Annotated in this window: 57 protein-coding genes, 1 tRNA gene and 1 riboswitch (2 of these 59 running past the window's edge); of the genes, 29 read left to right on the forward strand and 29 right to left on the reverse strand. The window is 60.7% G+C overall.

Going from position 1 to position 55,625, the window contains the following annotated elements:
* Nucleotides 1–113: the 3' end of a LysE family translocator gene (locus ACAX43_RS11210; RefSeq protein WP_370708467.1), read on the forward strand. The gene continues 529 nt to the left of window position 1, outside the view; 113 of the gene's 642 nt are visible here — the last part of the coding sequence; its start codon lies beyond the left edge, outside the window; the stop codon is at nt 111–113.
* A 181-nt stretch (nt 114–294) separates the two neighbouring features.
* Complete coding sequence (locus tag ACAX43_RS11215; protein WP_370708468.1) at nt 295–1,083, forward strand: sulfite exporter TauE/SafE family protein; 789 nt, start codon at nt 295–297, stop codon at nt 1,081–1,083.
* Nucleotides 1,084–1,119: 36 nt separating this feature from the next.
* Here the strand turns inward: ACAX43_RS11215 and ACAX43_RS11220 are convergent, their stop codons facing one another.
* On the reverse strand, nt 1,120–1,368 hold the full coding sequence (locus tag ACAX43_RS11220) for a hypothetical protein (RefSeq protein WP_370708469.1): 249 nt from the start codon (nt 1,366–1,368) through the stop codon (nt 1,120–1,122).
* Between the two features lie 295 nt (nt 1,369–1,663).
* Nucleotides 1,664–2,017 (reverse strand): BON domain-containing protein, encoded by a 354-nt coding sequence (locus ACAX43_RS11225; protein WP_370708470.1) that lies wholly within the window; start codon nt 2,015–2,017, stop codon nt 1,664–1,666.
* Between the two features lie 657 nt (nt 2,018–2,674).
* On the opposite strand from ACAX43_RS11225, the gene ACAX43_RS11230 reads away from it, so the two are divergent.
* The 3 genes from ACAX43_RS11230 (at nt 2,675) to ACAX43_RS11240 (ending at nt 6,087) form a co-directional block, all read left to right on the forward strand.
* Nucleotides 2,675–4,135: a TAXI family TRAP transporter solute-binding subunit gene (locus ACAX43_RS11230; RefSeq protein WP_370708471.1), complete on the forward strand. Its 1,461-nt coding sequence runs from the start codon at nt 2,675–2,677 to the stop codon at nt 4,133–4,135.
* Nucleotides 4,136–4,228: 93 nt separating this feature from the next.
* A complete protein-coding gene (locus ACAX43_RS11235; RefSeq protein ID WP_370708472.1) occupies nt 4,229–4,873 on the forward strand; it encodes a 2-hydroxychromene-2-carboxylate isomerase in 645 nt (214 codons plus the stop codon).
* Between the two features lie 233 nt (nt 4,874–5,106).
* Nucleotides 5,107–6,087, forward strand: a complete 981-nt coding sequence (locus tag ACAX43_RS11240) for a LysR substrate-binding domain-containing protein (protein WP_370708473.1) — start codon at nt 5,107–5,109, stop codon at nt 6,085–6,087.
* Between the two features lie 37 nt (nt 6,088–6,124).
* Here the strand turns inward: ACAX43_RS11240 and xdhC are convergent, their stop codons facing one another.
* From xdhC to ACAX43_RS11260, 4 genes are all read right to left on the reverse strand, one after another.
* Entirely contained in the window at nt 6,125–6,691 is a 567-nt protein-coding gene (gene xdhC / locus ACAX43_RS11245) for a xanthine dehydrogenase accessory protein XdhC (RefSeq protein ID WP_370708474.1), read from the reverse strand.
* 57 nt (nt 6,692–6,748) lie between these two features.
* A complete protein-coding gene (gene xdhB, locus ACAX43_RS11250; RefSeq protein WP_370708475.1) occupies nt 6,749–9,115 on the reverse strand; it encodes a xanthine dehydrogenase molybdopterin binding subunit in 2,367 nt (788 codons plus the stop codon).
* 29 nt (nt 9,116–9,144) lie between these two features.
* Nucleotides 9,145–10,674 carry a xanthine dehydrogenase small subunit gene (gene xdhA / locus ACAX43_RS11255; protein WP_370708476.1) on the reverse strand — a complete coding sequence of 510 codons (1,530 nt, stop codon included), beginning with the start codon at nt 10,672–10,674 and terminating at the stop codon, nt 9,145–9,147.
* 151 nt (nt 10,675–10,825) lie between these two features.
* A complete protein-coding gene (locus tag ACAX43_RS11260; RefSeq protein ID WP_370708477.1) occupies nt 10,826–11,017 on the reverse strand; it encodes a hypothetical protein in 192 nt (63 codons plus the stop codon).
* A gap of 44 nt (nt 11,018–11,061) precedes the next feature.
* On the opposite strand from ACAX43_RS11260, the gene ACAX43_RS11265 reads away from it, so the two are divergent.
* The gene (locus ACAX43_RS11265; protein ID WP_370708478.1) at nt 11,062–12,273 is read left to right on the forward strand and encodes an MFS transporter; all 1,212 of its coding nucleotides are present in this window, start codon (nt 11,062–11,064) and stop codon (nt 12,271–12,273) included.
* A 677-nt stretch (nt 12,274–12,950) separates the two neighbouring features.
* Here ACAX43_RS11265 and ACAX43_RS11270 read toward each other — a convergent pair.
* The 5 genes from ACAX43_RS11270 to aspT (ACAX43_RS11290) all read right to left on the reverse strand — a co-directional run bounded on the left by ACAX43_RS11270 (nt 12,951) and on the right by aspT (ACAX43_RS11290) (nt 20,092).
* Complete coding sequence (locus ACAX43_RS11270; RefSeq protein ID WP_370708479.1) at nt 12,951–14,162, reverse strand: alanine--glyoxylate aminotransferase family protein; 1,212 nt, start codon at nt 14,160–14,162, stop codon at nt 12,951–12,953.
* 196 nt (nt 14,163–14,358) lie between these two features.
* Nucleotides 14,359–14,655, reverse strand: coding sequence for a hypothetical protein (locus ACAX43_RS11275; protein ID WP_370708480.1), 297 nt, complete (start codon nt 14,653–14,655; stop codon nt 14,359–14,361).
* A gap of 184 nt (nt 14,656–14,839) precedes the next feature.
* A complete protein-coding gene (locus tag ACAX43_RS11280; RefSeq protein ID WP_370708481.1) occupies nt 14,840–16,504 on the reverse strand; it encodes a bifunctional aspartate transaminase/aspartate 4-decarboxylase in 1,665 nt (554 codons plus the stop codon).
* A 92-nt stretch (nt 16,505–16,596) separates the two neighbouring features.
* Nucleotides 16,597–18,279: an aspartate-alanine antiporter gene (gene aspT, locus ACAX43_RS11285; RefSeq protein ID WP_370708482.1), complete on the reverse strand. Its 1,683-nt coding sequence runs from the start codon at nt 18,277–18,279 to the stop codon at nt 16,597–16,599.
* 130 nt (nt 18,280–18,409) lie between these two features.
* Nucleotides 18,410–20,092, reverse strand: coding sequence for an aspartate-alanine antiporter (gene aspT, locus ACAX43_RS11290; RefSeq protein ID WP_370708483.1), 1,683 nt, complete (start codon nt 20,090–20,092; stop codon nt 18,410–18,412).
* A 109-nt stretch (nt 20,093–20,201) separates the two neighbouring features.
* On the opposite strand from aspT (ACAX43_RS11290), the gene ACAX43_RS11295 reads away from it, so the two are divergent.
* Together ACAX43_RS11295 and ACAX43_RS11300 are read left to right on the forward strand one after the other, a co-directional pair.
* Nucleotides 20,202–20,375 carry a hypothetical protein gene (locus ACAX43_RS11295; protein WP_370708484.1) on the forward strand — a complete coding sequence of 58 codons (174 nt, stop codon included), beginning with the start codon at nt 20,202–20,204 and terminating at the stop codon, nt 20,373–20,375.
* 277 nt (nt 20,376–20,652) lie between these two features.
* Nucleotides 20,653–21,651 carry a 2-hydroxyacid dehydrogenase gene (locus ACAX43_RS11300; RefSeq protein ID WP_370708485.1) on the forward strand — a complete coding sequence of 333 codons (999 nt, stop codon included), beginning with the start codon at nt 20,653–20,655 and terminating at the stop codon, nt 21,649–21,651.
* Here ACAX43_RS11300 and ACAX43_RS11305 read toward each other — a convergent pair.
* Nucleotides 21,648–22,118, reverse strand: coding sequence for a hypothetical protein (locus ACAX43_RS11305; RefSeq protein WP_370708844.1), 471 nt, complete (start codon nt 22,116–22,118; stop codon nt 21,648–21,650). The genes ACAX43_RS11300 and ACAX43_RS11305 overlap by 4 nt on opposite strands.
* 294 nt (nt 22,119–22,412) lie before the next feature.
* On the reverse strand, nt 22,413–22,640 hold the full coding sequence (locus ACAX43_RS11310; protein WP_370708486.1) for a hypothetical protein: 228 nt from the start codon (nt 22,638–22,640) through the stop codon (nt 22,413–22,415).
* A gap of 171 nt (nt 22,641–22,811) precedes the next feature.
* Here ACAX43_RS11310 and ACAX43_RS11315 point away from each other — a divergent pair, with 171 nt between their 5' ends.
* Nucleotides 22,812–23,582, forward strand: coding sequence for a response regulator transcription factor (locus ACAX43_RS11315; protein ID WP_370708487.1), 771 nt, complete (start codon nt 22,812–22,814; stop codon nt 23,580–23,582).
* A 10-nt stretch (nt 23,583–23,592) separates the two neighbouring features.
* A complete protein-coding gene (locus tag ACAX43_RS11320) occupies nt 23,593–24,165 on the forward strand; it encodes a thiamine phosphate synthase (protein WP_370708488.1) in 573 nt (190 codons plus the stop codon).
* A 297-nt stretch (nt 24,166–24,462) separates the two neighbouring features.
* Here ACAX43_RS11320 and ACAX43_RS11325 read toward each other — a convergent pair whose 3' ends face one another.
* The 4 genes from ACAX43_RS11325 to ACAX43_RS11340 form a co-directional block, all read right to left on the reverse strand.
* Nucleotides 24,463–25,647, reverse strand: a complete 1,185-nt coding sequence (locus ACAX43_RS11325; protein ID WP_370708489.1) for a JmjC domain-containing protein — start codon at nt 25,645–25,647, stop codon at nt 24,463–24,465.
* A gap of 11 nt (nt 25,648–25,658) precedes the next feature.
* Entirely contained in the window at nt 25,659–27,017 is a 1,359-nt protein-coding gene (locus ACAX43_RS11330; RefSeq protein WP_370708490.1) for an ABC transporter ATP-binding protein, read from the reverse strand.
* A 69-nt stretch (nt 27,018–27,086) separates the two neighbouring features.
* Nucleotides 27,087–28,010, reverse strand: coding sequence for an HEXXH motif-containing putative peptide modification protein (locus ACAX43_RS11335; RefSeq protein WP_370708491.1), 924 nt, complete (start codon nt 28,008–28,010; stop codon nt 27,087–27,089).
* Nucleotides 28,011–28,069: 59 nt separating this feature from the next.
* Nucleotides 28,070–28,231, reverse strand: a complete 162-nt coding sequence (locus ACAX43_RS11340; RefSeq protein WP_370708492.1) for a hypothetical protein — start codon at nt 28,229–28,231, stop codon at nt 28,070–28,072.
* Nucleotides 28,232–28,480: 249 nt separating this feature from the next.
* Between ACAX43_RS11340 and ACAX43_RS11345 the strand changes: the two genes are divergently transcribed.
* The 3 genes from ACAX43_RS11345 (at nt 28,481) to ACAX43_RS11355 (ending at nt 31,961) form a co-directional block, all read left to right on the forward strand.
* Nucleotides 28,481–29,305, forward strand: coding sequence for a crotonase/enoyl-CoA hydratase family protein (locus ACAX43_RS11345; protein ID WP_370708493.1), 825 nt, complete (start codon nt 28,481–28,483; stop codon nt 29,303–29,305).
* Nucleotides 29,306–29,502: 197 nt separating this feature from the next.
* On the forward strand, nt 29,503–30,669 hold the full coding sequence (locus ACAX43_RS11350) for an MFS transporter (protein WP_370708494.1): 1,167 nt from the start codon (nt 29,503–29,505) through the stop codon (nt 30,667–30,669).
* 131 nt (nt 30,670–30,800) lie between these two features.
* Nucleotides 30,801–31,961, forward strand: coding sequence for an MFS transporter (locus ACAX43_RS11355; protein WP_370708495.1), 1,161 nt, complete (start codon nt 30,801–30,803; stop codon nt 31,959–31,961).
* Nucleotides 31,962–32,132: 171 nt separating this feature from the next.
* On the opposite strand, the gene fahA is transcribed toward ACAX43_RS11355, so the two are convergent.
* Both fahA and hmgA read right to left on the reverse strand, forming a co-directional pair.
* Nucleotides 32,133–33,434 (reverse strand): fumarylacetoacetase, encoded by a 1,302-nt coding sequence (gene fahA / locus ACAX43_RS11360; protein WP_370708496.1) that lies wholly within the window; start codon nt 33,432–33,434, stop codon nt 32,133–32,135.
* Nucleotides 33,431–34,777: a homogentisate 1,2-dioxygenase gene (gene hmgA / locus ACAX43_RS11365; RefSeq protein ID WP_370708497.1), complete on the reverse strand. Its 1,347-nt coding sequence runs from the start codon at nt 34,775–34,777 to the stop codon at nt 33,431–33,433. The genes fahA and hmgA overlap by 4 nt, the downstream gene beginning before the upstream one ends.
* A 348-nt stretch (nt 34,778–35,125) precedes the next feature.
* Between hmgA and ACAX43_RS11370 the strand changes: the two genes are divergently transcribed.
* Complete coding sequence (locus ACAX43_RS11370) at nt 35,126–35,959, forward strand: diguanylate phosphodiesterase (protein WP_370708845.1); 834 nt, start codon at nt 35,126–35,128, stop codon at nt 35,957–35,959.
* Nucleotides 35,960–36,053: 94 nt separating this feature from the next.
* Here ACAX43_RS11370 and ACAX43_RS11375 read toward each other — a convergent pair whose 3' ends face one another.
* Nucleotides 36,054–36,839, reverse strand: a complete 786-nt coding sequence (locus tag ACAX43_RS11375; protein WP_370708498.1) for an IclR family transcriptional regulator — start codon at nt 36,837–36,839, stop codon at nt 36,054–36,056.
* Nucleotides 36,840–36,943: 104 nt separating this feature from the next.
* Here ACAX43_RS11375 and ACAX43_RS11380 point away from each other — a divergent pair, with 104 nt between their 5' ends.
* Complete coding sequence (locus tag ACAX43_RS11380) at nt 36,944–38,134, forward strand: acyl-CoA dehydrogenase (protein WP_370708499.1); 1,191 nt, start codon at nt 36,944–36,946, stop codon at nt 38,132–38,134.
* Between the two features lie 147 nt (nt 38,135–38,281).
* Here ACAX43_RS11380 and ACAX43_RS11385 read toward each other — a convergent pair whose 3' ends face one another.
* Nucleotides 38,282–38,920 (reverse strand): peroxiredoxin, encoded by a 639-nt coding sequence (locus ACAX43_RS11385; RefSeq protein ID WP_370708500.1) that lies wholly within the window; start codon nt 38,918–38,920, stop codon nt 38,282–38,284.
* A 360-nt stretch (nt 38,921–39,280) separates the two neighbouring features.
* On the opposite strand from ACAX43_RS11385, the gene ACAX43_RS11390 reads away from it, so the two are divergent.
* The 3 genes from ACAX43_RS11390 (at nt 39,281) to ACAX43_RS11400 (ending at nt 40,695) form a co-directional block, all read left to right on the forward strand.
* The gene (locus tag ACAX43_RS11390; protein ID WP_370708501.1) at nt 39,281–39,583 is read left to right on the forward strand and encodes a YqjD family protein; all 303 of its coding nucleotides are present in this window, start codon (nt 39,281–39,283) and stop codon (nt 39,581–39,583) included.
* Nucleotides 39,584–39,721: 138 nt separating this feature from the next.
* Nucleotides 39,722–40,108: a phage holin family protein gene (locus ACAX43_RS11395; protein ID WP_370708502.1), complete on the forward strand. Its 387-nt coding sequence runs from the start codon at nt 39,722–39,724 to the stop codon at nt 40,106–40,108.
* A gap of 104 nt (nt 40,109–40,212) precedes the next feature.
* Nucleotides 40,213–40,695 (forward strand): DUF3318 domain-containing protein, encoded by a 483-nt coding sequence (locus ACAX43_RS11400; protein ID WP_370708503.1) that lies wholly within the window; start codon nt 40,213–40,215, stop codon nt 40,693–40,695.
* Between the two features lie 177 nt (nt 40,696–40,872).
* On the opposite strand, the gene ACAX43_RS11405 is transcribed toward ACAX43_RS11400, so the two are convergent.
* From ACAX43_RS11405 to glyA, 7 genes are all read right to left on the reverse strand, one after another.
* Nucleotides 40,873–41,304: a type IV pilin protein gene (locus ACAX43_RS11405; RefSeq protein WP_370708504.1), complete on the reverse strand. Its 432-nt coding sequence runs from the start codon at nt 41,302–41,304 to the stop codon at nt 40,873–40,875.
* Nucleotides 41,305–41,314: 10 nt separating this feature from the next.
* Nucleotides 41,315–41,761, reverse strand: coding sequence for a hypothetical protein (locus tag ACAX43_RS11410; protein ID WP_370708505.1), 447 nt, complete (start codon nt 41,759–41,761; stop codon nt 41,315–41,317).
* Between the two features lie 302 nt (nt 41,762–42,063).
* Nucleotides 42,064–42,873: a PilW family protein gene (locus ACAX43_RS11415; protein WP_370708506.1), complete on the reverse strand. Its 810-nt coding sequence runs from the start codon at nt 42,871–42,873 to the stop codon at nt 42,064–42,066.
* On the reverse strand, nt 42,870–43,241 hold the full coding sequence (locus ACAX43_RS11420) for a hypothetical protein (RefSeq protein ID WP_370708507.1): 372 nt from the start codon (nt 43,239–43,241) through the stop codon (nt 42,870–42,872). Before ACAX43_RS11420 ends, ACAX43_RS11415 begins: the two co-directional genes overlap by 4 nt.
* Nucleotides 43,242–43,324: 83 nt before the next feature.
* On the reverse strand, nt 43,325–43,885 hold the full coding sequence (locus ACAX43_RS11425; protein ID WP_370708508.1) for a GspH/FimT family pseudopilin: 561 nt from the start codon (nt 43,883–43,885) through the stop codon (nt 43,325–43,327).
* A gap of 205 nt (nt 43,886–44,090) precedes the next feature.
* Nucleotides 44,091–44,573, reverse strand: coding sequence for a transcriptional regulator NrdR (gene nrdR, locus ACAX43_RS11430; protein WP_115103844.1), 483 nt, complete (start codon nt 44,571–44,573; stop codon nt 44,091–44,093).
* Nucleotides 44,574–44,579: 6 nt separating this feature from the next.
* Nucleotides 44,580–45,827, reverse strand: a complete 1,248-nt coding sequence (gene glyA, locus ACAX43_RS11435) for a serine hydroxymethyltransferase (RefSeq protein ID WP_370708509.1) — start codon at nt 45,825–45,827, stop codon at nt 44,580–44,582.
* A 166-nt stretch (nt 45,828–45,993) separates the two neighbouring features.
* A riboswitch (ZMP/ZTP riboswitch) is annotated at nt 45,994–46,102 on the reverse strand.
* 238 nt (nt 46,103–46,340) lie between these two features.
* On the opposite strand from glyA, the gene ydfG reads away from it, so the two are divergent.
* From ydfG to ACAX43_RS11490, 11 genes are all read left to right on the forward strand, one after another.
* Nucleotides 46,341–47,087 carry a bifunctional NADP-dependent 3-hydroxy acid dehydrogenase/3-hydroxypropionate dehydrogenase YdfG gene (ydfG, locus tag ACAX43_RS11440; RefSeq protein WP_370708510.1) on the forward strand — a complete coding sequence of 249 codons (747 nt, stop codon included), beginning with the start codon at nt 46,341–46,343 and terminating at the stop codon, nt 47,085–47,087.
* 70 nt (nt 47,088–47,157) lie between these two features.
* Nucleotides 47,158–47,637 (forward strand): tol-pal system-associated acyl-CoA thioesterase, encoded by a 480-nt coding sequence (gene ybgC / locus ACAX43_RS11445; protein WP_370708846.1) that lies wholly within the window; start codon nt 47,158–47,160, stop codon nt 47,635–47,637.
* 154 nt (nt 47,638–47,791) lie between these two features.
* Entirely contained in the window at nt 47,792–48,469 is a 678-nt protein-coding gene (gene tolQ / locus ACAX43_RS11450) for a protein TolQ (protein ID WP_012431821.1), read from the forward strand.
* A 10-nt stretch (nt 48,470–48,479) separates the two neighbouring features.
* Nucleotides 48,480–48,923 carry a protein TolR gene (gene tolR / locus ACAX43_RS11455; protein WP_370708511.1) on the forward strand — a complete coding sequence of 148 codons (444 nt, stop codon included), beginning with the start codon at nt 48,480–48,482 and terminating at the stop codon, nt 48,921–48,923.
* A complete protein-coding gene (gene tolA, locus ACAX43_RS11460) occupies nt 48,920–49,969 on the forward strand; it encodes a cell envelope integrity protein TolA (protein ID WP_370708512.1) in 1,050 nt (349 codons plus the stop codon). Before tolR ends, tolA begins: the two co-directional genes overlap by 4 nt.
* A gap of 139 nt (nt 49,970–50,108) precedes the next feature.
* The gene (gene tolB, locus ACAX43_RS11465; protein WP_370708513.1) at nt 50,109–51,401 is read left to right on the forward strand and encodes a Tol-Pal system beta propeller repeat protein TolB; all 1,293 of its coding nucleotides are present in this window, start codon (nt 50,109–50,111) and stop codon (nt 51,399–51,401) included.
* Between the two features lie 32 nt (nt 51,402–51,433).
* Nucleotides 51,434–51,943: a peptidoglycan-associated lipoprotein Pal gene (gene pal, locus ACAX43_RS11470; RefSeq protein ID WP_370708514.1), complete on the forward strand. Its 510-nt coding sequence runs from the start codon at nt 51,434–51,436 to the stop codon at nt 51,941–51,943.
* Between the two features lie 19 nt (nt 51,944–51,962).
* Nucleotides 51,963–52,712 carry a tol-pal system protein YbgF gene (gene ybgF, locus ACAX43_RS11475; protein ID WP_370708847.1) on the forward strand — a complete coding sequence of 250 codons (750 nt, stop codon included), beginning with the start codon at nt 51,963–51,965 and terminating at the stop codon, nt 52,710–52,712.
* 182 nt (nt 52,713–52,894) lie between these two features.
* Nucleotides 52,895–52,970 (forward strand) — tRNA-Lys (locus tag ACAX43_RS11480).
* 767 nt (nt 52,971–53,737) lie between these two features.
* Nucleotides 53,738–54,112: a hypothetical protein gene (locus ACAX43_RS11485; RefSeq protein ID WP_370708515.1), complete on the forward strand. Its 375-nt coding sequence runs from the start codon at nt 53,738–53,740 to the stop codon at nt 54,110–54,112.
* Nucleotides 54,113–54,433: 321 nt separating this feature from the next.
* Nucleotides 54,434–55,246, forward strand: coding sequence for a mechanosensitive ion channel family protein (locus tag ACAX43_RS11490; protein WP_370708516.1), 813 nt, complete (start codon nt 54,434–54,436; stop codon nt 55,244–55,246).
* A 159-nt stretch (nt 55,247–55,405) separates the two neighbouring features.
* Here the strand turns inward: ACAX43_RS11490 and ACAX43_RS11495 are convergent, their stop codons facing one another.
* Nucleotides 55,406–55,625, reverse strand: the end of a protein-coding gene (locus ACAX43_RS11495) for a DedA family protein (RefSeq protein ID WP_370708517.1). 455 nt of this gene lie beyond the right edge of the window; only the last 220 of its 675 coding nucleotides appear in the window; its start codon lies beyond the right edge, outside the window — the gene reads right to left on this strand; it ends in the stop codon at nt 55,406–55,408.

The following is a 55,625-nucleotide window of genomic DNA, read 5'->3' on the forward strand; positions in this document are numbered from 1 at the left end:
TGGTGTCGCTCGCGCGTCATGCGATCGGCCGCACGCTGCGCGTCGCGATCGACCGGATCGTCGGGATCACGCTGGCGGCATTCGGCATCGTGGAGATTCGCCGCGCGCTTTGAGCCGGATCTTTGAGTGGGAATCAAGCGTTTGCGTACGCAAGCGCGGCAGTTTTGCGACAATAGCGGCTTTCGCCGCGCCGCCGCGGGCCTGTCGTCGACCTTCGCCGATGCCCGAAGGCATGCGCGCGCCGGCCTTGCCGGCTAACCTGTCCACCCCACTCGACCGTCAGCGGTCTGCTCAATGGCTCTTCCCCACATCGATCTGCTGTACTCCGTCTCCGGCATGTTCGTCGGCTTTCTGGTCGGGCTGACGGGTGTCGGCGGCGGCTCGCTGATGACGCCGATTCTCGTCCTGCTGTTCAACGTGCATCCGGCCACCGCGGTCGGCACCGATCTGTTGTACGCAGCCGCCACCAAGGCGACCGGCACGCTGGTGCACGGCCTGAAAGGCTCCGTCGACTGGCAGATCACGCTGCGCCTCGCGGCCGGCAGCGTGCCGGCCGCGACCCTCACCTTGATCTTGCTGCATCGCTACGGCATGGATACGCCAGGCGCGAGCCGGCTGATCCAGATCGTGCTCGGCGTGGCGCTGCTCGTGACCGCGGTGGCACTGGTGTTCCGCCCGCAACTCGCGGCGCTCGGTTCGCGCCGTCAGCGCCCGCCCAGGCAAGGCCGCACGCTTGCGCTCACCATGCTGACCGGCGCGGTGCTCGGCGTGCTGGTATCGCTGACTTCGGTGGGGGCGGGCGCTATCGGCGTGACGGTGCTGTTGCTGCTGTATCCGTTGCTGCCGACCACGCGCATTGTCGGCTCCGATATCGCGCATGCGGTGCCGCTCACCTTGCTGGCGGGCGCAGGCCATTGGCTGCTGGGCTCGGTCGACTGGTCGATGCTGCTGTCGCTGCTGGTGGGCTCGCTGCCGGGCATCGCGATCGGCAGTTATCTGTCGTCGCGCGCACCGGATGCGCTGCTGCGCAATCTGCTCGCCGCCACGCTCACGCTGGTCGGCGTGCGCCTCGTGCTGGCATGACACGCCGCTCAAGGCGGGAGCGCCACCCGGCAGCGGTTATTTGAAAAACCGGCAGGTCAGATCGGTCTCGAATTGCCTGACCCATTGGCCCTGATGGTCGTGATAGGACTGCGCCCACCCGCCGCGCCGCACCGTGACGAGCCGCTCGTGGGCGGCATCGCCCGGGTCCGGGCAAGCGCTGATGTCGAAGTGCGCCGGCGCAAAACCGTGTCGCGCGCACACCAGTTCGAAAGCCGCCCGATCGCTGATCGGCAGATCGGTGTAGCGCAAATGCGGGGTTTCCATGGCGTTGACTCCGGTTCTCAACCCTCACAGTACGCTTCACGCCACGTCAATTGTGTGTCACAGCGCACAGACGGACTTTTACGGTGCGGGCGTTCAGCCCGGAACCGTCTGACCCATCATCGCCGTTTCAAACATCGCTGCTTTAAACATCCCCGCCACGAAAAATAAAATGAAAAAAGGGCTCCGGTTATTCGCCGGAACCCTTGCGCCGGCATGCATCACGATGGCGCATAGCGGTATCGAATCGTATGCCCCGTCTAATGCAGCCGGGGGCGCCTGCCGGCGCCTTGTACGCTTACTGCTGCATGACAGTCAGCTTGTTCGACACCGAGGTCACGCCTGCCACGCCCTTGGCTGCTTCGCCGGCGGCGTCGATCTGGCCTTGGCTAGGCACCGAGCCCGTCAGGGTCACCGCGCCGCCACGAGCACGCACGGCGATGTTCGAAACGTCGACGCCTTGCGTCTTGGAGAGCACGCTGCGCACCTTGCGGCCCAGCTGGCTATTGGCCTTCTTGCCGGCCTTGGCGCTTGCCGCCGGCGCTGCGGTCATGCCGGTTGCCGCTGCATCGCTTGTCTGGGCGTATACGTTGCACGCCACCACCATTGCCACAACCGAGCCCACCGTTTTCAGAAAATCGACCGATTTCATAGTTTCTATTCTCCTTAGCTTCACATTGGACCGCATGTACAAGCGGCTTCGTTACGACTATCGGCGGCCATGCTCCAGACGCGACGAGGCGCGGCTCAGCGACGGCCGACTATGGCTGCAACACGATGTGCGAGAGGCGAGAGAGGCCGGCCGCCGTTAGCCGCATGCGATGACGGGCATGCAATGCGGAACGGACGCCGGCAAGCCGCGAAGTCCGCCAGCGCGCCCGGTTCTTTTGTGTCCTGCCGGGCCACGCTGCGCAAACATCTGTCCACGGCAGCGATCCACAATTTAATCTAGCCGGGCCAGAAGCGCAAAGGGTTTAGTCATGCCGGAAGTACATGTCAGGTGCCATGGGTGCAGGGAGCGTGTGTTATTCATGCGCCGTTCATATTTCTGTCCAGAGGAGTGGTTCAAAAGCCGCTCACGCAGCATTCACGAATTGTTACGGGTTTGACAGTGCCCACTCCGGTTGGACGCTGCGCCGCCGCGCGATTCTCAGGTACCATCGGCGCGACGCGCGCTGCCGCATGGCCTGCGCGGCGTGTGCGTCTTTCGCGGCGGCAAGCCAGGCATGGCGCGCGCGCCTCGCCAGGTTCGCGCGCCACAGAGCGCCGCCACCCCGTTCACTTTCGACCGTAGCCGTCACGTCATCCGATGAAGCCTGCAACCGGCCGCAAACGCCCTCCCCGTCTCGTCGCCCGTTTTGTGGCGATCTCGTGGCGCGATCTGGCAGTCTCGTTCGGCCCGATCCTGCTGCTCGCCGCCGCGGCGGTCTGGATCGCCGTGCGCCTGATCCAGCCTGCCCCGCCCAGTACGCTGACGATCAGCGCCGGCCCCGCAGGCAGTACTTTCTGGAACGCGGCGCAGAAGTACAAGACGATTCTGGCGCGCAACCGCATCACCTTGAACGTCTTGTCCTCGGAAGGCTCGCTGCAGAACCTCAAGCGGCTCGCGGACCCGAAGTCGAATGTCGACGTCGGTTTCGTGCAGGACGGCGTAGCGCCCGGCTCGGCAAGCGCGGGCCTGATGTCGCTCGGCAGCGTGGCGTATGTGCCGCTGGCGATCTTCTATCACGGGCCAACGGTCACGCGGCTCTCCGAATTCAAGGGCTTGCGGCTCGCAGTCGGCGCCGAGGGCAGCGGCACGCGCGAACTGGCGCTCGCGCTCCTCAAGGCGAACGGCATCGTGCCGGGCGGCGCCACCAAACTGCTGCCGCTCTCAGGCGACGACGCCGCCAACGCGCTCGTCGCCGGCAAAGTCGACGCGGCTTTTCTGGCCGGCGACTCGGCGCAACCCGCAGTGATGGGCAAGCTCTATCGCACGCCGAACGTGCAGTTCTACGACTTCACCCAGGCCGATGCCTACACGCGCCGTTTTCCGTATCTGACGCAGCTCGAACTGCCGATGGGCGCGTTCGACCTCGGCAAGAATCTGCCGTCCGCGCCGATTCACATGGTGGCGCCGACCGCCGAGCTGGTAGCGCGCGACTCGCTGCATCCCGCGCTCTCCGATCTGCTGATCGAAGCCGCGCGCGAAGTACACGGCAAGGCGAACATCATGCAGCGCGCCGGCGAATTCCCCGCGCCGCTCGCACACGATTTCCCGATCAGCGACGACGCCGCCCGTTACTACAAGTCGGGCAAGAGCTTCCTCTACCGGATCTTGCCGTTCTGGCTGGCGAGTCTCGCGGACCGGATGCTGGTGGTCGTGGTGCCGCTGATCGTGCTGCTGATTCCGGCGCTGCGCCTCGTGCCGTCGCTGTACGCGTGGCGCGTGAAATCGCGCATCTACCGCTGGTACGGCGCGCTGATCGCGATCGAGCGCAGTGCGCTCAGCGATCATTCGGCTGCCGAACGCGCCTCGCTGATCGAACGCCTCGACGCGATCGAAGAGTCGGTGAACGGCCTGAAAATGCCGCTCGCCTATGCGGACCAGTTTTACGTGCTGCGCGAGCATATCGGCTTCGTGCGCGCGCGGCTCACGCACAGCCACGAGGCCCAGCGCGATGCATCGGCCCCTGAAGACGACGAGTCCGCGCCGCCCGAGGCCAAGGATCCGGACGAGCGCGCTGAAATCGGCGGAACGCGCGAAGACGCCGCTCCCAAACCATTTTGACCGGTGCAAGCAGCGGCCGCACCGCGTAAGATCGTTACAATTCCGACGGTCTAGCAGACACACCGTTCGGAAAAGGCAATTCGGGAGACATTTATGACCGTTGGCATCGACGCCAGGCAACCGCTGTGGTTTTACGATTTTGTCTCGCCGTTCACGTACCTGTTGCTCGAGCAACACGACAAATGGCCGGGCTTCGACTTCGCGTTCACGCCGGTGGTGCTGAACGACCTGTATCGCCACTGGGGCCAGCGGCCCGCTTATAGCGTGCCCGCCAAGCGCACCTTCATGTATCGCCACGCGCTGTTTCGCGCGGAGCAACTCGGCATTCCGTTCAAGATGCCGCCGGCTCATCCGTTCGACTCGATGAAGCCGCTCCTGCTCGCCGCCGCGGCGAACGGGGACGTCAACTTCGTCCGCGAGATTTTCCGTTTCATCTGGCGCGAAGGCCGCGATCCGTCGAGCGAGGCAGCCTTCGCCGAACTGTGCGAACGCGTCGGCCGGCCGGACGGCCCTGAGCTGATCAAGAGCGAAGAAGTGAAAACGCAATTGCAGCGCAACACCGCGGATGCAATCGGTCTGGGCGTCTACGGTGTGCCGACCTTCCGTCTGAACAATCAATTGTTCTGGGGCGAAGACGCGTTGCCGATGGTGCTGTACTGCGCACGCACGCCGAACTGGCTCGATTCGAAGGAAGTGAAGCGGATCAGTTCGCTGCCTTCGGGCCTGGCGGACAATTGAGCGCACGCACAGCGTAAGCTTTGGGCGGATCGGCGCACCCGTAGGGTGTTTCATCCATGATGGCGTCGAAAAGACTGTGCTGATGCCGGCCATACCGTGCCCGCTATGGCCGCCACACTGCAAACGGGCCTATGGTTATGACCTTTGCGTCCCGCTCTCGCGATCCCTCTCGCGGGCGGCTCCATACGACGCTTCATGCGAGCCCGACCCGCTTGCACCGACTCGCCTAAACCATGGACGATTCCGCCGCCTCCCTCGATATCTGGCTCGTGCGCGTGCTGCGCACGCTGCTGGTCGAGCGCAGCGTCACGCAAACCGCGCTGCGTCTGAATCAGACCCAGCCGGCCATCAGCACCGCGCTGCGCAAACTGCGCGAGACGCTGAACGACCCGATCCTCGTGCGCGGCAAATCGGGCATGGTGCCGACCGAGTACGGCGAATCCCTGCTGGCCTCGGCGCAGCGCGTCCTGCGGGAAGTCGATTTCGTGGCGACGCCGCACGGCGATTTCGATCCCGGCCGCTCGCGCCGCACTTTTCGCGTGGCCGCGCCGGATTATCTGAACGACTTCTTCATGCCTACCGTGATCGCGCAGTTTCGCGAGGCGGCGCCGCATGCGCGTCTGGAAATCGATTCCCTGAGCCCGATGCTCGACCATTCGGCCGCGCTCGAAGCGGGCGAACTCGATCTGGTGATCGGCAACTGGCCGAAGCCCGATCCCCGTTTCGGGCGCAGCGACCTGTTCTCCGATACGGTGGTGTGCCTGATGCGCGCCGATCATCCGCTGACGCGCACGCCGCTCACGCGCGAAGCGTATCTCGCCGCGCCGCATCTCGCACCGACGCCTTATAGCGGCGCGCGCGGCGGCTCCATCGACATCGGCTTCGCCCGCGCCCGCGCCGACCGGCGCATCGTCGCCACGCTGCCCTACTTCGGCCTCGTGCCGCAAACGCTGCTGCAATCGGATCTGATCTTCACGACCACGCGCCGCTTTGCGACACACTATGCGGGCATCCTGCCGCTCGCGGTCGTCGAGGTGCCGATTCCGTTTCCGCGCATCAAGTGCTATCAGCTGTGGCATCCGCAGCCGGACCGGCCGAGCGATGTCGGTTGGCTGCGCACGCTGATGTCGCAAGTGTCGGATGGGTTGGTGGCGCAGAAGATGCGGCGCGCGAAACGGCCGCCGAAAAAAGAAACGTCAGCCGCGGCGGGCTGACGTTTTAATTTGAAGCGTGGCGGGGAGCCGTAGACGCTTAGACGCTCGCGCAAAGCTTCTGCGTTGCCGCCTGCGCCGCGGCCTGCCGCGCACGAATCTGCAGCAACTCCGCGCACACCGCAACCGCGATCGCCGCCGGCGCTTTATCGACGATGCCGCTCACGCCGATCGGGCACGTCATCTCCACCAGCCGATCCAGATCCACCTCGCGATCGAGCAACCTACGCTCGAATTTCACACGCTTGGTCTTCGAGCCGATCATGCCGAAGTAAGTGAAATCGCGCCGCCGCATGATGCGGGCGGCAAGCGAGAAGTCGAGCGCGTGGTTGTGCGTCATCACGAGGAAGTATGCGCCGGGCGGCGCCGTGTCGACGATTGCATCGGGCGTGTCGGTCGCTTCGATCTGCACGTTGGCGGGCGTCTCGTCAGGGAACAGCTCGTCGCGTTCATCGACCCACTGGACGACGCACGGCAAGCTGCCGAGCAGCGTGACGAGCGCATGGCCGACGTGCCCCGCGCCGAACAGCACGATGTGCATCGGCGCGGGACGCGGCGCGTCCCCGGCGCTGCGCCGGCCGATCTGAACGGAAGAAAAGTCGTTCATCGCGATCATTCCAGTTGGTTTCGATGTATGCACGATTGCGTTGCCTGAGCGGCGCCCTTACTGCCGCGCCGCCGCGGTGGCTGCGCGCACCGCGCCGACTGCCTTGAGGATTTCCTCGCTGGTCGCAGGCGCGTTCAGCGGCGGATTGACCTTGTGGTTACCGACTGCCGACACGGCATCGCGCACGGCGAAGAACACCGAGAACGGCAGCAGCAGCGGCGGCTCGCCGGTCGCCTTCGAACGATGGATGCTGTCCTCCGCATTGCGGTTCTTGAACAGACGCACACGGAAATCCGGCGGCGTATCGTTGACGGTCGGAATCTTGTAGGTGGACGGTGCGTGCGTCATCAGTTTGCCGCCGGCATTCCACCACAATTCCTCAGTGGTGAGCCAACCCATGCCCTGAATGAACGCGCCTTCCACCTGCCCGACGTCGAGCGCAGGATTCAGCGACGCGCCCACGTCATGCAAAGCGTCCGCACGCAGCACACGCATTTCGCCGGTCAGCGTATCGATCACCACTTCCGATACAGCCGCGCCGTACGAATAGTAGTAGAACGGCCGGCCTTGCAGCTTCGATTGATCCCAGTAGAGCTTCGGCGTTGCGTAGAAGCCGTCCGACCAGAGCTGGACACGCGCGACGTAGGCCTTCGCGATCACCTCTTCGAACGGCACCACGGCCTCGCCGACCACCACGCGGTCGTGCACGAAGCGCACCTCCGAGGCGGCCACCTGCCCTGCGCCGAAACGCTCGGCGGCAAAGGCAGACAGACGTTCGCGCAACTGGCGCGCGGCGTCCTGCGCAGCTTTGCCGTTCAGATCGGAACCGGTCGACGCAGCGGTCGCCGAGGTATTGGCGATCTTGCTGGTGTCGGTTGCGGTAACGCGGATGCGGTTAAAGCCGATCCCCAGTTCATGTGCGACGACCTGTGCGACCTTGGTGTTCAACCCTTGGCCCATTTCCGTGCCGCCGTGGTTCACCAGCACCGAACCATCGGTGTAGATGTGCACCAGCGCGCCGGCCTGGTTGAAGTGAGTCACGTTGAACGCGATGCCGAATTTGACCGGCGTCAGCGCCAGGCCTTTCTTCAGCACTTCGTTGTTCGCATTGAACTCGTTGATCGCGGCGCGCCGTGCGCGATATTCGCTGGTTGCTTCGAGTTCGTCGATCAACTCGTGAATCACGTTGTCTTCGACCACCTGACCATACGGCGTCTGATTGCGCTCGGTCTTGCCGTACAGATTGCGGCGGCGCACGTCGAGCGAATCCTCGCCGACCGAACGCGCGACGTTGTCCATGATGTATTCGATCGCGAACGCGCCTTGCGGACCGCCGAAGCCGCGGAACGCGGTGTTCGACTGCGTGTTGGTCTTGCCGCAGAAGCCGTCGATCGTCACGTCGGACAACCAGTACGCGTTGTCGAAGTGGCACAGCGCGCGCGTCATCACCGGACCGGACAGGTCGGCGGAGAAGCCGCAGCGCGAAGTCATGTCGACGCTTACGCCGTCGATCACGCCCTTGTCGTCGTAGCCCACTTCATACGTATAGTGGAAATCGTGGCGCTTGCCGGTGACCATCATGTCGTCGTCACGGTCCGGGCGCAGCTTGACCGGGCACAGCAGCTTCCATGCGGCGAGCGCCGCGCAGCACGCGAACAGACCCGATTGCGATTCCTTGCCGCCGAACCCACCGCCCATGCGGCGGCATTCGATCAGCACGTTGTGCGACGCCACGCCCAACGCGTGCGCGACCATGTGCTGCATTTCGGTCGGGTGCTGCGTCGAACAGTAGACGTGCATGCCGTCGTCGTCCTTCGGCACGGCGTACGAAATCTGGCCTTCCAGGTAGAACTGTTCCTGGCCGCCGAGCAGCATCTCTCCCGCTTCGCGGTGAGCGGCGCGGGCGATCTTCGCGCCGGCTTCGCCGCGCGCGAGTTTCATCGGCGGCAAGACGTGTTGATTCGCGGCGCGGGCCTGTTGCGCGGTGAGAATTGCGGGCAGTTCTTCGTAGACGACTTCGGCGCGGCGCGCAGCCAGACGCGCGGTTTCATGCGAGGTCGCGACCACGATGAACATCGGCTGGCCAACGTATTGCACTACACCGTCGGCGAGAATCGGATCGTCGCCGTGGATGATCGGGCCCACGTCGTTGACGCCGGGGATATCGTCGGCCGTGAAAATCGCGACCACGCCGGGCGTGGCGCGCACCTTATCGAGCGACATCGAGACGATCTTCGCGTGCGCTTTCGGCGACAGGCCGAGCGCGGCGTGCAGCGTGCCGGCGAGCGTCGGGATGTCGTCGGTATAAGTGGCGCGGCCGCTTACGTGCAGATGCGCGGACTCGTGCGGACGCGAGATATGGACCTGAGTAAAGTTGTCGAGATCCTGAAGGTCTTTCAGGAACGGTTCGGCATGCTGATTCATTCTTGTGTTCTCCGTATCCTTGTGGCGTCTCAGGCGCCCGCGCCGGCCGTGGCGCAGGCGGCGGCGACTGCACGAACATCCAGCGCGCTCCTGGGCAGCGGATTGTTCGGACGCGTTTCGAGCCAGAAGCGGTACAGCGTGTTCTTCGCCGCTTCGAGGCGGTAGTTGCTGGTCGCGCGCATGTCGGACAGCGGCGCGTAGTCGTTGCCGAGCGCGAGCATCGCGGCCTGCGCAGTCGCTTCGTGCCATTCGGCGTCGCGCAGCACGGCTTCAGCGTGCGTCGCGCGCTTCGAGGTGGCTGCCATGCCGCCGAATGCGATGCGCGGCTCGCGGATCACGTTGCCGTCCGCGATGAACGAGAACGCGGCGCACACAGCCGAGATGTCCGAGTCGAAACGCTTCGAAAGCTTGTAGGTGCGGAATTGCAGATTCTTGCGCGCGCCGGTGCGCGTCGGCACCTTGAGCCCGACGACGAACTCATGTTCCGCCATATCCTTCTTCTGGTACGCGAGGTACAGATCCTCAAGCGGCATTTCGCGTTCGATCTCGCCGCCGCGCACGATCACATGCGCGCCGATCGCGATCAGGCCCGGCATCGAATCGCCGATCGGTGAGCCGTTGGCGATGTTGCCGCCGAGCGTGCCGGCATTACGGATCGGCAGCGAGGCGAAGCGTTGCCACATCTCCGTCAGTTCGGGATATTGCCTCGCGATTTCCGCATAAGCTTTTTCGACACTGACGCCCGCGCCGATCTCGATCCAGTCGTCATTGGTTTCGAGCTTTTGCAGCTCGGCGATCTGACCGACGTAGACGATGTTGCCCAGTTCACGCATCTGCTTGGTGACCCACAGGCCGATGTCCGTGCTGCCGGCGAGAATGCGGGCGGCCGGTTCGGCTTCCTTGATCTTCGCGAGCGCTTTGACGGTGCGCGGCGCGTCGAACTGCTGGCCGGCGTGCTGGTAGTGGAAGGTGTCGGTGCGTTCGAGCGTGGCGAGCGTTTTCGACAGAGCTTCGACGTTGACCGGTGCTTTCGGCGCGGGCGCTTCGAACATACGCACGGCCGCGTCGACGATCGGACGATAGCCCGTGCAGCGGCACAGATTGCCGGTCAGCGCGTTGCTGATCGCGTCGCGCGACGGCACGGTTTTGTTCGCGCAGCTATGTTCGTGGCCGTGCTTTTCGTACAGCGACCACATCGACATGACGAAGCCGGGCGTGCAGAAACCGCACTGCGAGCCGTGGCACTCGACCATCGCTTCCTGCACCGGATGCAGCGAGCCGTCCGGCTGACGCAGATCTTCGACGGTGAAGAGCGCTTTGCCGTCGAGCGTCGGCACGAACTGGATGCAGGCGTTGACCGCCTTGAAGTCGACGCCGCCCGCCTCGTTACGCTCGCCGATCACGACCGTGCAGGCGCCGCAGTCGCCTTCGGCGCAGCCTTCCTTGGTGCCGGTGCAATGCGCGTCCTCGCGCAGATACTGCAGGACGGTGCGGGTGACGGGCGCATCCTTGATCTCGCGGATTGCGTTGCGGTGGTAGAAGCGAATCGGCTCAGTCATGTCTCGTTACTCTCGAATGTTCTGTGTCCGTGGGGACGTGCAGCATGATGGTTCGAAAACTATCACCGTCAATAAATACAACCCATAGCCGGGATCGCATGCGGGACATATCCGCAAAGCGATATAGAGATGGATTTGAGGGGCGGTTGACTTATGTCAGGGTGGCTTTTTTGCCATATTTTTTATTAATTTGCTGATTTATCGACATCGGCAGAGAGGGATTTTTGAACCGTTCGGCTGGAAGGACCGTTGATACGGAGAGAAACGGGCCGCCATATTGATCCGACAGCCTGATTTGGTCCCCGGGATGATTAAGCAACTCCAGCAAGGGAATCGGTTCCATGTGAAAATCACGCCTTTCCGCCGTTTTCAAGTCTCGTTTTCCCCATGTCTACCGACTCCGCGACACCTCGCAGCGAATTTGCGACGACCCTGCAGATCATTCCGGTCGTCTTTTTCACGTTTATTTGCTACCTGACCATCGGAATTCCGCTTGCGGTGCTGCCTGGCTACGTCCACGACGACCTTGGTTATAGCGCGGTGCTCGCAGGCGCAGCGATCAGCGTGCAGTACCTGGCGACGCTGGCATCGCGGCCGCTGGCCGGGCGCTCGGCGGACACCTTGGGGCCGAAGCGGACGGTGACGATCGGCTTGCTGGGTTGCGGGGCGAGCGGGATTTTATTGCTGCTGGCCGTGTTGTGCGGGCGCTGGCCGGTGCTGAGCCTGGTATTGCTGGTGTGCAGCCGGCTCGTACTGGGCTTCGGCGAAAGCCTGTGCGGCACCGGCGCGATTCTGTGGGGTATCGGCCGGGTGGGCACGAGCAACAATGCCCGGGTGATTTCGTGGAATGGCATCGCTACGTATGGCGCGCTGGCTGTCGGCGCGCCGCTTGGGGTTGCGATTGCACATACGGTCGGGTTTGCCGCGTTGGGCATTCTGGTGATTTTGCTCGCCGCGCTCGGGTTTTATCTGGCGCGACCCATCGCGCCGGTGCCGATCGTGCATGGCGAGCGGATGTCGTACCGCAGCGTGTTCACGCGGGTGCTGCCGCATGGGATCGGGTTGGCGCTGGGCTCGGCCGGTTTTGGGTCGATTGCTACGTTCATCACGCTGTTTTATGCCGCGCGGCACTGGCCTCATGCGGCTTTGTCGTTGACTGTTTTCGGCACGCTGTTTATTGGGTCGCGGTTGTTGTTTGCCAATACGATCAAGACCTATGGCGGGTTTCGGGTTGCGATTGCTTCGTTCACTTTCGAGTGCGCCGGGTTGCTGATGTTGTGGCTGGCGCCTGAGCCGCATATTGCCCTCGTGGGGGCGGGGTTGACGGGGTTCGGGTTTGCTTTGGTGTTCCCCGCGCTGGGGGTTGAGGCGGTTGGGCTCGTGCCGCCCGCTAGCCGTGGGGCGGCGTTGTCGGCTTATTCGGTGTTTCTCGATCTCTCGCTGGGGATTACCGGGCCGTTGGCCGGGTATATCGCGGGAGAGTTTGGCTATGGGTCGGTGTTTCTGTTCGCAGCTGTTGCCGCTGCGGCGGCAGTGGGACTTTCTACGGTTTTGTATTTGCGCAATGCTAAGGTGACCAATATGCCTGCGGCGCTGTGACTTCTTTTTTTTCTCAGCGGGTTGCTTGCCGGGGGTTTTGGGTTTGGTGCCTTGTTTTTTTAGTGGGCTGGTGCTTCCTGCGGGGGTGCCTTTTCTTGAATTGTTTGTGGTCTATTAGCGTTGCCCCTGTGCGGGGCGGCACCTACTTTTCTTTGCCGCCGCAAAGAAAAGTAGGCAAAAGAAAGCGGCTCAAACCGCTAATGCTAAGCGGCTCTCCTGGCTTGGAGGGGCCAGTGGCCCCGTGGAATCCGTGCCCTCGTATCCTCAACCTCAAGTGACAAAGGCGTCATCAGTTCCCACTCCGCACTGCGTGCGTCGCGGACCGGTCTGCATGGGAAACCAGGGCTTTGTTCAAAGACTGTGGGGGCCATCGGCTTCGCCTCGGCGAGGCGCCGGAACAGGCGCTGGTTTTGGAAGGACGCTTCGGCGCGCGCAGCGCCGCCGGAAGTATGACGCCCTTGTCACTAGCGCCGAATGGGCGAGAACACGGATTCCACGGAGCCACTACCCTTTGCTGACTGCGGGAGCCGCTTAGTATTAGCGGTTTGAGCTGCTTTCTTTTGCCTACTTTTCTTTGCAGCCGGCAAAGAAAAGTAGGTGCCGCCCCGCACAGGGGCAACGCTAATAGACCACTAACAAATCAAGAAAAAGGCACCCCCGCAGGAAGCAAAAAACCCTTACTTCCCCTCCGATAACCCACGCTCAAGCGCCGCCACGCCCGCCGGCAAATCCACCCTGACTCCAAGGTCGACCATCGTCCGTCCCAAAGCATGCACGGTCCGAAACAAATTGTGTTCGCGACACTGCTCTCCCATCTGCCCGATCCGGACAATCGGCAATCCGAAAGAACCGGAAATCTCCACCTGATGCTGCCGCGAGATGTGCGAGCAGACATCGCCAGGACTCAGCCCGGCGGGCACCTCGATCCCGACCACCGAGTTCAGCCTGCAAGCCGCAGGCGTATACAACTGCAAGCCCAAAGCCGTCACCCCTTCCTGCAAGGCCAACGAGCACTTCAAATGCCGGGCAAAGCGCTTCTCGAGCGTCTCGGCGCAAACAAGCCTTAAAGCCTCATGCAATGCCAACACGCCGGACACAGGCGCCGTGTAGTGGTAACCAGCGTTATGCCAGAAATTCTCCGCTAGCGAAGCGTCTAAACACCAATGCGCGTTCGGCGCCGTGCGTGCTTTCACGCGCGCCCACGCCGCATCGGAAAAGGCAATCAGCGAAACGCCGGGAATCGACGACAAGCCCTTCTGCCCGCCTGTGATAACGGCATCGATCCCCCACGCATCCATCTCGAGCGGCATCGTGCTCAACGTGCACACTGCGTCGACGATCACCAGCGCGCCCGCAGCCTTTGCCAACGCGGCGATGTCCTTCAGGTGGTAATTCCACACCGTGTTCGACGTTTCACCCTGCACCACCGTCACGATCTCAGGACGCTCGCGGCGAATCGCCTCGGCGATCTGGTCGAGACTGGCGACCGAACGGTCGGCGACGTCCAGCGTGCTCACCCGCGCCCCCACGCGCCGGCCCATCTCCGCCATCCGTTCGCTGAAAAAGCCGTTCTTGATGCTCAGCACGCGGGTACCTTCCCACGCGAGATTGGAGATCGCCATTTCCATCGCGGCCGATCCTGGACCGGCCACGCCGAGCACCCATTTCGAATTCGTCTGGAAGACGTAGCGCGCCATGGTCTTCACCTGACCGATCACCTTCACCATCGTGCCGCCCAGGTGATTGATCACGATCGTGTTGGCCTTGGCGACGGCAGCAGGAATCGGCACGGGACCGGCGCCCATCATCAGCAACGGCTCTTCGGGAAGAATGGCGTCGAGCGATTCGACAACCGGACAGGGCACTGCAAGAGGAATAGTAGTGGACATGATCGATGCGGAGAGAGTCAGGGCGCAAGCGGCCCCGCCAACGATGTCGCTGACGGGGCCGCGTTTTCGATCATTCACCGATCCGGGCAATTACGCAAGTCTTTTGACGAACACAGGTCTATGGTGACGCCTGTCATTCCTGTGCAGCGTCAATCCGAAGAAGCGGCGAGGCGTTAACGCTTCATCCGGAATGTGATTACGTCCTGATCGGCAATGTATCAATACCTACGAGCATCAACGCCGTGCATAGCGAATTTGTCCGCGCGGCCGCAAAACCGAGGAACTCTTGTGAGTCGGAGAGCAGAACTTCGTGCCACATGCCATCGCTATCGCGGCAAAGACAACGCCTTATACCGAGCAAGTCACCACTGTTGCGCAAATCGCCGATGATGTTCTCGATACAGTCGAGCGCACTCACCACGCCACCCATATCGACGATGCACACGACGTCGCCAATCAGATGAGAATCCCACTTCGCGTCAGGGATGTGCATCGCGCCTCCTCATCCGTGTCTCGTAGCCGCTGTAATCAAGGCGTTTTCCGAGGTTCATCACCGTACACTCCTTAAGCAGACTGCCTCAACCCGGGATGTCACATCGGCACCCCCATGCTCCGGCGAACTGGCTACGGCCACGGCTACGGAAAACGGGCAGGCCTCGCGGCCTGCCCGTCACAAGTCACTTCACCTTGGTCTTATCGAGCTTCTTGCCGGTCGCCGCGTTATAGCGCTCGACATATTCCTCGATCAGCCTGCGCATCGCGCGTCCAATCTGCCGATAGTCCGACTCGTTCAGATTAGCCAGCGACACCCGTCCCGACGGATGCTGCGTACCGAATCCGCGCCCCGGCAGCAACACCACCCGCGCCTCGCGCGCGAGGCGGAACAGCAGTTCGGACGGTTCGGTGTTCTTCAGCAGCCACTCGACGAACTCACGCCCGAACATCCGCTCGCCGAGGAACTCGATGTCGAGAATCGTGTAGTAATCGACCTGGTTCGGATCGCTGTCCTCGAACGAAATGCCGACCTCCTCGTACAGCGCCTGCTTGCGTTTGCGGATCAGGCGCTTCAACGCGTTCTTGTACGCGTCGGGCGTGTCCATCAGCGAAAACAGCGAGAACAACACCATCTGCACCTGCTGCGGCGTCGACAAACCCGCCGTGTGATTCAGCGCGACAGTGCGGCTGTCGGCCACGAGGCGATCGATGAATTTCAGCTTTTCCGGTTCGGTCGTGATCGACTCATAACGCTCGTGCAGCTCTTTCTTCGCGTCTTTCGGCAGTTCGGCGATCAGCTTGTCGAGCACGTTGTCGCGATGCGTGGCAATCGTGCCCAGACGCCAGCCGGTCGCGCCGAAATACTTCGAGTACGAGTACACGAGGATGGTGTTCTTCGGCGCTAGCGCGAACAGCGAGACGAAATCGTCGGCGAAGGTGCCGTACACGTCGTCGGTCAACAGAATCAGATCGGGGCGTTCCTTGACGATGTCGGCGATGTATTGAAGGCTCTCGTCGTTGATCTTCACCGAAGGCGGATTGCTCGGGTTCACGAGGAAGAACGCCTTCACCTTCGGATCGCGCAGCTTGTCGAGTTCCTTCTTCGAATACTGCCAGCCGTTGGCGACGTCGGCTTCGAGATTCACGACGTTCAGCTGATAGTCGTTCAGGCGCGGAATTTCGATGTACGGCGTGAAGATCGGCATGCCGAGCGCGATCGTGTCGCCGGCTTTGATCAGGTGATTCTCGCGCATCGTGTTGAAGATGTACGTCATTGCCGCCGTGCCGCCTTCCACGGCGAACACGTCGAATTCGCCGACGAACGGATGGTTGCCGATCATCTCCTTTCGCAGATACTGCCCAACGATCTGTTCGGACAACTTGAGCATCCGGTCCGGCACCGGGTAGTTCGACGCGAGAATGCCTTCGCACATTTCATAGAGGAAATCACCGGCGGAGAGTCCCAGCTGATCGCGCACGTACGACACCGCGCCGCGCAGAAAGTCGATGCCGGGCACGCCCTTGTTTTCGCGCAGGAACAGGTCGAAGCGTTCTTCGAGCCCATCACGGCGTGGAAAACCGCCCACGCCTTCGGGCATATACGCGAACGAACGCTCCGACTCGCGCATCGCAAAGAGACCGAGTTGCCAGAAGCCATGGCGCGGAACCGTCGCGAGGAAATTGGGGTTGCCGCGGCCGGCGTTGAGCATCGATACGTTGGCCGCACGCTCCACCGCGCCGCCACCAGCGGCCTTGATCAGCTCGTCCTTGAGTTCGAACGGGCTGAGTGCCGCAAAACCGTCTTGTGCCATGTCGCCTTGTTTTTTGCCGCCTTTCTCGTCTGCCATGATGCGTTCTCCAATGTGCAAGTGAATAACCCCGGCGCAGCGGGTGATCGTCCAGTTGCCGCCGGCGTGAAAGAGATCGATAGATGCCTGCGCTAAACCAGCCCGACCACGAGGGGTCCAAGCAGCGTCAACGCGACGTTCGCGATCGCATACGTGATCGCGAACGGCACAGTCGGCACGGCGCTTTCCGCCTTGTCGAGCACCCCGCCGAATGCCGGGTTGGCACTGCGTGAACCTGTCAGCGCGCCGGCGAGGATCGCCGCGTTGTTGTAGCCCAGCACGTAGCGGCCGAACAGCATCGTCAGGAGCAGGGGGAACAACGTGACAAAGACGCCGAGCAGGAAGATCGTCATGCCGCTCTGCTTGACCGTTACGACCGCCTGCAAGCCGGAATTCAAACCGACCACCGCAACGAACGCCGCGAGACCGAAGTCCTTCAGCAATTGCGAAGCCGCTGTCGGCATGACGCCGTACATCGGATGCTTGCCGCGCATCCAGCCGAACAGCAGACCGGCGAGCAGGCAGCCGCCGCCCGACCCGAGCGTGAGCGGAATCCCGCCCACGTTGAGGACGATCAGCCCGATCAGGAGACCGAGCACCAGGCCGACACCCATATAGATGAAGTCGGTTTTGTTGCTGTACGGGAGTTCGTAGCCGGCTGCATCGACGGCGCGCCTGGTGTCTTTCGGCGAACCGTAGAAGGTGATGACGTCGCCGTGCTCGAGCCTGGTTTCGGGCAGAATCGGCAACGGTTGCCCGGCGCGCGAGACGCTCTGGATGTAGACGCCGTGGCGCATGTCGCGATCCACAACTTCGCGTGCAGCGGCGATCGTCGTGTGGTTCATGCCTTTGCGTGTGAACACGCCTTCGCGCGTCTGCATCACGACGCCAATGTCGGCGACGTTGGCGATCTCGCTGCCGTTCGCGCCGAATGCGACCACCGCCTCACGGCGCCCCACCACCAGCACTTCGTCGTCGAGTTGCAACGCCAGATCGGGCGTCGGATCGAGGTTCTTACCGTCACGCTTGATCCGCTCGATCGTCAACATGTCCTGATGCTGGGTCTCGACTGCCTTGATCGTTTTTCCGGCGCTGACATCGATCTTGTATGCGCGTCCCACCAGTTCGGGCAACGCACGAATTTGCCCCGCTCCGAGTGACGACGAACCCGAAGACAGTTCCTTCTCCGCTTCGAGCGACGCCTCTCGCAACCCTTGTCCCATGAACTTCGGCAGGATGTTCACGCAGACGATGATCGCGCCGAGCGAGCCGAACACGTAGGTCACCGCGTAGGCGATCGCCACGTCCGATTGCAGCGACTTGACCTGGTCGGCCGGCAGACCGAGACGCGCGATCGCGTCGCCGGCCGTGCCGATGATCGCCGACTGCGTCAGCGCACCGCCCGCGAGACCCGCCGCGAGACCCTTGTTCAGATGGAACAGCTTCGCGCAAACCACCACGGTGATCAGCGCGGAGACGGCGAGAAACACCGCCATCGCGATCTCACGCAGCGTCTTGCGGTTCAGCGAGTTGAAGAAGCCCGGGCCGGAGTCGTAGCCAACCGCGTAAATGAACACGGCGAACATCACCGATTTCACGCCGTTGTCGATCGTCACGCCCGCCTGACTGATCACGACCGCGGCTAGCAACGATCCGCCCACGCCGCCTAACTGGAATTTGCCGAAGTTGATCTGCCCGATGAAATAACCGGCTGCAAGCGACAAAAACAGCGCGATCTCGGGTGATTTCTGAAAAATATGATGTAGCCAGTCCATCGTGCCCTCGCTGGATAGTTTGCGATACTGAGTACTGGGTGCTGCATGTGCATGCGGACGTCGTGTCGCCTTGCGCATACCCCATCGACTGCGCGTGGCATCGTGCGCCGCGCGCAGCACCTCTGCCCGTCTAGCCGAACTTTCCGGCAAGGCCGACCACCACCGGCCCCATCAACGGCAACAGAATGTTCGAGAGTGCATAGGTGATCGTGTAGCCGATCACCGGCGTCGAATTACCGGTCACGCCGACTAGCGCGCTGATCGCCGGCGTGCTGCATTGCTGACCGGCAATGGCGCCAAGCAGCATGGGCGCTTCGAGTTTGAGAAACACGCGGCCGATCCATAGCGACAGCAAGCCGGGCACGAGCACCATCAGAATGCCGGCGAGCGGCAGCGCCAGACCGTACTCGCGCACCAGCTTGATGGCGTCGGGCCCCGCCGACAGACCGACCGCGGCGATGAAGGTAGCAAGACCAAAGTCCTTGAGGATTTGCGCGGCAGCCGAGGGCAACGAGCCCATGAGCGGATAGCGCGAACGGATCCAGCCGAACAGCAGGCCCGACAGCAGGCAGCCGCCGCCCGTGCCGAGTGCGATCGACACACCGCCGATGCGCCCGCCGAGATGGCCGATCGCCATGCCGGCCAGCACGCCCAGGCCGAGATAAACGAAGTCGGTTTTCTGAGTCGCGGCGAGCACGTAGCCCAGATGCCGCGCGCCGCGCTCGACGTCGGCCTTCGCACCCACCAGCGTGAGCACGTCACCGCGATTGAGTTCGGTGCCGGGCAGCGCGGGCACCGTGGTTTCGAGCCGCGTGACGGCTGCGATATAGACGCCGCGTCCTTCTTCCGGCTTTGCCCGTTCGCGCACCTGGGCGACTGTCAGACCGTGCGCCTCGCGGCGCGTCAGCACGACGTCGAGCTTCTCGGCGACGGGCTGGCCGAACCCCGCGCCGTCCACTTCTTCGCCGAGGCCGGCAGCAGCCGCGACGATCGCTTCGCGCCGCCCGGCTACAAGGATCAGGTCGCCAGCCACTAGCGACCGTTGCGGTTCGACCGGCACGTTCTCACCGTTGCGCTGAACCTGCTCGATGGTCAGGTTGAAGCCGTGCTGCTGTTCGAACGCCTGGATGGTCGCGCCGGCCGCGTTGCCCACGCGAAACGCACGGCCCACGAGCGTCGGCGCGGCGGCCCGTTGCCCGTCGCTGAATGCGCCGTCGCCGCCAAGCTTGCGCCACACGCGCCCGGCTTCTTCGCGCAGATTGATGCGCAATAGCAGCGGCGCGAACTGACTGGTAAACAGGACGATGGTGACCAGGCCAAACAGGTAGCTCACGCTGTACGCCGTCACGATGTTGGCCTGCAGACGCAGCGTTTCCGCGTCGCTGAAGCCGAGCTTGGCAATCGCCTCGGAAGCCGTGCCGATCACGGCCGACTCCGTCGCGGCGCCCGCCAGCAAACCGGCGGCCGTGCCGGCATCGAGCCGCATGACGGCCACCGCGATCAGGATCAGCGCCAGCACCGACACGATCTCGACCACCGACAGCAAACCATAGCGCCAGCCCCGGCCGATATTGGCGAAGAACTGCGGACCGCCGGTGAAGCCCAGCGCAAAAATAAATAGCGCAAACGCGATGTTTTTCAGATCGGGAGCCAGCCGCGCGCCCGTCTGACCCAATAACAATGCAACGATCAACGTGCCGCAAACGCCGCCGAGTTGAATTGGCCCCACGCGAAACGAGCCAATGAAATATCCGATTGCAAGGCTTGCGAACAGCGCGATCTCCGGTTGAGACCTCAGCAATTCACCGATCATATTGGCTCGCCGATTTACAGGTTTACTTAGTAGAAAGGTGCAAAAAAATTAAATAACCGACAGCACGCCATTCAGTGCAAATTCTTGCCTTTTCCGAACGAGGATCAAATTGAAACAGTTGGCGGAAAAAAATGCCAGAGAATTTTATGACTTCTTCAAAAAAATAACGGCGGGAAGCAGCATAAGCTTCAAGAAACGCCTAACGTTTTATGCGCTCAAACCCTTGCCCCAGCAAGCCCACCCACTCGGGCATGCAGACGTTTTAGTGCGTTTAATTAACTAACTTTCGGCATACCCACAAGAGCCATAAAATCTATGCCAAACGGATAATCCTGCTTCGCACAAAAAAAGGAAAATTGCTATTCAGAACGCAATAATTCACCGCTTGCAATGCTCGAAACCCATCAGTCGATGTACAGCTAGCGCTGGGAAATCGCAATACGGGCGCCTCGCCCTCGTTCATCGCACCCGCCAAAGCGCGTTCATTCATCGATTACACTTTGGACTATTTCAACCACGGCAAACCGACGGCCAGTCAAGCCGCTTTTCCGGAGTCATTCATGCGCATGATCCTGTTCAGCACCCGGCAATACGACAGCGACACGTTCGCCGAGGCCAATGGCACGCATCGCTATGAACTGCACTTCCAGGAATCGCACCTCGACGTCGAAACCGCGATCCTCGCGCAGGGCTACGAAGTGGTCTGCCCGTTCGTCAACGACAACGTCGATGCCGCGGTGCTGGAGCGTCTCCATGCCGGCGGCACGCGCATGATCGCGCTGCGCTCGGCGGGCTTCAATCACGTCGACCTGGCAGCGGCCGAACGTCTTGGCATAACGGTTGCGCGGGTGCCGGCCTACTCGCCGCACGCGGTCGCGGAACATGCGGTCGGTCTGATTCTGGCGCTGAACCGGCGCCTGCCCCGCGCGGTCGCGCGCACACGTGAAGGCGATTTCTCGCTGCATGGGCTGCTCGGCTTCGATCTGCACGGCAAGACCGTCGGCGTGATCGGCACCGGCATGATCGGCCGCGTATTCGGCCGCATTATGGCGGGGTTCGGCATGCAGGTGCTCGCCTATGACCCCGGGACGCCGGCCGACGATCTGCTCGCCCTCGGCGCCCGCTACGTCCCGCTCAATACGCTGCTCGCCGAATCCGACGTGGTCAGTCTGCATTGTCCGCTGGTGCCCGCCACGTACCATCTGATCGACGGCCCCGCACTCGCGAAGATGAAACGCGGCGCGATGTTGATCAACACCGGACGCGGCGGCCTTGTCGAAAGCAATGCGCTGATCGGCGCGTTGAAGGACGGCCAGCTCGGCCATCTCGGCCTCGACGTGTACGAAGAAGAAGGCGGCCTCTTTTTCGAGGATCACTCGAACCAGCCGTTGCAGGACGACGTGCTGGCGCGTCTATTGATGTTCCCGAACGTGATCGTCACCGCGCACCAGGCATTCTTCACGCGCGAGGCGATGAACGAGATCGCCCAGACCACGCTCGACAACGTCGCGGCATGGCGGGCCGGCACGCCGCGCAACGTGGTGCGTGCGCCGGGCTAGCCGTCGTTGTTGCCCGCCAGGGTAGTCGGGCGGAGTGCCGTGCGGGCGTCGTCCGCCGCGCCGCAGAGTTCGCGCAGCAAGGCCGCCTCGCGCTCGTGCACTTCCACTGGAAACCAGCGCGCGCCCGCATCAACCAGATAGCGCGCGCGATGCTGGCCGTTACGAAACGCCACCACGCCCTCGCGCTCCAGACCCAGCCAGCCCAGCAAACCCGGCGCGCAGCGCGTCGAGATCGTGACGTAGGGCATCTGCGCAATGCGCGGGTTGTCCGGATCGAGAAACTCGCGGATGCCGCGCACCTTGCCCGAATGCCATTCGGCGACCGGCTTCAAAACATAATCGGTGTTGTCGCGATCCGCGCACGCCAGCAACTTGCGCGCGTCGACCAGGACCACTTGATGACGCGTGCCGTCAGTGACGAAGACGCGTTTCAGGCGCACATGGTCGTACCATGAATGTTGATGCAGAGGCACGATCCAGACCGTCTCGGCACAGGCCGGTGCGTCCGCGGACGATGAATTGGACAAAGGCAAAGCAGGCTCGATAAGCTAGCTAAAAACCGCCAGCGTGTTAAAAGAGCGCTAACGCTACGAGCCGATTGTGAAAGATGCATGACAAGCAACGGGATTAATCACGCGGCATAGCAGCGGGTATGAATGACCGGAAGAGGGCCTTTAGCCGCAACGGACGTGATCCACAGCCTGATCACCCGGCGACCGCCGACAAGCTTCTGCACGCGAGCCCCGCGGGATGAGACGCAGTCACGCCACCCACGCATTGGCTTGGAGTGCCGAATCGACGACCGTGCGCGGAAACCTGCGGCATGCATCGATCTCCACGAATCGAGGTGCCGGCATGGCCACGAAACTCAGCGCGCGCAGCAGATAAATCAGGTCTTTGCTGCCCGACAAGCAATTAATTGTCTGAATCAAAAGACTTCCAGCAAATTCAGAGGGTTCCAGCTTATAAACCCAGCCACCGCGCGCCATCTTCTATCAAACATTGAAAGCGATAGAAAAATGAAGTTTTCAAAGATAACATCTGCTATATCGTTGCATTTCAGGAATACAGAACAAAGTATCAAGTTCGTTATTAGCAAAGATTTATTGTTGCCAGACGCAAATTGGTAATCTTGTGGGAAAATGAAAGCGGAGGTGGTAATGCCTGACCGGAATTTTTCATTTATGGCAGCACATGACGTGATCGCGCTTTCTCAAGATTTATTTATAAAATCCGGGATAAATTGCTTCTCCTACTCCAGGGTATATCCGGATCGGTCTCGCGCAGAACTTTGGACTGATCCCAACGCCCTACGGCATACTTTTCTGATTAAAAAATACATTGTAGGCGCCTACACGCCAGCCTGCTATACTGAAGAAGAACGTTATTCCCTACTTGACAGCAAGATTGAGACTTTTCCTCCCAATATAAGAGAGAGGTATGCCAATCAAGTGAACGATCAAAGGATTTTATTTGATCATGCCAGCCCATTTAAAATAATAAACAAAACTGATGACTGGTGTGAATATTTTATATTTTACGCACCAGTGCGCAATAGATCGATTATTGGATTTTATATAAATAATCTCGAACTTCTGGAAAAATTCGCCGTTTTTTTTCGTGATTCAGCAAAAAAATTGATCCAACAGGCATCGGATGACCGCATCATTCGTGCCGTAAGAGCGTCTTGTCAAACGAAGCAAGCGCTGCCAGCCCTGTCGCTAGCGAGTGGGCCGCTCACGCCAAGGCAGTTGGAAATAGCGCGTCTTGTCGTTGCTGGCCGAACAGCACGTGAAATTTCTCAACAACTCGATGTGTCGCGTCGAACCATTGAGACGCATATTGAAAATATGAAGTCGAAACTTGGCTGCATGAACAAGACCGAGCTAATTTTGCGATTTTCAGATCTTGGAATATCAGAGTCATCATAGGATGTTGGATATGATAAACAGCCATTTTCCTGAGCATTACCTTATAACGCCCGAGACGGAGCGAGCAAAATTCAATGATTTCATTGCTAACCTGGCCAAAGCTTTACTATCGGGAATCAGGCTTGTGCAGCTACGCGTTAAAACAGTCGATGACGAAACATACGCGGAACTGGCAACGCAAGCGCTACATCTTTGTCACAGTCATCACGCTCGTCTAATCTTGAATGGACCGAACGCCGCCACAGCCAGCGTAGCAGCTGATGGCATACATCTCAGCAGCGCACGACTCATGGCATGTACCGCACGACCGATAGCAAGTCCAATGCTGGTGTCGGCTGCATGCCATTCACTTGAGGAATTGATGCATGCAGAAAGAATCGGCGTTGATATTGTGACACTTTCACCAGTTTTGGCGACTGCAAGCCATCCCGAAGCAAAGCCCATGGGGTGGGAATCATTTGAAAAGCTAACTGCCCGCGTTAATGTTCCGGTCTATGCATTGGGTGGAATGACAAGACGTCAAACCATGCTAGCGCAATCGCACGGCGCACAGGGAATCGCTGCAATAAGGGGCCTTTGGTGAGTTCCGGCGATGTTGTCGGCCCTTCATCCTGCAGCGGCGTTTGCTTGGCATCGGCGACAGACAAAATTGCCGATCCACTCGATCAGAACGGTGCAGGTTGGGGCGGAGAGATAACTCCCTGCTCGCCGCCTTCACCGATCCTGCTTCGACATCCCGTTTGGGCATGCCGCTGCTCGCCCCAAAGCCCTTGTCGTCATTGATCTCAAGATGCGCTCGGTGCCTAAACGGGCGGCCCATCGGCCTAACCGCCGGAACGCAAGGTCTCCCTGGCAAACGGGTTGCTCATGCACGGGGCGACTAGGCACGGCTTTCCGTTAGCGCAACCTTTCCTACCAAACCGCGATCCATCAGACTCCGCAATGTCGAGGCTACGGAATCCCACGCTTCATCGACCGGGATGAGCGCCTTCCCGCGCATCGCGCCCGTGTGCGGGAGCCTGCGCAAGAGCGCATATTCTTCGGGCGCCAACTCGTGAATGCGTCCCAATGCAAACGTCTTCACACACTCATCGTCTTCTTCTGTGTTCAAGACAACGACATCAAAAGGGATTCGTCTAAAGCCGTCCTCCAGCGACGCCGAGTTCAAAAACGGGAAATTAGCACGCACACGCGATCCGGCATGTCCCGCATAAAACGCGCGCAAAAATATTTCAATATTTTCCTCATTGATTAAGCGATTGAAATATTCACGGCATTTATAAGACAAACCCTCTCGCTCGACTTTCGACGGCCGGAAATCAGCATAGGGGATCCCGAACTTATCTCGTGCCAATCCCCAGTTAACAAAGTCGACCACAGTTGGATAGACTAAACTAATTGTCAAATGCAGGCTCTTCTCATTTACTGCCACAACATCATGCCACGTTCCCTTTGGAATAAACATGATGTCGCCAGCCGTTATAATCAATTCGTCACCACGATCGGACTCGGAAGGGTGCTTTAGTTCGTTAACGGTTGCTTTTTCCTGGATCGTTCCTGACCTGAAAAACCGCCATTTCTTTTTGCCATCAATTTGCATGACAATTACGTCATGGTCATCGTTATGTACGCCAAACCCCGAGGTGTCGCCAAACGAAATATAAGCATTTGCTGTCGATTGCGCTCCAAGCTCCCCACCAAGCCTCTCGGTCAAATCCCCCACATTTGGCGAAAGCTCATTGATAGCCTCCAGCACTGCCGTCACACCCTCACGCATCAATTGGTGAAGTTCGCTAATAACCAGGTAATCCGTGCTGCGACCGAATTTATCTCTCACGGGTCGAAACGCCCGTTTATTCAAAAGATTATGTTCGTACTCCGTCGACATGCGAAATCTATCATTCGTTATTCTATTGTGCGACAGGCACGCGTTTAGATGTTCCCAGGAAAATATCTTGTGAACCCTCGTTTCCAAAAAATGCGAATGCCAGAATTTCTTTTCTCCGTAGTGCGATCTGAAATCAGCATCTCCCAAGATATACTGAGCGAAATCACTTCCATTCATTGATGACTCCGTTAATGTCGAACCTCAACAATCGTCTTGCTCTTGCCAATCTCATCCAGAATGCCATCGATAGCACGCCTGTTTTCGCCATCCAAATTCGCATCCCACTCGTCGAGCAAAAGATACTTTATTCCGTCAAGTTCGAATATTTCCTTAAGAAAAATCCCTGTCTTTTGCCCCGTTGACAATGTCGCATCATCTGATTTCCACATCAAATCGCCGTGGTGCGCCGGGAAAATAAAACTCTCATCCCGGAATATATTTTTTAATGCAAGCAAGACCGTTGATTTTCCGCTTCCATTCGCGCCAGTTATCTTGAATCGGCCGCTGCCAGCCTGTGACACCATTTGCGCCACCTGAGTCACGCCCGTGACTAATGTCCCATTGATTTCAATGTTACCGACCACGCCTCCGTCCAACACCTCATCTGCTGCGATAGATGATCCGGTATCAAACAGTACGTCCAGTCTCGCCCGCATTGAGGACCAGTCAAGAAACTTGTAAACAAGAGCACTCAGAGAATTAATAATCAGAAATATACGAGTAAGGCTAACTATCACTGCGGCAATAACGGCGGAGGCTGCTCGTCCATCGTGCAGGATCGAAGCTATCAGGAAAATCGTCGGGCCAAGGGAAGCCACGGCCAGAAGAACGTTTCCGCTTTGCTTAAGGATCTGCAACCTATAAGATATCGCATAGAATGAATGCCCTGACACGCTTTTCCGCTGTCGCCAGATGTTTTCGTTATACTTATTCCCAAGGGTAACATTTTCCCAACTCCGATCCAGAATACCCGAATATATGATGTACTTGTTTTCATATTCCGCCGAAGCCACGGAAATTAATTTTCTTAGACCAATCACAATAAAAAAGCACAACAGCAGACTCAATGCGTATCCCCACAACAGGCGTGGCGGAAGCAAAAATCCAATAACCAGCATGCCAAGTACGCTGTTCAACGAAAAACTTGCTAGATCATGAACAAACGAGATGTAATCCTTTACCACAGGAAATGAATTTCTTGCGAGAACAGATTCTGCGCGCCCCTTCAAATTTGCGTCCCGGTATTTCTCGATCCTCCCGGACATCTGCGCAATGAATTTGTCAACAAACATCCAATGTGCTTCATTAATCCATTTTTGCAAAAATATGAAGGACGCACACCCCGGAAGGTACGGAATGGCCATGGAGAGCAAATAAAGGTAGACGTAGAGAAAATAGTCCCTCCCTGCCTGGAAGCGCTCGATGACCTCAGTCAGAAAAATTGACGACCCCGCAATGATGCACTGGTGAACCAAAACTAATGACAAGGCTATCCAGGCTGCCGGATGCCAATAAATAATTTTCCACTTATCGTTTCTGATTTTCACGTTACGCCCGGTGTCCGATACAAAGCAGTTCCACAAATTTCAGAGCCGTCTCACACAAATCGTGCGATTTTATACGGCAACTTTCGGACCATCATTGGCCTCTGCCTCGCAGGTGCTCAATCTGACGGGCATTCGAATCAGCTTATTATTTAAAATATTTCGTGCATTCTCCAGCAGTTCCCTTGCACGCGGGTGAAATACGGTCCGATCCCGAGCAATCGCCTGCTCAGTCGACAAAATGGAATCTTTCAACTGCTGGATCATCAACCTGGTTGGCGGATGAACTCGTGGATTGACCGGGTGGCCAAGGTATCTCTCTCTGAATAGCAAAATCTCTACCGCAACCACAATACTATGCAGAACCTTATCTAACGGACGGGCAACATTTAGAATTGCGGAGTGAGCCCATGTTGACTGATTGAGAACACGTGAATACGAATAATGTGTGTATCTTAATTCGTCCAGGAACATTGCATGATGGGTAAGCTCATGGACCAGTATCTCAATCATATCGGCGGTCGTATAGGTGGTTTGGGGATTGGCCCAAATAACTCCTATCGCCTGGGATGTAGAGCCGCCCTTGGCAATATTTGATGGCAGAACGAAAATATCTGTGATTATCGTATTGAGAAGAGTTGAATGTTCTTCAGAATATAAGGCAAGTTCGCTCAGCGCACGAACCAGTCTATCTTCTTTCTCAAGCGCCTCATCATCCTGCTGCTCATTTATGACTGCGGCTTGCGCCTTGTCATCCAGCAACGAGTCGTTTGAAAAAAATACTCGTAGCTTTTTTGCCTCTTCCGCGTTTGTAATAAAATAAGGTTCTGTTGCCCCAACACGAACATCACGCTGACCCAGAGACTGCAGAAGTGCCCTGTACCCATGTTTAAGGTCGCTAACCGATGAGTATTTTTTGCTGCTGTCCAAGTCAATTACGCCGGCGAGGGTAATGATGGTCTCTATTTGCCTCGAAAAACTGGTCTGCAAAATCATCGACATTTCTCCCGCGAAAACAGAGAAAGGGCACAAGTTTAATTGCGCCCTTCCACTACTTACTTTTGATCTTCGTATGCGATCATGTTAAGCGGTTGATTCATGTTCCACGCTCGGCCTTCAACCTGGGTTTCAACTTCCGTCTTCGCGATCTGGACGTCGGCTTCGGTGATCTTTTCCGCAGCAGCCTTGACAACGGAATCGAAATTGATTTTTGACATGTTTAGCTCCTTTAGTTAACGCCGCCGAACCGACGGCAGCACTGACAATAATCGAGTTCTCTCTACCGAACATCCGTAAAAATACGGAACCGCGGTCCTGAAAAGCCGAAAAACAGAAGCCGATTGTTAGTCTTGCTATGTGAGCAAATGTGGATACTAGCCATCTATACTTTATTGAACGCCCGCTGCCTGCGTTCGTTGAGATTTAAATCGCGAAAATATGTCGCACCGTAAGGCCAGGAGACAACGATGATAACCACGCAAGATTTAAATGAGCACGTGCGCATCGAAGCCAACGAGGACACCGGCGTCGCCACCATCGTGTTGGAGCGGCCCGCGCGCCGCAATGCGGTCGATCGCCCTACCGCCGATGCGCTCAGCGCGGCATTCCGTTGCTTCGAAACGGAACCGGCATGGCGCGCGGCGGTGCTGTTCGGCGCGGGCGGCACCTTCTGCGCCGGCGCGGATCTCACCGCACTCGCCGACGATGCACGTCGCAACGAAGTGCACGCCGACGGCAGCGGCCCCGGCCCGATGGGACCGACGCGCATGAGCTTGCGCAAACCGGTCATTGCCGCGATTGCCGGACACGCCGTCGCGGGCGGCCTGGAACTCGCGGCGCTGTGCGATCTACGGGTCGTCGAAGAAGATGCGGTGCTCGGCGTGTTCTGCCGGCGCGTCGGGATCCCGCTGATCGACGGCGGCACGATTCGCTTGCCGCGTTTGATCGGGTTGTCGCGAGCGCTGGATCTGATTCTGACCGGCCGCGCGGTGGACGCGCAGGAGGCGCTCGGTTTCGGCCTCGCCAACCGCGTCGTGCGCAAAGGCGAGGCGCGCGCGGCGGCCGAACAGTTGGCAGCCGAACTGGCGGCGTTTCCGCAAGCGGCACTGCTGGCCGACCGTCGTTCCGCGCTGGAAAACAGCATGCTCGACGATCTCGCCGACGCCCTGCGGCGCGAAGGCGCCGGCGGCTATCAGGCCGTCTTCGAGGAAGGCGTCGCGGGCGCAGCACGTTTCGCGGAAGGCGCCGGCCGCCACCGCAGCGGGATCAAGTCAGACGAAAGCCCGCGATAGAGCGGATTAAACCGCCGGCAAGGCCAGTGCGGCGGGGCTTCAGCAAAAAACAACAGCCTGCTTGACGATCAGCACGGCTGTTTTGACTTAGGTAGAATCCCCTACTGTTTTTCCCTGCATGGCGCATGCGCTCTTCGCCCCGAAAACGCGCGCCTGCCGCACGACGCTTCCCGTCGCGCAGATCCCGCTCCGTCACCATGCCTCTACCCCTGCTCGCCCTTGCCGTTGCCGCTTTTGGAATCGGTACCACCGAATTCGTGATCATGGGGCTGCTGCCCGATGTCGCGCGCGATCTGTCCGTCTCGATCCCGGCGGCCGGCATGCTGGTGTCGGCTTATGCGCTTGGCGTCACCGTCGGCGCGCCGATCGTCGCGATCGCGGTCGCCAACATGCCGCGCAAGAAGGCGTTGATGAGCCTGATCGGCGTGTTCATCGTCGGCAATCTGCTGTGTGCGGTCGCGCCGGGTTACGCGGTGCTGCTGGCCGCGCGCGTCGTCACGGCGTTCTGCCATGGCGCGTTCTTCGGCATCGGTTCGGTGGTGGCCGCGGGTCTCGTCGCGCCAAATCGCCGCGCGCAAGCCATCGCGCTGATGTTCACCGGCTTGACGCTCGCCAACGTGCTCGGCGTGCCGCTCGGCACCGCGCTCGGCCAGGCAGTGGGCTGGCGCGCGACCTTCTGGGCCGTGACCGGCATCGGCATTGTCGCGGCGGGCGCGCTCGCCGTGTGCCTGCCGGCGAAGATCGAGATGCAGAAGGCCAGCCTCGTGCGCGAATTCAGCGTGCTGAAGAACCCGCAAGTGCTGATGGTGCTCGGCATCAGCGTGCTCGCGTCGGCCAGCCTGTTTTCCACCTTCACGTACATCACGCCGATTCTCGAAGACGTGACCGGCTTCACGCCGCATGCGGTCACGCTCGTGTTGTTGCTGTTCGGCCTCGGCTTGACGGTCGGCAGCACGCTCGGCGGCAAGCTCGCGGACTGGCGGCTGATGCCTTCGCTGGTCGCGTTTCTGATGGCAATCGTCGTGATCCTGACGATCTTCGCAGGCACGATGCACGCGGAAATCCCGGCGATGATCACGATTTTCGCGTGGGGCGTTCTGGCCTTCGCGATCGTGCCGCCGCTGCAAATGCTGATCGTCGATCGCGCGAGCCATGCGCCGAATCTGGCTTCGACCTTGAATCAAGGTGCCTTCAACCTCGGCAATGCGACCGGCGCGTGGCTCGGCGGTATGGCGATCGGCGCGGGCGCGCCGCTCACTACGCTGCCATGGGTCGGTGTGGCGACCGCGATCGGCGCTTTGGTGCTGACACTGTGGTCGGTGTCGATCGACCGGCGCGCGCAGCGGATGGCCGTGGCCGGTTAAGCTCGAATACAGCCGCCGCTCGAAAGGCAACGGCCGCATCCCCGAACGCGGCGCTCGTCCGCGTTCCTCCAGGTTTCACCCAATCCGCACAAAGGTGCGAACGATCCGCAGCCGTAGTAGCATCTCGGCCGATGAAAGTCATCTTCACTCGCGATTTCTTCGCGCTGATCCTTAGCGTCGCCGTCGTCGGACTCGGCAGCGGCGCCACCCTTCCGCTCACTGCGCTCGCGCTGACGCAAGCCGGCTATGGCACCGACGTGGTCGGTCTCCTGACCGCCGCGCAAGCAGGCGGCGGCCTTATCGTCGTGCCGGTCGCCGGCTGGATCGCGGCGCGTTTCGGCGCACGCCAGGTGATCGTCGGCGCGGTGCTGGTGGTTGCGTTCGCCACCGCGCTGATGCAACTCACCTCGAACCTGTGGCTGTGGGCGGTGTTGCGCGTGCTGTGCGGCGCGGCGCTGATGCTGCTCTTCACGATCGGCGAAGCATGGGTCAACCAGCTCGCCGACGACGCCACGCGCGGCCGCGTCGTCGCGATCTATGCCACCAATTTCACGCTGTTCCAGATGGCGGGCCCGGTACTGGTGAGCCAGATCGCCGACTCCATGCACTGGCGCTTCCTGATTTGCGGCGCGATTTTCCTGCTGGCTTTGCCGGCGCTCGCCACCATCCGCAAGACGCCGCAAGCGTCGGAGGATGAACACGCCGCGCACGGCAGCTGGCGCCGCGTGCTGCCGCACATGCCGGCGCTTGTGATCGGCACGGGCTTTTTCGCGTTGTTCGACACGATCGCGCTGTCGCTGCTGCCGCTCTTTGCCATGTCGCACGGCATGACGAGCGAGGGGGCCGTGCTGCTCGCATCGGCCTTGCTGCTTGGCGACACGACGATGCAGTTTCCGATCGGCTGGCTCGCCGACCGGCTCGGCCGCGAACGGGTGCATCTCGGCTGCGGCGTGATCGTCGTGATGCTGCTGCCGTTTCTGCCTTGGGCGATGACTTCGCCGTGGCTATGCTGGCCTTTGCTTTATGTGCTCGGGGCTGCGGCTGGGGCGATTTATACGCTGTCGCTGGTCGCGTGTGGCGAGCGCTTTCGTGGTATCGCGTTGGTGTCGGCGAGTTCGCTGGTGGGCGCGTCGTGGAGCGCGGCGAGTTTCGGCGGCCCGCTGGTGGCCGGTGCGTTGATGAAGGGTGTCGGTAATGACGCGATGGTCGGCGTGCTGCTCGCCGCGGCCCTCGCATTTCTCGCCGCCGCGTGGTGGGAAAAGCGGCGCGCGCCGATGCGGGCGACGGGCTGACGGTTGGATTGTTGGTTCTGCGGTTCTGCGGTTCTGCGGTTCTGCGGTTCTGCGGTTCTGCGGTTCTGCGGTTCTGCGGTTCTGCGGTTCTGCGGCATGGTGGTTTGCGGATGCGCGAACGGGGAAGTCATGATGAATGGCTTCCCCGTTCTTCGTTGTGCGCCTTCCGCGCTACTTCCGCGCCGGCAAAATCTCGCCGACACACGTCCCGAAGCCCACGCGGTAGCCGTCGCCCTGGCACCATCCGGCGAGCATCAGTTCGTCGCCGTCTTCGATAAACGTGCGTGTGCCGCCTTCCTTCAATTCCAGTGGATTCTTGCCGTTCCACGTCGACTCCAGCAGGCTGCCGCACGAGTCGGCGGTCGGGCCGCTGATCGTGCCCGAACCCATCAGATCGCCGACGCGCGTATTGCAGCCAGATACCGTGTGGTGCGCAAGCTGCTGCGCCATCGTCCAGTACATGTGCTTGAAGTTGGTCCGTGTGATCGTGGTGGCCTGCTTTGCCGTTTGCGGCCGCAGCGTCACTTCCAGCGAAATATCGAACGCATGCTTGCCGTCGTGGCGCAAGTACGCCAACGGCTGCGGCTCCTGCGCGGGCTGCGCGACGCGGAACGGTTCAAGCGCATCGAGCGTCACGATCCACGGCGAGATCGTCGTCGCGAATGTCTTTGCGTTGAACGGGCCGAGCGGCACATATTCCCATTGCTGAATATCCCGCGCGCTCCAGTCGTTCAGCAGCACCATGCCGAAGATGTGCGCTTCGGCGGCGGCGCAGGCAATCGGCTCGCCCAACGCATTGCCGCCGCCGATCACGAAACCGGTCTCCAGTTCGATATCCAGCTTGCGGCATGCGCCGAACACCGGACGCTCCTGATCCGGCAATTTCAGCTGGCCGTTAGGACGCTGCACCGGCGTGCCGCTCACCACCACGGATGACGCGCGCCCGTTGTAGCCGATCGGCATCTCCGACCAGTTCGGCAACAGCGCATTCTTCGGATCACGGAACATCGAACCGACATTCGTCGCGTGCTCCTTCGACGAATAGAAATCGGTGTAGCCAGGAATCTGCACCGGCAGATGCAGCTGCGCATCGGATTGACGCACGAGCGCCTTCGAACGCAAGGCGGCGTCGTCGCGCAAGGTAGCGTTGTCGCGCGCCAGCAGACTGCTCAACTGGATGCGCACGCTGCGCCATGCCTCGCGGCCGAGCGAGATGAAATCGTTAAGGGTGTCGCGTGCAAAAACGTCAGTCTTCGAGGACACGTTCAGCAAACCTGCGGCTTGCAGCACCGCCAGATCGACGATCTCGTCGCCGATCGCCACGCCCACGCGGTGCGCGTGGTTGGTCTTATCGCTGAAAACGCCGAACGGCAGATTCTGGATCGAAAAATCGTGGGTCGAGTCGTTGGCGGACTCGACCCAGCTCTTGCGCGACGGATCGAGCGTCGCCTGAAGATCGCTCAATGCGTTCATCGTTGCTCCGGGTTGAAGTGTTTCTTGAGACCTTGCCAGCACTCGTAGTAATGCGCCTGAAATTGCGCGGTTTCGAGCGCGAAGCGCGTCGGCTTGATGAGTGTGCGGGTTTCGAACATGAAGGCCATCGTGTCGCCGACTTTCTTCGGCGTCGACGTATCGCCATGCGACGCTTTCTCGAAGGTATCCGCGTCCGGGCCGTGGCCCGACATGCAGTTGTGCAGACTCGCGCCGCCCGGTACGAAACCCTCGGCCTTCGCGTCGTACACGCCGTGCACGAGGCCCATGAATTCGCTCGCGACGTTGCGATGGAACCAGGGCGGACGGAAGGTATCTTCGGCGGCGAGCCAGCGCGGCGGGAAGATCACGAAGTCGATCGTATCGACACCCGGCGTGTCGCTTTGCGATTGCAGCACCAGAAAAATCGACGGATCCGGATGATCGAAGCTGATCGAGCCGATCGTGTTGAAGCGGCGCAAGTCGTATTTGTACGGCGCGTAATTGCCGTGCCACGCCACCACGTCGAGTGGCGAATGGCCGATGTCCGCGCGCCACAGATTACCGTTCATCTTGGCGACGAGTTCGAAGTCGCCTTCGCGGTCTTCGTAAGCGGCGTGCGGCGTGAGGAAGTCGCGCGGATTGGCGAGGCCGTTCGAGCCGATCGGGCCGAGATCCGGCAACCGCAGCAGCGCCCCGAAGTTCTCGCAGATGTAGCCGCGTGCGGCGCCATCCGGCAGGCTCACCGCGAAGCGCACGCCGCGTGGGATCACCGCGATTTCGAATGGCTCGACGTCAAGCCGCCCCATTTCGGTCGCGATATGCAGACGGCCTTCCTGCGGCACGATCAGCAATTCGCCGTCGGCGCTGTAGAAGAAACGGTCCTTCATCGAGCAGTTCGCCGCGTACAGGTGAATCGCGCAACCGTTCATCGATTCCGCTGCACCGTTGCCCGCCATCGTCACCCAACCGTCGACGAAATCGGTCGGTTCGGCGGGCATCGGCAATGCGTCCCAACGCAACTGGTTGGGCGGCGTCGGGGGCACCTCGGCGAAATTGGCGACGAGCCGGTCCGACGGCAGTTGCGTGAACGGTTTATGGACTGCCGCCGGACGAATCCGGTACAGCCACGAGCGGCGGTTATGGCCACGCGGCGCGGTGAATGCGGTGCCCGACAGTTGCTCGGCGTACAGGCCATAGGCCGCGCGTTGCGGCGAATTGCGCCCTTCGGGCAGGGCGCCCGGCAATGCCTCCGTCGCGAATTCGTTCGCGAAGCCCGATTGATAGCCCGGCTCGATTTCGAGCCGCGAGCTGGCGGTATTCGGCGCGCGTGTTTGGGTATCCATGCAAGGTTCTCCGTTGATACGTGATCTGTCCACGTGATCCATCCATCTCGGGCGATCTGCGGCCAAGACGCCGGCCGCGTTGCCGCGTCACACCGGCCAACGCGATCAGCATCGCAGTCTCATCACAATTTACGTATGGTAAAACTAATTACGTATAGTGAAATTAACGTATACCCTGAAAGTCAGGCGAGAAAGCCCCGACGGCCCGCGGCGACAAGCGTTCGACGGATAACGTTATGAGCATTTTGTTCATGTGCGCGCGACGCGGACTGCTACCATCACTGGATGCGGCAACCGAGTCGCGTTGCCGAGCGCCGAGCGCGCACCTATCGCCATCCATTCGCCTACATGATTCCGCCGACCATCCCCAACCTGATTGCCCGTGCCGCCGATCACCCATTTCTCGGCGAACATCTGGTGATGGGAACAGGCGTGCATAGCGACATCGCGCTGGCGCAATTCGACGGCGTCGAACTCGCCAGTGCCTATGAGCCGATCTTCGATATCAGCGTGCATTCATTGGCCCAGTCGTTGACCTCGGGCCCCGAGGGGGTGGATCGTTTCGGCGATGAACTCGGTTTTCAGGCGGTCACGCAGCGTCTGGACGGGGCGCCCTTTGACGTCTTCGATCCCTTCGACCGGGTCGCCGACGATCAGGAGCTAGTCGCGCTCGACCGCATGTCACGTGCGTTGCACGCGATCAATTTCTTCGGCGCGCAGCGGCACGGGCTGCTGTTTCTGCGCGTGCACGAGCGCCTGCTCAAGAGCGTCAAGTACGACCACGGTCTGCATTTCTCGACCGTGCTAGTGTCGTTCGGGTTGAATCCGTCGCGGGTGGTGATCGAGTTGCCGGCTGCGGCGGTCGCGCACAAGACCTTCCTCGGCTATCTCGCCACGAGCTATCAGCGCTATGGATTCAAGGTGGCGGGCAATCTGTCGAACGCTGGGCAGATTCTGTCGGTGTCGGAAACAGCGCGGCTCGACTTCATCAAGATGGATGCGGCAGTTGCATTGCGCGATGCGATGGTGAAGCCGCTCGTCGCTTATGCAAGCCGGCTGCGGATTCCGCTGATCTTCAATCGGGTCGTGGATGAGCCGCAGTTCGTCGCGTTGCAACAGTACGATGTGCGCTTCGTGCAAGGGCCGCTGTTCACCGCGCATTATCATGATCGGGCGGTGTGAGTTTTTGCCTCGCGCCTGCGCGTTCATACCTTGTTTGCGTGGGCTCGCTGGGCGCTTATCGCGCCCGAGCTTGGGCGCCGCATACGCCGCCTCTTCAACCCGTATCCCCCAGCCGCCGCGCCAGCGCTTTCAGACGCGGCGCCACGTTTTCACGAAATACCTCCTCTCCCATTGACGACGCCGGCCCACTGCAACTGAGCACCAGCCAGCGCCCTTCACGCGGCTCGCGAAACGGCACAGCGACCGCGTTCACGTCGTCGTGCCACGCGCGGAACGAAAAGCAGCAGCGTTCTTGAGCAAAGGCTTCGATCTCCTTTTCGGCATCTGCCAGCAACGCCGCGCCCTCTTTGCCCGCGGCCTTCTTAAGCTCGGCGAGCAACGTGGCGCGAACGTCGAGCGGCTGCACCGCGAGATACGCGCGCCCCATCGAACTCGTCAGCATCGACAGTTTCGAACCGGATGCGAGCCCGAGCGTCAGCGCGGTTTCGCTGCGGATCGTCTCCAGATAAATCATGTCGAGACCGTCGCGGCATCCGAGCGATACCGCTGCGCCCACTTCGCGCGCGAAGGTACGCATATGCGGGCGCGCGAGTTCGAGCGTGTCGGTGCCCGAGAGCAGCGCGAAACCGAGCGACAGCACGCCGGCGTCGAGCGCATATTTACCCAAGGTTTCGTCGAGCCGAAGATAACCGAGTACGGTCAGCGTGTAGGCCAGCCGGTTGACGGTCGCCTTCGGCAAACCAGTACGTTCGACGAAATCGCGATTGCCGAGCATCGTTTCGCCCGGCTTGAATGCGCGCAGCAAGTCCAACCCGCGTGCCAGGGCGACGACGAATTTGCGCTCGTCGAGCGGGTCGGTGAGAGTAGATGCAGGCGTCATGGAGTGATACACTCGGTCGCGGTTTGCAAAACATTGTTTCGCATAGCGGAACTCAAGTCAAGCTCAGACACGTTTTAGTCAAGCAGGAAATCAGGAGATACGTCATGGCCGAGGCCGCGCAGTTTCACTGGGAAGACCCGTTGCTGCTGGATCAGCAGCTCACCGAAGACGAACGCATGGTGCGCGACGCCGCCGCCGCTTACTCGCAAGATAAGTTGCAGCCGCGCGTGCTGGAAGCGTTCCGTCATGAGAAGACCGACATCGAGATCTTCCGCGAGATGGGCGAACTCGGCCTGCTCGGTCCGACGATTCCCGAGCAATACGGCGGTCCCGGCCTGAACTATGTGGCGTACGGTTTGATCGCGCGTGAAGTGGAGCGCGTGGATTCCGGCTACCGGTCGATGATGTCGGTGCAGTCCTCGCTGGTGATGGTGCCGATCCATGAGTTCGGCTCGGAAGCGCAAAAGAAGAAGTACCTGCCGAAGCTCGCCACCGGCGAATGGATCGGCTGCTTCGGCCTGACCGAACCGAACCACGGTTCCGATCCGGGCAGCATGGTCACGCGGGCGAAGAAAGTCGACGGCGGCTACTCGCTGTCCGGCTCGAAGATGTGGATCACCAATTCGCCGATCGCGGACGTGTTCGTCGTGTGGGCGAAGCTCGAAGAAGACGGCAAGGATTCGATCCGCGGCTTCATTCTCGAGAAAGGCTGGAAGGGGCTGTCGGCGCCGACCATCCATAGCAAGGTCGGTTTGCGTGCTTCGATCACCGGCGAAATCGTGCTGGACGAAGTGTTCGTGCCGGACGATAACCGCTTCCCCGAAGTGAGCGGCTTGCGCGGTCCGTTCACATGCCTGAATTCGGCGCGCTACGGCATTGCCTGGGGTGCGCTCGGCGCGGCTGAATCGTGCTGGCACACGGCGCGTCAGTACGTGCTCGATCGCAAACAGTTCGGCCGGCCGCTGGCTGCGAACCAGTTGATCCAGAAGAAGCTCGCCGATATGCAAACCGAAATCACGCTCGGCCTGCAAGGCGTACTGCGCCTTGGCCGCATGAAAGACGAAGGCACGGCGGCCGTCGAGATCACGTCGATCATGAAACGCAATTCATGCGGCAAGGCGCTGGACATTGCGCGGCTCGCACGCGACATGCTCGGCGGCAACGGCATCTCGGACGAGTTCGGCATCGCACGGCACCTGGTCAACCTTGAGGTGGTGAATACCTACGAGGGCACGCACGACATTCACGCCCTGATCCTCGGGCGCGCGCAGACGGGCATTCAGGCGTTTTTCTGATGCGCTGACGCTGAGTGCTTTGATGACGCGGATTGACCGCTGAATGGAAAGGTAGAAAAGGAAAAGGCCAGTTCTCTCGATGAACTGGCCTTTTCCGTTTTGGCGCCGCGTTGTAGCTAGCGGCGCGCTTCAGGACTCGTCAGCCGCTTACTTGTTCGGTTGCGGCGTCATGCGCAGGTACGGACGCAGCGCCTTGTAGCCCTTCGGGAATTTCTGCTTGATGACTTCCTCGTCCTTCAACGACGGCACGATCACCACGTCATCGCCCTGCTTCCAGTTGCCGGGCGTGGCGACCGAGTGGTTGTCCGTGAGTTGCAGCGAGTCGATCACACGTAGCACTTCGTCGAAGTTGCGGCCGGTGCTGGCCGGGTATGTAATGATCAGACGCACCTTCTTTTTCGGATCGATCACGAACAGCGACCGGACCGTGAGGGTCTCATTCGCGTTCGGGTGAATCATGTCGTACAACTCAGAGACCTTGCGATCGCCGTCAGCGAGAATCGGGAAGCCGACATTGGCGGCCTGCGTCTCGTTGATGTCCTTGATCCATTCCTTGTGCGACTCTGCGCTGTCGACCGACAACGCAATCGTCTTTACATTGCGCTTCTCGAATTCGCCGGCCAGCTTGGCCGTCAAACCGAGCTCGGTCGTGCAGACCGGCGTGAAGTCAGCGGGGTGCGAGAACAGCACGCCCCAACTATCGCCCAGCCATTCGTGGAACTTGATGCGGCCGACACTCGATTCCTGTTCGAAATCCGGTGCGATGTCGCCAAGACGTAGACTCATAATGCAGCTCCTTGATTGTGTTCGGACATTCCGCGCGAGCATTCGCGTGCGACGCTCCACAAGAGCGCGCCTCGCCAAATTACAGCATACGGGAGTGACGGTACATGACGAACGAACATCGCGTCACTACTTTATGCGTTTTTGTAATTTTCATCGATTTACCGGAAACTTTTCGGGCCAGATCAACTCCATCTTAGGCAAACTCGGCGGTGGGATGCAGTCGAGTGTGGAGTTTTATAGGCTTTGCTTTAACCAGGAACGGTTCGTGCGATAACTTTGAACGAACCGGGCGCTGCGCTCGCCAGCGGCCGTTTCTTTGGTTACGATTCACGCGTAGCGTGAGACGAAGAGGATCTGTCAATGTCGGAAGTTAACAAGGAGAGATTGATGTCGGATATCAAAACCGTCCTCGCGGACGCTGAAGATCTGTTGAAACAGGCCGCGAGCGCCACCGGCGAGCGCGCTTCGGAACTACGTGAAACTGCGCTTGCGCGCTTGAAGCAGGCTAGAGAAAAGGCGGCTGACGTGCAGGTCGTGGTGGTCGAGAAAGGCAAAAAGGCCGCACGCGCCACCGACGATTACGTGCATGAGCATCCTTGGGCATCCATCGGCATCGCTGCTGGCGCCGGCGTATTGCTGGGGCTGTTGATCAACCGCAAGTAACAGTGGTGGCGCGGCCGGGCGAACGCCGTCCGGCACACCAGCGAATCGAGTTGACCGGCGCATGCCTGGCCGGTCCGCTTCTCTTGGCGCAATCGTTTTCACGCGCCGGTTAGGCCTTCACACGCGACGCCCAAAGCCATGAAGATCGAAACACACTCGCAGCACGAGGAACATAGTCCGTTGCGCCGCATCATCAGTTCCGTGTCTGCCATTCTGCAAACGCGGCTTGAATTGGTCAGCATCGAACTCGGCGAGGAAAAAGACCGTCTGATCGGCGTGCTGTTCCTCGGCCTTGCGGCCATGATGCTCGCTACGATGGCCTTGATCGCATTGACGGCGCTGGTTGCCATTGCGTTCTGGGACACCTATCGGTGGCAAGCGCTTGCAGCCATCACGGCGGTTTATGCGATCGCAGGATTGGTTTGTGCGCTGAAAGCGCGCAGCGGTTTGCGCAATGCCCCAATGGTGTTCGAAGCCACCCTTGCCGAGTTCGAAAAGGACCGCGACGCGTTTCGCAAACCGTAACGCCGAGGGCGTGGGCCTGACTAGAACGCCCTGCGCCTTCGTCGATATCTCAAGCGATTTGCAGCGCCGTTTTACTGCCCCACCTCCACTGCCGCCCACACGCCATGAGCCAAGCCCATTCCGATACCGCATTCCGCAACAAACGCCCCCAGGCCAAAGATTTAAGCGCGCCCCACCTGCGGGCGCTGCGCAAGGAATTGCTGCTGGTGCGCGCGGATGTCGAGCGCATGGAACTCGCTCAGGCGACCATCGAGTTGCGGCAGGCAGTCACGCACTTCAGCTGGCTCAAGTTCATCCTGCCGGGCTTCGGCGGCATGCGCGTGGGCAGCGGTTCGAAGGCAGGCTTTCTCAACGCGGGGAGCATTGGCGTGCTCCTCAAACAGTATCCGATCGTCAGTTCGATCGCTTCGTTGGTGCTGGCCAAGCCGCTGCGCGCGACCATTGCGGCGGGTGCAAAACCCGCGCTCAAATGGGGCAGCCTTGCGCTTGCCGGCTGGGAAGCATATCGAATCTGGCAGCAGATGAAGAACGATTCCAATGCGTCTGCTGACGACAAGGAAAGGGCGGCGGATAGGAGTGGCTACTGAAGTGCGGGTAACAGGCTCATGGTGTGTGTCATTGCGCCATGGTTTTGTTCGTCTGCGAGACCTGCGCGGCGGTTGCCTGTCAGACTGACTGCTGTCTGACGTTGGCTCCTGATTGGCTTGTTGCCTGGCACGTTGGCGCACTTCAACTCGCCAGTTCGCGCTCTCCAGTAGCACGCCCTAGCTGGTGTTCCAGCACTCGCCACTTGCCGGTGCCACACCGTTTGCACCACTTCTATTGCCTCGCAGCCCTGTCGCATCCAGGGTGAAAATGCCGCAGGCGTCGTCGCGCATAGGTCCGGTTTCGGTTGGCGCGGCCTCGAGCGAATAGCCACCGTTTGCATCGTCCGCCGACAGCACATGCAGCCGGTAGATCGGCATGCCGAATTGTGGCGCCTGATCCAGACCGGGCGGCAAGGGTGCGGCGCTGTCGCTTGTCGCTCCTTCGACGAATTGCGCTGCCCGATAGAGGGCGGACGCCGCGTCGATCCTGTGGGTTCGCGCAACGTGGCTCCGGTAAGACGGCACGGCAAACACGACCAGCGTTGCGGCTATCGCCAGCGCGATCATCAGTTCCAGCAGCGTAAATGCGGTTGTGTGCGGCCTCGTCATATACCTCCCGTCAAAATGGCCGTGCGGCAACGCGCCGCCAATGCCGCTCGATCCGCTCGCTTGCGATCACGAGTTCTATCTGCAGCCATACCTGTGACTCTTTGGTGCGGCCGAAACCACGCGACGTCAGCAAATAGGCTCGGACATCGGCGCGAGTGCCCAGACGCCAGGCTTCGATCAGACATTGCGGCGCACGCAGCGATCCGGGCCATTGCGCGACGGGCGCGACGGCGCCGGCTTCGAAGGCGGCTTCGAGCTTCCATTGCGTCGGCTCGCCGGGCGCGACTGGTGCCGCTGCGGCCGGCTCCGTGGCTGCCACCGCAACAACCTGGCGGGCGCATAAGGTCAGCGCCGCATCCGCAGCATGAAACGCTTGCAAATAATCCCGCACGTTGGAGGCGCTGCGCGCCGCCGCAAGCGATGTTTCGAACCAGGCCGCAGAGGTGGCCAACATCATCGCTGAAATCAGCAAGACGATTGGCAGGACGACGCCGCCGCTGCGAGCGCGCGATCCACGACCTGTTCGGATGAGACGTCCTGCATGTTTCGGTTGCTTGCGCCACGGTGAGCGTTCCTTATAAGCAAAGCGCCCCCGGCACACTCCGTGACTCGGTCGCACCGCGCGACAGGGTGTATTCGGCAGTCCGAGGGGATCCAGTTGCGTGATGCACTGCCCGCGTCCGCCTTCGGTCGCAACATGAGGCTCTGGATTTTGGCAAGCCGGCGCTGCGCGATGTGTTGCATCGCAGAGTCTTCCTGTCACGGCAAATCCTCCGCGTGATTGCGTATCGCCACTCGCCGCCAGAAAGCCTGCCGCGCCCGCGTGTCGGCGCCGAAAGCGCTTACGCCGTCGCAATCGACATAACGCAGACGCCGCCCCTGCGGCGTACCGCGGACAAGCACGCAGAGATCGACGGCGACAATCTTCGCCCATTGATCGGCCCTTACCGCCGACGCATCTATTGCGCTCAGCCCGCCGCCCAGCCAATACTTAAGCCGCACACGCTCGACGCCTTCGACCAACGGCTGCGCGGACCCTGCCTTGCCATTGCCTTCGCAGTACAGTTCCGGCTCACCCGTCGAACCGCTGACCCTGGCAAAGTACCGGTTGACCACCATTACGCCCTGCCCACCCAGTGCCGCGCTGTTGTTCGTTACAGCCTGGCCAAGACAGTCGGTTGATTGGCCGGTCGCAGATGGCCACGTCGAAATGTTGTCCGCCACATAACTGACCGCCACGCCATCCGAGCGGCTTGGCAACGACTCGCATGCAACGCTGTCATCCGCACCGGTAGGACGACCGCCCGAGCAACCGAACAACGGCGGCGGACTATTGAACCGCACGACGTCGGCGGGCACGAAGCCGGCCATTTGAAGTTGCTGGCCTATCAGCGTAAGCGCGGTCAGGCCGGCTTCGCGGATCCGCATCGCATCGCCCGCGCGCTCGAACACGTTACGCTGCGTTGTATAGAGCGAGACCGCGCCGGCGGTCACCACCAGCCCCAGCGCAATCGCGATCACAAACTCGACCAGCGTATGACCACGCGCGATACAGAGACGCTGCGTCATTTCGCGAACGCCAGCGCAACGCATGAGGAGCCCGCGGGAACATCCGCGCCAGCACACGACTCGGGCTTGTCGATGACATCGTCGGCGTGGGGCATGTCGCGCAGAGCAGCCCACGTCACCCGCGCGGTGAGCACGCCGCCGCTTTCCCCTATCGACGCTTCGCCGTGCGGCAACAGAGCCGTGGCACGCGCGCTCCATTGTCTGACTGCAGACTCGCCTGCAGAGGGCTCACGCGTCGCTTCGGCGACGGAATCGGCTATCCATGCCGCGTGTTCGCGCATTGCCATTGCACGGGCTTCTCGAGCGGTCCACAATTGCCCCGCGATCAAACCGAGCGCCGTCACGGCCATCAAGGTGACGGCCAGCATCACTTCGATCAGTGAGCTGCCTCCAAGCCTTGTTAAGCGCTTTGCTCGACGGCTGCGCGCCCCTACGTTCGATGGACGCCACCTCACGATGACGCTCCACATGTGCCCTCGACAATCCGTGCGCGGCCACCCGCCGCAATGCGGATGCAGCGCCGCCACTTGTCACCCTGAGTCGCTTTCGACGGCACTCGTGGCGCAATATCAAAGCTGCGGAAAGTGCCGATCAACTGCCCCGCCGGCGGCGTAAACGTAAGATTGGTCTGCGCCCCAGTGATGCTCACCGCCGCGAGCAACGGATGCGCGCGCAGCAGCGAGAGCGTGCCGCCTCGCTCGGCCAATACTGCCCAGCCACACGACCAGTCGACGACGCCATTGCCACACGCCTGCCCCGCGGCAAGGCAATGTCGCGCCGCGTCGATTCGGCAAACGGTCACACGTGCACCGCGGCGCAACGCTTCGCTGCGCGCATAGGCGAGCGTTGAAGCCAGCGCTTTCGCGCGTGCGTCGACCTGGTCCCGCAGGTGCCAGGCAACGAAAGACGGCGTCGCCATCACCGCGATCACCGCCAGCAGCGCGACTACGGCCAGCGTTTCGACAAGCGTAAAGCCGCGGCGTGGCCGCGAACAGATTGCATCCCACTTCATCTGCATCCCTGATCGTTGCAAAGAATGCAGCCAATCTAGCGATTAGCAAACGGGTCAACAATCGGCCGAATGGCCAGGTGGCACTCAGACGCTATCCCGCGCAAAAATGCACGCGTGACGAACCATAACGGGAGCGGAAATGCAGATGCGCGAAACAACGCGGCGGAAAACAGAAACCGGAATGCAACGCCAGGCGCGGCGGCAATCAGCGCTTGCGGGGCGGCTTGGGAGGAGAAGAGGCGCGGCGAAATTCTTCGATCACGTCTTCGAATTCGGAGACGTCTTCGAAGCGCCGGTAGACGGAAGCGAAGCGAACATAGGCAATCGTATCGAGCGCACGCAACTCGTTCATCACGAGTTCGCCGAGGCGCTCGCTGCGTACCTCACGCTCGCCACTGCCGAGCAGCTGATACTCGATGCGGGCGACTGCCGCGTCAATCTCGTCTGCTGCCACTGGGCGCTTGCGCAGCGCCAGTTGCATACTCGCGACGATCTTGCGGCGGTCGAATTCCGTGCGACTACCATCCTTCTTGACGACCGACGGCAACGCCAGTTCGACCCGCTCATACGTCGTAAAACGTTTGTCGCAGGCCGGGCAGCGGCGGCGCCGGCGAATCGTCGCGCCGTCTTCGGATACGCGGGAATCCACAACTTGCGTATCGGCGTGACGGCAGAAGGGGCAGTGCATGGCGGCTTAGCGGTAAACCGGGAAGCGCCGGGTCAGCTCGGCGACTTGCGCACGCACACGTTCGATCGTGGCTGCATCTTCCGGGTTGTCCAGCACGTCGGCGATAAGGTTACCCACCTGCTCCGCTTCCTTGACGCCAAAGCCACGCGTGGTCATGGCAGGCGAGCCGAGACGTACGCCGCTCGTCACGAACGGCTTCTCCGGGTCGTTCGGAATCGCGTTCTTGTTGACCGTGATGTGCGCCGCGCCGAGCGCAGCTTCCGCTGCCTTGCCGGTAATCTTCTTGGCACGCAGGTCGACCAGCATCACGTGGCTTTCGGTGCGCCCAGAGACGATACGCAGACCGCGCTTGACCAGCGTTTCAGCCAGCACGCGCGCGTTCTCGACGACTTGTTGCTGATACGCCTTGAACTCCGGCGACAGTGCCTCCTTGAACGCGACGGCCTTGCCGGCAATCACGTGCATCAGCGGACCACCCTGAATGCCCGGGAAAATTGCCGAGTTGATCTGCTTTTCGAACTCGGCCTTCATCAGGATCACGCCGCCGCGCGGGCCGCGCAGGCTCTTGTGCGTAGTGGTGGTGACGAAATCGGCGTGCGGCACCGGGTTCGGATACACGCCCGCGGCGATCAGGCCGGCGTAATGCGCCATGTCGACCATGAAGTACGCGCCGACCGACTTCGCGATCTTCGACATCCGTTCGAAGTCGATGCGCAGCGAGAACGCCGACGCGCCGGCCACGATCAACTTCGGCTTATGTTCCTGTGCAAGCCTTTCAGCCGCGTCGTAGTCGATGTCTTCGGCTTCGTTCAGGCCGTAGCTCACCACGTTGAACCACTTGCCCGACATGTTGACCGGCGAACCGTGCGTCAGGTGACCGCCGTGCGCGAGGCTCATACCCATGATCGTGTCGCCCGGCTTGAGCATGGCGAAGAACACGCCCTGGTTCGCCTGCGAGCCGGAGTTCGGCTGCACGTTGGCGGCTTCGGCGCCGAACAGTTGCTTCACGCGGTCGATCGCCAGTTGTTCGGCGATGTCGACGAATTCGCAGCCGCCGTAGTAGCGCTTGCCCGGATAACCTTCGGCGTATTTGTTGGTGAGTTGCGAGCCTTGCGCAGCCATCACAGCCGGGCTCGTGTAGTTTTCCGACGCGATCAGTTCGATGTGCTCTTCCTGCCGGCGGTTTTCCTGCTCGATGACCTTCCAGAGTTCAGGATCGACGTTGGCGATGGTGCTTTGGGCTCTGTCAAACATACGGATTCCGTTGAGTGTGTTCAGGTTGACCGGATCGTGCGCCGAATCTTGCGTAGAGGGTACGCGGCGCTGCTGGCGGCTGGGCCAGCCCTGACGTGGCGGATGGAGAGTCACCGCACACGCGAGGCAGGACAGCCACCGTCAGCGCAGATAAATGCGCGCGGATCACGGCTGCCCAGGCGAACGGCAAAACGGCACCCTGCGCTTCACGGTGGGTTGCTCCACCTTGAACCCGATTGGTTGAATCGGTTCTATCGCCAGTCACGCAGGGATGAGCGCGTTAGTTTATTGGAAGAGGATCGAATAGGCAACCGGCTTCCTGCCGGCCCGGCGCCCGCTCGCGTAGCCGGCTGGAGCGCCGCCGCGCACGGCGCGCAAACATCTGGTGAGAACTCTCCCGCGATGCGTTCCATAGCCCTGTCACAGCCGCGTGTACGGCTGGTTCATCCTTGCCGCAGCGCCGCATTGGAAGTAGGCTTGGGGCCTTTCTCTCTTACCTGCCAGGGAACTGCAATGATCGTGTTCGTCACCGGAGCGTCCGCGGGATTCGGCGCCGCTATCGCCCGTGCTTTCGTCAAGGGCGGCCATCGTGTCGTCGCCACCGCGCGCCGCAAGGATCGCCTGCAGGCACTCGCCGACGAACTCGGCGACGCGCTTCTGCCGTACGAACTCGACGTGCGCGACCGCGCCGCCGTCGAAGCCGTGCCGGCCTCGCTGCCCGCCGACTTCGCCGCGCTCGACGTGCTCGTGAACAACGCCGGCCTCGCGCTCGGCACCGAGCCGGCGCAAAAGGCAAGTCTTGACGAATGGAACACCATGATCGAGACCAACTGCACGGGCCTCGTTCAAGTCACGCACGCACTCCTGCCCGCAATGGTGGAGCGCAACCGTGGCCACATTTTCAATCTGGGTTCGGCGGCTGGCAGCTGGCCGTATGCGGGCGGCAATGTATATGGCGCCACCAAGGCGTTCGTGCGCCAGTTCAGTTTGAACCTGCGCGCCGATCTGGCCGGCACCGCGCTGCGTGTGACCGACATCGAGCCGGGCCTGTGCGGGGGCACCGAGTTCTCGAACGTGCGTTTTCGCGGTGACGGCGACAAAGCCGCCAAAATGTACCAGAACGTACAACCGCTGACACCCGAAGATATCGCCGATTCGATCTACTGGATCGCCACGCGCCCGGCCCACGTCAATATCAACACGATCGAGCTGATGCCGGTGGCCCAATCGTTCTCCGCTTTAGCGGTGCATCGCGGTTGAAATTGCCGCTGAAGCCCGCCAGGCGGGGCGCACATCTTGAAACAGACCTCGGGGTATGCGTTCCGGTAAAATGCGCGGCATGAATATGTCGACCAGCCAGCCCGGCACGGAAATCGGCTTCACGTGGCCCATCCGCGTGTACTACGAAGATACCGACGCCGGCGGCATCGTGTTTTACGCGAACTACCTGAAATTTTTCGAGCGGGCGCGCACCGAATGGCTGCGCGCGTGCGGCGTCGACCAGAACCGGCTCGCAACCGAAACAGGCGCAATCTTCATCGTGCGCAGCACTGCGGTCGACTATCGGGCGCCGGCCCGGCTCGACGACGTCGTCAAGGTCGTGAGCCGGATCGAGCGTCTTGGCCGCGCATCGGTCGACTTCGCGCAGGAAGCGTGGCGTGACGGCACGCTGCTTGCTACCGGTTCCATCCGGGTCGGCTGTGTCGACCGCAGTGCGCTACGGCCGGCCGCGATTCCTCCGTCCGTTCTGGCTGCTTTGCGGCGTGGGCCAGACCTCAGCGAAGGCGGCATGTCAACGAACAACGACTGAACCCCGTTGTTACGGGGCCAGTGAACTCATATCGATCAAGCAACACAAAGCATGGTTCGGCTTGCAATCTCGCCGATGCTTCCGTTTTGCTCACGGCAAGCTTCGAGTGACCTTGCAGCCGGACGCCCGCCTCCGGGACGTTAAACGAACCTTTATGAACACTACACAAGATCTGTCGATCGTTTCTCTCGTACTCAATGCGAGCCTGCTGGCGCAGGCCGTCATGGCGCTGCTGCTGTTGTTGTCGCTGTTGTCGTGGACTTTCATCTTCCGCAAGTGGTTTGCGATCCGCCGGGCACGCGCGCAAACTGAACGTTTCGAACGCGATTTCTGGTCGGGCGGCGATTTGCAGGCGCTCTATCAGAGCGCCGCGAACAACCGCCACACGATCGGCGCACTGGAACGGATTTTCGAGTCCGGCATGCGCGAATTCCTGAAGGGCAAGGAAAAGCGCCTGAACGATTCAGGCGCGATTCTCGACGGCGCACGCCGCGCCATGCGCGCCGCGTTCCAGCGTGAAATGGACGTGCTCGAGGCAAATCTGGCGTTTCTCGCGTCGGTCGGCTCGGTCAGCCCGTATATCGGTCTGTTCGGCACGGTGTGGGGGATCATGAATGCGTTCCGCGGCCTCGCCAACGTGCAACAGGCTACGCTCGCGAACGTCGCGCCGGGCATTGCCGAAGCGCTGACCGCCACCGCAATTGGCCTGTTCGCCGCGATTCCGGCCGTGGTCGCCTACAACCGTTACGCCCACGACATCGATCGTTTGGCGATCCGCTTCGAGACTTTCATCGAAGAGTTCTCGAACATTTTGCAGCGCCAGGCACAGTAAGGAGTCCACGATGGCAGGCTCTTCCTCCAGCATGCGCGGCTCCCGTCAGCGCCGCGCGATGGCCGACATCAACGTCGTGCCGTACATCGACGTGATGCTCGTGCTACTCGTGATCTTCATGGTGACCGCGCCGCTCGTCGCCCCGTCGATCGTCAATCTGCCGACCGTCGGGGGCGCCGCGCCGCAGCAGCAAACTCCGCCCGTGATGGTGAATATTCGCGCGGACGGCAATATGAGCGTCAAGTACAAGGACGACGCCGGTGCGCAGCAGCAGGAAGACATGACCAAGGCCGGTCTGCGCGGCTTCATCGCCGACCGTGCACAATCGCATCCGGACCAGCCTGTCGTGATCGCCGCTGACAAGACCGTGAAGTACGAAGTCGTAATGAACGTGATGTCCGAGTTGAAAGCTGAGGGCGTCAAGCGCGTTGGATTGCTCGTCAAATCACAATGATCCGCAAGAATTCCGAATACCCGCTTCAGCCACCGCGTGAACGCGGCACCCGGCGAGCCTTTGTGTTCGCACTGGTGATGCACGCGCTGCTCGGGTTCTTCCTGTATCACGGCATTCAATGGCAGAACAGCACGCCGGCGGGCGCAGAAGCAGAACTGTGGACCGAGGTGCCGGACTCGGCGATTCCGCGTCCGCCTCCCCCGCCGCCGCCCGTTCCGGTGGCCCCCGCTGCGCCGCTGCCGGACGAGCAGGCCGACATTGCGCTGCAGGAAAAGAAGCGCCAGCAACAGGCGGCGGCTCGTCAGGCGCAACTGGCGGAGCAGCAGCGTCAACAGAAACTGCAGGCCCAACAGGAAGCTGAGGCGAAGCGCCAACAGCAATTGGCTGCCGACCAGGCAGCGCAACTTGCCGCGCAAAAAGCCGCAGCTACCAAGCAGAAACAGTTGCAACAACAGCAACAGCAGCAGGCCGAGAAGCTGAAGCAACAGCAACTGGCCGAGCAGCAAAAGCAGCAGCAGTTGAAGGAACAGCAGCAGCAAGAGCAGCAAAAGCAAAAGCAAGAGCAGCAGAAGCAAGCCGAAGCTGAGGCGCAGAAGAAGGCCGATGCGCAGAAAGCGGCGAAGGCCAAGGCGCAAGCCGATGCTGCGGCGCAAGCAAAGAAGCTTGATACGGAACGTCGTGCGCGGCTTGCACAGATGCAAGGTTTGGCCGGCGCCGAAGGCTCGACCGGCAACGGACTTGCAAAGAGCGGCACGGGCAGCGGCTCAGGTGGCACTGCAACGTCGCCGGGTTACGCGGACAAGGTACGTCGTGTGGTACGCCCGAACATCTCGTGGGGTGGCGAAACGGAAGGTCTGGAAACCGTGATCTCCGTGCGCTGCTCGCCGACGGGCACGCTGCTGGACGCAACGATCTCGCGCAGCAGCGGTAACTCGGCATGGGATGATGCGGCGCTGCGGGCGGTCCAGCGTTCCAATCCGATGCCTCAGGACATCGACGGAAAAACGCCGACCAGCTTCAAGATTACGATGCGCCCGGCAGGTTGATTGCAGCAGTTTGACAATCAGTTGACAGCCGACTCAGTGCCCCGCCCAGCGTGGCGCGCCCGGGAACGAATTAGATGTTTGCGGGTCTGTCTGCTGTCGTGAAGTGTTAGAAAACCGTTTTTGGGGGAATCCATACAGCATGAGTTTGATGACCAAGCTAGGCCTGCGGACACTTGTAGCGACGTGCCTGATCGCCGTCGGCAGCACCGCCAACGCACAACTCAACGTCCTCGTGACAGGCGTCGGGTCCACCCAGTTTCCGATCGCAACGGCGAATTTCGCCAATGAAGCGAACTCGCCGCAGCAGGTCAGCACGATCGTGCGTCAGGACCTGCAACGCAGCGGTAAATTCACGAATATCGACGCAGGCAGCACGCCGGTTGCCGAAACCGATTCCGTCGACCTCGGCAGCTGGAAGGCCAAGGGCGCGAATGCGTTCGTCTCGGGCAGCGTGAACCGCTTGCCGAACGGCCAGTACGAAGTCCGCTTCAAGCTGTACGACACGGTCAAACAGGAAAGTCTCGGCGGCCTCGTGCTTGTGAGTCCGGCAAGCGGGCTGCGCATGAGCGCGCATAAGGTCGCGGACTACATCTACGCGAAGTTGATGGGCGGCCGCGGCGTGTTCGCCACGCGTCTGTCTTACGTCATCAAGACGGGCGGCCGTTATCAGTTGCAGATTTCCGATTCGGACGGCCAGGACGCGCACATCGCACTGTCGAGCCCGGAGCCGATCATCTCGCCGGCATGGTCGCCAGATGGCACCAAGGTCGCTTACGTTTCGTTTGAAAAGAAGAAGCCGATCGTCTATATCCACGATCTGCCCACCGGCCGTCGTGTGATCGTATCGGACCAGAAAGGCAACAACAGTGCGCCGGCGTGGTCGCCTGATGGACGCACGCTGGCCGTCGCGCTTTCGCGCACCGGCAACACGCAGATTTTTGCCGTCAATGCGGACGGCAGCGGCCTGCGGCGCTTGACGCAAGGCAGCTCGATCGACACTGAGCCGTGCTTCTCTCCTGACGGCCAGTCGATCTATTTCACCAGCGACCGTGGCGGCCAACCGCAGATCTACAAGATGTCGGCTCAAGGCGAAAACGCCGGCGCCGCACAACGCGTCACGTTCACGGGCAACTACAACACCAGCCCGCGTGTGAGTCCGGACGGCAAGCAGCTCGCCTATATCTCGCGCGTGGGCGGCGCGTTCAAGCTCTATATCCAGGACCTGCAAGGCAATACGGCGACGGGACTGACGGACACCACACATGACGAATCGCCGAGCTTCGCGGCGAACGGTCAGTACATTCTTTACGCCACACAGGTGAACGGCCGTGGCGTGTTGGCCGCAGTGTCGACCGACGGTCGCACTCGGCAGGTCCTGTCCGTTCAGGGCGGCAGCGTTCGCGAGCCGTCCTGGGGCCCGTTTATGCAATAACGTTGATGCAATAACACAAGGAGAGTAACAAAATGATGTCTAAACTTCGTTTCGCATTTGCCGTATTGATGGTCGGTGCGCTGGCCGCATGTCACTCGGGCGTCAAGCTCGACGAAAACGCTAACAAGGGTGGTGCCGTCTCGACGCAACCGAATCCGACCGATGTCGCACAGGTCAACGTCGATCCGCTGAACGATCCGAATAGCCCGCTCGCCAAGCGCAGCATCTACTTCGACTTCGACAGCTACTCGGTCAAGGACGACTACCAATCGCTGCTGCAACAACACGCGCAATACATGAAGAGCCACCCGCAACGCCACGTCCTGATCCAGGGCAACACCGACGAACGTGGCACGAGCGAGTACAACCTGGCGCTCGGCCAGAAGCGTGCTGAAGCTGTGCGTCGTTCGCTGTCGCTGATGGGCGTGACGGACTCGCAAATGGAAGCCGTGAGCCTCGGCAAGGAAAAGCCGCAAGCTACCGGTCATGACGAATCGTCGTGGGCACAAAACCGCCGCGCCGACCTCGTGTACCAACAGTAAGTAACGGGTGATGAGCCGAATGACGCATCGTTTCTCCTGGCTGCGGTTTGCCGCAGCGACCTGCGTCGCGGTCACGGCCTTCGCGGCTGTGCCCGCGCATGCAGGGATCTTCGACGACGATCAGGCCCGTCAGGCCATTCTCGATCTGCGTTCGAAGACCGATAGCCTGTCGAGTCAGTTGTCGGCCGCCCAGCGCACGATCCTCGATCAGTCCAACCGTCTCGACCAATTGAATCAGCAGGTCGCGACGCTGCGTGGGCAGAACGAAGATATGGGCAACCAACTCACCACGCTGCAAAAGCAGCAGAAGGACTACTACACCGACCTGGACACGCGGCTGAAGAAATTCGAGCCGCAGCAGCAGACGGTGGACGGCGTCCAGGGCGAGGTGCAGCCGGGTGAAACCGATTCGTTCAATGCGGCTTCGCAGCTGTTCCGCAACGGCGACTTCAAGAATGCAGCGGCGGCGTTCCGCAGCTTCATCTCCAAGTATCCGAACAGCCCTTACCAGCCGACCGCGCAGTATTGGCTCGGCAACGCGCTGTATGCGCTGCGCGACTACAAGGGCTCGACGGCGACCTGGCAAGGTGTGGTGAAGAACTACCCGCAGCATGCGCGAGCGCCGGAAGCGCTGCTCGCGATTGCGAACAATCAGCTCGAGCAGGGTCAGAAGGCTGCGGCCAAAAAGACGCTGGAGCAGATCGTCGCGCAATACAGCGGCTCGGACGTCGCGCAGTCGGCTCAGAGCAAGCTGTCGCAGATCAAGTAGTCGAACAGGGTTGAGCAGTGCGGAACGCGCAGTGTCCGAAGTCATAGTCACGCGCGCCTCTCGCTGGAAAGCCCGGGGTAGCGATGCCCCGGGCTTTTCATTATCTGGCGCGTCGATCGGGCGATTAGTCACCATGGGTTGACAGTCCGTAGAAGCTATCGCTATAATTTCGCTTCTCTTTTGGGTCGTTAGCTCAGCTGGTAGAGCAGCGGACTTTTAATCCGTTGGTCACAGGTTCGAATCCCGTACGGCCTACCAAAAGATTCAAGGGCTTAGCTTCGGCTAGGCCCTTTTTCTTGCTCCGCAATATCCCACGTGCTCCACAAAATCCTCGGAGCAAAGCGCCGCCTGAGCGTCTCTCTCCTATATCGAAACAGTAAATTTTCCGAGATCTGTCGCTTCGAAGGTCTTCTCCCAATTCAGCTCTTGAGCGATGCCCCAGTTGTCTGCCTTCGACCACGGGTTCGGGTTGTCTTGAGTTAATCAAATGTCCAAGAGCGCTGAACGACAGCCCCAGCGCCGCCTTTGCAACCGCTCGACATTCAGATCACCGATCCCGCTGGCCCATGCAAGAAAAGTCGGCGCCGCCCGGCGCAGGGTCACTGTTCTCCACGCGTGTTTGCCGGCTGCTCTCGGGGGGCTGTCGCAGCGGGCCTATCCGCGACGCTCTGCAAATCGGAATATCTGTTCGGCAAACTACCGATCCATTCAACGTACCGACCCGCGCTCGGCGGCTTCGTTGTCGGCGTGGGCGGCTTTATCGATAGCCGCAGCAAGAACGGCCTTGCTACAGTCCCTCACACTCGAAACAGAACATTCCCGCAACGTCCACCACCTTTGCGCACAAAACGACCAAGGTTTTCCTACACCATCCCTCATCAGCATTGAAGATATACAACGGAGTCCGAACTTCGACATTTATTGAGACATAAAGACGTGCAATCATCGCCGCCGGTTCAGCGAACACGCTGCGAAAGCAGACGCTTTGGCAATACCGCAGCCCCCTGCGCTTTCATTCCGTCAACATGACCAATTTTCTGTTCGACCTCGTCTCGAACCTTGCCTTGCTGGCTATCGTGCTGAGCGCAAGCTATCTATGCAACCGGTTCATACCCGGCGCCGCGCTCAACGGCGCGCATATTTTCGTCGCGCTGGCGTTGGCCGCGTTACTGCTCGACGCCGCGCTAACCTTTCTGGTATTCGCCGATGCACAGACCCGCTACGGCCAGTTCAGCGCGCCGGCCGCGTTCTTCGAACGCGCGGGCGCGTATGGCCTCGCGGCCATCGCCGCTTTGGCGTGGCAGTACGTAGCGCATCGCACGCGTTCCAGCAAAGCCAGGACCGGCGACACACTGGTCATCCGCACCTCCCCGTATTCGGAATCGCATCTGCCTATGTAGGCTGACGCGGCTCCAATACGAACGCTCTTTCGGCGACAGAGCCGCGACATTAGAGCACGCCAATCGCGTCGCCGAACCGGCCCTCCACGCCACGGACGCAGCGGGCTCAATCCCTTCGAGCGCGGCCGTCACGCCGCCTGCTTTCTCTCGCCAGGCAATCCGCATAGGCGGCAGGAACGGACCTTGCGCACGCGGGCGCCGTCACCTATAACTTCCCCGAAGATCGCAAGTTACCGTTTGCGTCCATCACCAGGCACTCGCCGCTGTAGTGCGCTACCGCTGTTCGATCAGTAGAAGGCAACTTAATCAACGAGGAACATCTTGGATCTCGAAACCGTACGCGTGTTCATCATGACCCGAGGCATCGACCTCGGCACCAAGGTACTCGGCGCGATCGTGCTGTGGGTCGTCGGCCGCTGGGTCATTGGCATGATCACCGGCTTGCTTCGCAAACTGTTGTCGAAAAATGGCCACGTCGATCCAACACTCGCTCATTACCTCGGTTCGATTCTCGGCGCACTGCTGAACCTGCTGCTGATCCTCGCAATCCTGCAGGTGTTCGGTGTTCAGACTACCTCGTTTGCCGCGTTACTCGCCGGCCTCGGCCTTGCGATCGGCACTGCGTGGGGCGGCTTGCTCGCCCACTTCGCCGCAGGTATCTTCATGCAGGTGCTCCGGCCATTCAAGGTGGGCGATTTTGTCACGGCGGGCGGCGTTACCGGCACGGTTTCCGAGTTGGGTCTGTTCGGCACGACCATCGTGACGCCGGACAACGTGACGACCATCGTCGGCAACAACAAGATCTTCTCCGACACGATTTCCAACTACAGTGTTTTGCCGGTGCGGCGCGTCGAGTTGACCGCCAAGATCGCCAACGGCGTCGATCCGACGGATGCGATGAATCGGTTGAAAGCGGCCGTCACGAAGATTCCGAATGTTGCCGAGAACCCCGCGCCGGATATCGAAGTGCTGAGCTTCACGCCGGAAGGACCGTTGTTGTGTGTGCGGCCCTATACGAACACTCAGTACTACTGGCAGGTCTACTTCGACACCAATCGCGCGATCATTCAGACCTTCAAGGAAGCCGGCTATCCGACACCGGAAACGCCGCTTGCGCCGCGTGCGGTCATTTGAGCGCGACCGAGGCTGAGGCTGAGATCGAGGCTCGTTGAGGCGAAAAATTTTCGTTCGCCGCTTGCGCGGTCCGCTCATTGGAATGAGGACCGCACAATGAAAACGGCGTCGCTAGCTTCGCGACGCCGTTTGCTCGTCTGCTACAAGCAATGTGAAGCGTCAGCGACTACCCGCCTTGGATGCCTTTTTTTTGCGCGTCATCTTCCACAGCGCGCCGAGCAGAACCGGCACCACGGCCGCGCCGATACCCACCAGCACGATCACATTCAGGTATTGACGGATGAACGGAATATTGCCGAAGAAGTAGCCGAGCAACACCAGCAACAACACCCACGACAGCGCACCGACGACATTGAAAAGCTGGAACCGGCTAACCGTC

The organism is Paraburkholderia sp. IW21, assembly GCF_041321145.1.
Taxonomy (GTDB): Bacteria; Pseudomonadota; Gammaproteobacteria; order Burkholderiales; family Burkholderiaceae; genus Paraburkholderia.

Coding starts and splice junctions, on each gene's coding strand:
- ACAX43_RS11215 (WP_370708468.1), top strand. CDS start 295: ATGGCTCTTCCCCACATCGATCTGCTGTACTCCGTCTCCGGCATGTTC.
- ACAX43_RS11220 (WP_370708469.1), bottom strand. CDS start 1,368: ATGGAAACCCCGCATTTGCGCTACACCGATCTGCCGATCAGCGATCGG.
- ACAX43_RS11225 (WP_370708470.1), bottom strand. CDS start 2,017: ATGAAATCGGTCGATTTTCTGAAAACGGTGGGCTCGGTTGTGGCAATG.
- ACAX43_RS11230 (WP_370708471.1), top strand. CDS start 2,675: ATGAAGCCTGCAACCGGCCGCAAACGCCCTCCCCGTCTCGTCGCCCGT.
- ACAX43_RS11235 (WP_370708472.1), top strand. CDS start 4,229: ATGACCGTTGGCATCGACGCCAGGCAACCGCTGTGGTTTTACGATTTT.
- ACAX43_RS11240 (WP_370708473.1), top strand. CDS start 5,107: ATGGACGATTCCGCCGCCTCCCTCGATATCTGGCTCGTGCGCGTGCTG.
- xdhC (WP_370708474.1), bottom strand. CDS start 6,691: ATGAACGACTTTTCTTCCGTTCAGATCGGCCGGCGCAGCGCCGGGGAC.
- xdhB (WP_370708475.1), bottom strand. CDS start 9,115: ATGAATCAGCATGCCGAACCGTTCCTGAAAGACCTTCAGGATCTCGAC.
- xdhA (WP_370708476.1), bottom strand. CDS start 10,674: ATGACTGAGCCGATTCGCTTCTACCACCGCAACGCAATCCGCGAGATC.
- ACAX43_RS11260 (WP_370708477.1), bottom strand. CDS start 11,017: ATGGAACCGATTCCCTTGCTGGAGTTGCTTAATCATCCCGGGGACCAA.
- ACAX43_RS11265 (WP_370708478.1), top strand. CDS start 11,062: ATGTCTACCGACTCCGCGACACCTCGCAGCGAATTTGCGACGACCCTG.
- ACAX43_RS11270 (WP_370708479.1), bottom strand. CDS start 14,162: ATGTCCACTACTATTCCTCTTGCAGTGCCCTGTCCGGTTGTCGAATCG.
- ACAX43_RS11275 (WP_370708480.1), bottom strand. CDS start 14,655: ATGCACATCCCTGACGCGAAGTGGGATTCTCATCTGATTGGCGACGTC.
- ACAX43_RS11280 (WP_370708481.1), bottom strand. CDS start 16,504: ATGGCAGACGAGAAAGGCGGCAAAAAACAAGGCGACATGGCACAAGAC.
- aspT (WP_370708482.1), bottom strand. CDS start 18,279: ATGGACTGGCTACATCATATTTTTCAGAAATCACCCGAGATCGCGCTG.
- aspT (WP_370708483.1), bottom strand. CDS start 20,092: ATGATCGGTGAATTGCTGAGGTCTCAACCGGAGATCGCGCTGTTCGCA.
- ACAX43_RS11300 (WP_370708485.1), top strand. CDS start 20,653: ATGCGCATGATCCTGTTCAGCACCCGGCAATACGACAGCGACACGTTC.
- ACAX43_RS11310 (WP_370708486.1), bottom strand. CDS start 22,640: ATGGCGCGCGGTGGCTGGGTTTATAAGCTGGAACCCTCTGAATTTGCT.
- ACAX43_RS11315 (WP_370708487.1), top strand. CDS start 22,812: ATGCCTGACCGGAATTTTTCATTTATGGCAGCACATGACGTGATCGCG.
- ACAX43_RS11320 (WP_370708488.1), top strand. CDS start 23,593: ATGATAAACAGCCATTTTCCTGAGCATTACCTTATAACGCCCGAGACG.
- ACAX43_RS11325 (WP_370708489.1), bottom strand. CDS start 25,647: ATGAATGGAAGTGATTTCGCTCAGTATATCTTGGGAGATGCTGATTTC.
- ACAX43_RS11335 (WP_370708491.1), bottom strand. CDS start 28,010: ATGATTTTGCAGACCAGTTTTTCGAGGCAAATAGAGACCATCATTACC.
- ACAX43_RS11340 (WP_370708492.1), bottom strand. CDS start 28,231: ATGTCAAAAATCAATTTCGATTCCGTTGTCAAGGCTGCTGCGGAAAAG.
- ACAX43_RS11345 (WP_370708493.1), top strand. CDS start 28,481: ATGATAACCACGCAAGATTTAAATGAGCACGTGCGCATCGAAGCCAAC.
- ACAX43_RS11350 (WP_370708494.1), top strand. CDS start 29,503: ATGCCTCTACCCCTGCTCGCCCTTGCCGTTGCCGCTTTTGGAATCGGT.
- ACAX43_RS11355 (WP_370708495.1), top strand. CDS start 30,801: ATGAAAGTCATCTTCACTCGCGATTTCTTCGCGCTGATCCTTAGCGTC.
- fahA (WP_370708496.1), bottom strand. CDS start 33,434: ATGAACGCATTGAGCGATCTTCAGGCGACGCTCGATCCGTCGCGCAAG.
- hmgA (WP_370708497.1), bottom strand. CDS start 34,777: ATGGATACCCAAACACGCGCGCCGAATACCGCCAGCTCGCGGCTCGAA.
- ACAX43_RS11370 (WP_370708845.1), top strand. CDS start 35,126: ATGATTCCGCCGACCATCCCCAACCTGATTGCCCGTGCCGCCGATCAC.
- ACAX43_RS11375 (WP_370708498.1), bottom strand. CDS start 36,839: ATGACGCCTGCATCTACTCTCACCGACCCGCTCGACGAGCGCAAATTC.
- ACAX43_RS11380 (WP_370708499.1), top strand. CDS start 36,944: ATGGCCGAGGCCGCGCAGTTTCACTGGGAAGACCCGTTGCTGCTGGAT.
- ACAX43_RS11385 (WP_370708500.1), bottom strand. CDS start 38,920: ATGAGTCTACGTCTTGGCGACATCGCACCGGATTTCGAACAGGAATCG.
- ACAX43_RS11390 (WP_370708501.1), top strand. CDS start 39,281: ATGTCGGAAGTTAACAAGGAGAGATTGATGTCGGATATCAAAACCGTC.
- ACAX43_RS11395 (WP_370708502.1), top strand. CDS start 39,722: ATGAAGATCGAAACACACTCGCAGCACGAGGAACATAGTCCGTTGCGC.
- ACAX43_RS11400 (WP_370708503.1), top strand. CDS start 40,213: ATGAGCCAAGCCCATTCCGATACCGCATTCCGCAACAAACGCCCCCAG.
- ACAX43_RS11405 (WP_370708504.1), bottom strand. CDS start 41,304: ATGACGAGGCCGCACACAACCGCATTTACGCTGCTGGAACTGATGATC.
- ACAX43_RS11410 (WP_370708505.1), bottom strand. CDS start 41,761: ATGATGTTGGCCACCTCTGCGGCCTGGTTCGAAACATCGCTTGCGGCG.
- ACAX43_RS11415 (WP_370708506.1), bottom strand. CDS start 42,873: ATGACGCAGCGTCTCTGTATCGCGCGTGGTCATACGCTGGTCGAGTTT.
- ACAX43_RS11420 (WP_370708507.1), bottom strand. CDS start 43,241: ATGCTGGCCGTCACCTTGATGGCCGTGACGGCGCTCGGTTTGATCGCG.
- ACAX43_RS11425 (WP_370708508.1), bottom strand. CDS start 43,885: ATGAAGTGGGATGCAATCTGTTCGCGGCCACGCCGCGGCTTTACGCTT.
- nrdR (WP_115103844.1), bottom strand. CDS start 44,573: ATGCACTGCCCCTTCTGCCGTCACGCCGATACGCAAGTTGTGGATTCC.
- glyA (WP_370708509.1), bottom strand. CDS start 45,827: ATGTTTGACAGAGCCCAAAGCACCATCGCCAACGTCGATCCTGAACTC.
- ydfG (WP_370708510.1), top strand. CDS start 46,341: ATGATCGTGTTCGTCACCGGAGCGTCCGCGGGATTCGGCGCCGCTATC.
- ybgC (WP_370708846.1), top strand. CDS start 47,158: ATGCGCGGCATGAATATGTCGACCAGCCAGCCCGGCACGGAAATCGGC.
- tolQ (WP_012431821.1), top strand. CDS start 47,792: ATGAACACTACACAAGATCTGTCGATCGTTTCTCTCGTACTCAATGCG.
- tolR (WP_370708511.1), top strand. CDS start 48,480: ATGGCAGGCTCTTCCTCCAGCATGCGCGGCTCCCGTCAGCGCCGCGCG.
- tolA (WP_370708512.1), top strand. CDS start 48,920: ATGATCCGCAAGAATTCCGAATACCCGCTTCAGCCACCGCGTGAACGC.
- tolB (WP_370708513.1), top strand. CDS start 50,109: ATGAGTTTGATGACCAAGCTAGGCCTGCGGACACTTGTAGCGACGTGC.
- pal (WP_370708514.1), top strand. CDS start 51,434: ATGATGTCTAAACTTCGTTTCGCATTTGCCGTATTGATGGTCGGTGCG.
- ybgF (WP_370708847.1), top strand. CDS start 51,963: ATGACGCATCGTTTCTCCTGGCTGCGGTTTGCCGCAGCGACCTGCGTC.
- ACAX43_RS11485 (WP_370708515.1), top strand. CDS start 53,738: ATGACCAATTTTCTGTTCGACCTCGTCTCGAACCTTGCCTTGCTGGCT.